The sequence below is a fragment of the Kaistia soli DSM 19436 genome (assembly GCF_900129325.1).
In the GTDB taxonomy this organism is placed as follows: Bacteria; Pseudomonadota; Alphaproteobacteria; order Rhizobiales; family Kaistiaceae; genus Kaistia; species Kaistia soli.
The window spans coordinates 1570149-1627270 of the sequence record NZ_FQUP01000001.1; the positions used below are offsets into that span (position 1 = coordinate 1570149).

Sequence of the window (57122 nt, forward strand, 5' to 3'; positions counted from 1 at the left end):
CGTGATGCAGCAGCGTCATCGTGTCGAGCGGCGCCCCAACATTGAGCACCTTGCCGCCGGCTGCCACCAGCTTTGCGAAGGGTGAGCCTTCGCCATAGCCATAGTCGAGTGGGTGATCGGTCGTCAGATACTCCGAACGCGCGCCGAGGGCGACGACTGACGCGCCGGGATTGCCGCTCCGCGCGGCGCCTGGCGTCGTACGGAGAAACTCCGGCAGGATGCCGTTGTGGCGGATCGCGCGGGAACGAAGCGGATCGAAGGGCGGGACATGTGGTCGCCAGTCCTCGGGCATGTGGCCGTCGGCGTCCAGCAATTCGTCATAGGCACCGTCCCAGTCAGTATAGGCGAGGATGGTCCCCTCGGTGCCGACGGTGTCGAGAAGGGCGCCGATCAGCGCGTCCGGGCCGCTCAGCAATCGTCCCACCCGCCCCATGGCTGCATGCACCATGACGGTATCGCCAGTTCGAATGCCCAGCCGCGCGCAATCGGCGGCAAGGTCGGCGCGGGTCAGAAAGGGACGGGGGCTCTCAGTCATGAAAGCAGATGCAGGCGGCAACGGGACATCCGCTCCGACAATGGCCGGAGCGGATGGAAGAGGTCAGCGGAAGCCGACTTCGAGGATCTCGTAGGAACGCTCGCCGCCCGGGGCCTGCACGGCGACTGTGTCGCCGACGGACTTGCCGATGAGGGCGCGGGAAATCGGCGAGGAGATCGAGATGCGGCCGGCCTTCACATCGGCCTCGAGATCGCCGACGATCTGATAGGTCTTCTCTTCCTCGGTGTCCTCGTCGACCAGCTTCACAGTGGCGCCGAACTTCACCGTCTTCCCAGAGAGCTTGCCGACATCGATGATCTCGGCGCGCGACAGCTTGTCCTCAAGCTCCGCGATGCGGCCCTCGTTGAGGCTCTGGGCCTCTTTGGCGGCATGATATTCCGCGTTCTCGGAAAGATCGCCATGGGCGCGCGCCTCGGAGATCGCCGCGATGATGCGCGGACGTTCCTCGGAGGATAGACGCTTCAGCTCGCGCTCGAGCGCGGCATGGCCCGGCGCCGTCATCGGAACCTTTTCCATGGTGTTCCAAGCCTTTTCTTCGTCTTGGCGCCCGCGATCTGTCCGCGAGAGCACAATATTTCCCGGCACCGGCCCTTAAGGGCCAGTCCCTTGGCGTGATCAACGACTGCGACTTAGGAAGCGCGCACCGACGCTTCAAGCGGGCGGACGCCTCCGGCCGGGCGCTGCCGCAGCAGTCCCGAACACCAAGTGTCCTCTACCAAGGCGGCGAGTGCAAGAGGCGCGACGCCGTGAAAAGGCGGCTTTGTGCCAATTAGGCCGCCCGCCATTCGGATGAAGCGGGCGGTTTCATCGTGGAATAGAGAGCCGCCTTCACGGCCGGGCCAGAGCCCGGCCGAACTTCCGGATTATGCGCGCCTTACCTCAGGCCGCGAAATAGGACTGCAGCGGGCGCACTTCAAGCACGCCGGTGGCATAAGCCTCGACGCCCTGGGAGGCGGCGACTGCTCCGGCCAGCGTTGTGTAATAGGGCACCTTGTGCTGCAGGGCGGCACGGCGCATGGCGCGGCTGTCGCCGAGCGCACGCGCGCCCTCCGTGGTGTTGAAGACAAGCTGCACGTCGCCGTTCTTGATCGCGTCGACGATATGCGGTCGGCCTTCCAGCACCTTGTTGATCTTGGCGCAGGCGATGCCGGCCTCGGTCAGGAAGCGCTGCGTCCCGCCGGTCGCGATGATGCGGAAGCCGAGCGCTTCGAGGCGGCGCATCGATTCGACGATGCCCTCCTTGTCACTGTCGCGCATCGAGACGAACACCGTGCCCGACACCGGCAATGCGTTGCCGGCGCCGAGCTGGCTCTTGGCGAAGGCGATCTCATAGTGCCGGTCGAGGCCCATGACTTCGCCGGTCGAGCGCATTTCCGGGCCGAGCAGCGTGTCGACGCCGGGAAAGCGGGCGAACGGGAACACGGCTTCCTTGACCGCAATATGGTCGTGCTTCTCGGACTTCAGGCCGAAGCTTGCGAGGCTCTCGCCGGCCATGATCCGCGCCGCGATCTTGGCCACGGGGATGCCGATCGTCTTGGCGACGAAAGGCACTGTCCGCGAGGCGCGCGGATTGACTTCGAGCACATAGATCTCGCCGTCCTTGATCGCATACTGGACGTTCATCAGGCCGCCGACCTTGAGCGCCAGCGCCAGCTTCTTCGTCTGCGCTTCGAGTTCGGCGAGCGTTGCCTCGTCGAGGGAATGCGGCGGCAGCGAGCAGGCCGAATCGCCCGAATGGATGCCGGCCTCCTCGATATGCTCCATGATTCCGGCAACGAAGACGTCCTTGCCATCGCAGAGCGCATCGACATCGATCTCGATCGCATCGGACAGGTAGCGGTCGAACAGCAGCGGGTTCTTGCCGAGCAGGGTGTTGATCTGGCCGGTCTTGTCGTTGGGATAGCGCGCCTTGACGTCTGCCGGCACCAGCTCCGGCAGCGTGCCGAGGAGATAGTCGCTGAGCGCCTCGTCCTCGCGGATCACCTGCATCGCGCGGCCGCCGAGGACATAGGACGGACGGACGACGAGCGGATAGCCGAGATCGGACACGACGAGCCGCGCCTGCTCGACAGAATAGGCAATGCCGTTCTTCGGCTGGCGGATGGCGAGCTTGACCAGAAGCTTCTGGAAGCGATCGCGGTCCTCGGCGAGGTCGATCGCGTCGGGGGAGGTGCCGAGGATCGGCACGCCGGCTGCTTCGAGCGCCGCGGCGAGCTTCAGCGGCGTCTGGCCGCCGAACTGGACGATGACGCCGTGCAGCGTGCCATTCGAGGTCTCGGTGCGGATGATTTCCAGTACGTCCTCGGCGGTCAACGGCTCGAAATACAGCCGGTCGGAAGTGTCATAGTCGGTCGAGACGGTCTCGGGATTGCAGTTGACCATGATCGCCTCGTAGCCCGCGTCGCGGAGCGCGAAGGCGGCGTGGCAGCAACAATAGTCGAACTCGATGCCCTGTCCGATCCGATTTGGACCGCCGCCGAGGATGATCACCTTCTTGGCGTCCGACGGTTCTGCCTCGCTGGCGAAATGGCCGGCGAAGGAGGTCTCGTAGGTCGAGTACATATAGGGCGTCGGCGAGGCGAACTCGGCGGCGCAGGTGTCTATGCGCTTGTAGACGGGATGCACATCGAGGCGCGTCCGCAGCGCGGCAATATCGGCCTCGTTCTTGCCGGTGAGCGAGGCGAGACGCTGGTCGGAGAAGCCCATCGCCTTCAGCCGCCTGAGGGCCGGCGCCGTCTTCGGCAGGCCATGCGTCGTAATCTTGCGCTCGGTCTCGACGATGTCGTGGATCTCGCGCAGGAACCAGCGGTCGATCTTGCAGCTGTCGTGGATCTCCTCGACGGAGAGGCCGAGCCGCATCGCCTGCGCAGCCTTCAGGAGGCGGTCAGGCGTCGGCGTGCCGAGCGCAGCGCGGATCGCGTTCTTGTCGTCGCCCTGGCCAAGGCCGGGAATCTCGGCTTCGTCGAGCCCCGAGAGGCCGGTTTCAAGGCCGCGCAGCGCCTTCTGCAGCGATTCCTGGAAGGTGCGGCCGATCGCCATGACCTCTCCGACCGACTTCATGGCGGTGGTCAGGACCGGCGAGGCCCCGGGGAACTTCTCGAAGGCGAAGCGCGGAATCTTGGTGACGACATAGTCGATGGTCGGCTCGAACGAGGCCGGGGTGGCGCCGCCGGTGATGTCATTTTCCAGCTCGTCGAGCAGATAGCCGACGGCAAGCTTCGCCGCGACCTTGGCGATCGGGAAGCCGGTCGCCTTGGAGGCGAGCGCCGAGGAGCGCGATACGCGCGGGTTCATCTCGATGACGATTAGGCGGCCGTCGTCGGGATTGACCGCGAACTGGACGTTGGAGCCGCCGGTCTCGACCCCGATCTCGCGCAGCACCGCAAGCGATGCGTCGCGCATGATCTGGTATTCCTTGTCGGTAAGCGTCAGCGCCGGCGCGACGGTGATCGAATCGCCGGTGTGGACGCCCATCGGATCGATGTTCTCGATCGAGCAGATGATGATGCAGTTGTCCGCCTTGTCGCGGACGACCTCCATCTCATACTCCTTCCAGCCGAGGACGCTTTCCTCGATCAGGACTTCATTGGTCGGCGAGGCATCGACGCCACGCTCGACGATCTCGATGAATTCCTCGCGCGTATAGGCGATGCCGCCGCCGGTGCCGCCGAGCGTGAAGGACGGGCGGATGATGGCGGGCAGGCCGATATCGTCAAGCGCGGGCAGGGCTTCGGTGAGCGAGTGGGCGAGGCGCGAGCGTGGCGTCTCCAGCCCGATCTTGGTCATCGCATCGCGAAAAAGCTCGCGGTCCTCGGCCTTGTCGATCGCCTCGGCGGTGGCGCCGATCATCTCGACGCCGAACCTCTCGAGCACGCCCATCTTCTTGAGTGAAAGCGCGGTGTTCAGCGCCGTCTGGCCGCCCATGGTCGGCAGCAGCGCATCGGGACGCTCCTTCTCGATGATCTTCGCCACGATCTCGGGCGTGATCGGCTCGATATAGGTCGCATGAGCAAGGTCGGGATCCGTCATGATCGTGGCCGGATTCGAATTGACCAGGATGATGCGGTAGCCTTCCTCCTTGAGAGCCTTGCAGGCCTGCGTCCCGGAATAGTCGAACTCGCAGGCTTGGCCGATGATGATCGGGCCGGCGCCGATGATGAGGATCGACTTGATGTCTGTGCGTTTCGGCATGTCGTCTCGCGCGTGGCAAAAAACCCGGCGCGGCGTTCCGCTCGGGTTCCTGGCTAAGGTCTTTCAGGCTAGAGCGGGCTTATAGGGGAAAAGGTGGGGAGGGGGAACCCCCGGAACCTTGCAGCCGTGACGGGCTTGATGCGCTGTGGGCAGCGGCAGTACCGTGCATTCCAGCAGGGGCGCCGCCGGAACAGTGGTCGTGGCGCGTGCCACGCTTCGGGGGATAATGATATGCGGCTCGGCGGACAGCGCGAATCCAGCAATGTCGAGGATCGCCGCGGTGATAGCGGCGGGCTCGGCGGTGGCGGCTATCGTCAGGCGGGCATGGGCAGGGGCATCCCGCTCCGCGGTGGCTCGCTCGTCACAATCGCGGTCCTGATCGGCATCGGGTATTTCGTTTTCGGGATCAATCCGCTCCAGATGTTGGCCATGTTGACGGGCGGCGACAGCTATACACAGAGCGAAAGCACCCAGCCATCATCACCATCGACTCCTTCCCAGACCTCGACCAATGGCGGCGCGTCCGACGCCGGCAAGACCTTCGTCGCCAAGGTGCTGGGAAGCACCGAGGATGTCTGGACCGATATCTTCGCCGCCAGCAATCGCAGCTACAAGCCAACGCCGCTGGTGCTGTTTAGCGGCCAGATCGGTTCGGCCTGCGGTGCGGCCAGCGCCGCTTCGGGTCCGTTCTATTGCCCGAACGATGGCAAGGTCTATATCGACCTGGCCTTCTATGACGAGCTCAAGAGTCGCTTCGGCGCGCCGGGCGATTTCGCGCAGGCCTATGTGATCGCGCATGAGGTTGGCCATCACGTGCAGGATCTCATCGGCGTGTTGCCCGAATTCAACCGCCAGCGCCAGTCGGCCAGCCGCTCCGAGGCCAACGAAATGTCAGTGCGCGTCGAACTGCAGGCCGACTGCTTCGCCGGGATCTGGGCCAACAAGACGGACCAGAAGGGCATGCTGGAGGCAGGTGACATCGACGAGGCGCTGAATGCCGCGACGCAGATCGGCGACGACACCATCCAAAAGCGCAGCCAGGGCTATGTTGTGCCGGACAGCTTCACGCACGGCACCTCGGCTCAGCGGAGCGCCTGGTTCAAGCGCGGCTATCAAACTGGCGACATGAAGTCCTGCGACACGTTTTCGGGCGATATCTAGGCGCAGATGAGCGATCTCGCGATCCGCGAGCTGGCCGAACGGCTGCTCGCCAATGGCACGGCCAGCCTCTCGGCGCATGATCGCAAATTGCTGGAGCAGGTGGCGCGTCGCCAGACTGTGACGCGCAACGTCAACCGCGAATTCGAACAACAGCTTACCTTCGGTGAGCGACTGTCCGATCAGGTTGCGGCGATCGGCGGGTCCTGGGGCTTCATCGTCGCCTTCGGCCTCATCATTCTCGGATGGGTCGCTCTGAACTCCATCCTGCTCGTCGAATGGGGGCGACCCTTCGATCCCTATCCCTATATCTTTCTCAACTTGATGCTTTCGATGGTTGCTGCGATTCAGGCGCCGATCATCATGATGTCGCAGAACAGACAGGCCAATAAGGACCGTCTGGCTGCGCAGCTCGATTATGAAGTCAATCTCCGGTCCGAGATCGAGATCGCGGAATTGCGTGAAAAGCTTGAGCACCTGCGCACAAACGAGCTGACGACGATTCTCTCGCGCATAGAGAGCGCCCTTGGCGAGCACTTTGCCGAAGACGAGGCGCGGGAGGCCCGGTTGGCTGAAGCGGCCGCGGCAATCGCGGTCGAGGCGCTGGCTCCTGGTCACAAGCCGAACGCCCCCTGAAGATAACCACCACGGAAATTACAAGTCGAGCATATGATATGCTTGACTTATGAAAATTGAGGTCGATATGTAGGTAACTACAATTAAGGCGTCCTATTCGAGATCACCATGGCAGTTCCCACGGATTTCCTCGCTACGCTGTCGCAAGTCAGCCGCTTGTTGCGCACCTATTGCGACCAGCGGTTCCGGCGTCTCGACCTGACGCTTGCCCGCGGCCGCGTCATGCTCCAGCTCGCCAAGGCGCGCAGCACCATGACGCAGACCGAGCTGACGGCGCTGCTCGATGTCGAGCATCCGACCGCCGTTCGCCTCTTCGATGGCCTCGAGCAGGCCCATCTGATCGAGCGCCGCGCGGTTGTCGGTGATCGCCGCGCCAAGGAGATCGTGCTCACCGAGACCGGCCGGCCCGTCGCAGAGCGCGTTTCCATCGCGATCGATGAGATCGCCGCCGCTGTCGTCGCGGGCATCGATCCGGGCGAACTAGCAATTGCCGACCGCGTCCTGACGCAGATTCTCGCCAATATCGCGGGGCTGGCGCGCGAGGCCGACATCCGCTCCGCCGAGGTCGCCCAATGAGCGCTGCACTTGCCCTTGCACCGGAGGAGGAGACCCCGCGGCAACCTCTGCCCGTCGCGACCCCGCCTGCCGCACCTCTTCCGGCGACGGCTGCGATCCCGGCCTGGCGCGTCGTCCTCTATGGCGCGGCCTCGGTCTTCCTCGGCGTGACGCAGGGTCTCGGCATCAACCTCGTCACTGCCAATCTTTCCGGCATCCAAGGCTCGCTCGGCGTCACGCAGATCGAAAGCAACTGGCTGATTGCGGCTTATATGTCGACCAACCTGGCCGGTACGATCCTGCTCTACAAGGTGCGTACCGAGTTCGGCCTTCGCCGCTTCGCGGAGCTGGGCCTGCTCGTCTATGTGCTGGTGACGGCGGCTCATCTTTTCGCGGACGATCTCAGATCCGCTGTCGTGGTGCGGGCCGCGATGGGCGTCGCCGCCGCGCCGCTGTCGACGCTTGCCTTCTTCTACATGCTTGAAGTGATGAAGCCGGCGAAGAAGCTGACCGTTGGCATCTGCTTCGGCTTGCTCGGCGGTCAGATCGCCGTCCCGCTCGCGCGCGTCATCTCGCCGGATCTGCTCGAGCTCGGACGTTGGCATGGCCTCTATCTGCTTGAGACGGGCCTTGCTCTGATGAGCCTCGCCATCGTCTTCCTGCTGCCGATCAGCCATCCGCCGCGTCAGAAAGTGTTCGATCGCCTCGATCTCCTCAGCTTCCCGTTGCTGGCGATCGGCTCCGGCGCCTTTGCCGTGCTGTTGACCCTCGGCCGGCTCTACTGGTGGTTCGACACGCCGTGGCTCGGCGTTCTCGCTGCCATTGGCATTCTGGCGCTGACCGCTGTGCTGATCCTCGAATCGCAGCGTGCTCATCCGATGATCGACCTCAAATGGCTGTCCAGTTCGGAAATGCTGATCTTCGCCGGATCGCTGCTGGTCTTCCGCCTGCTGCTGGCCGAACAGACGACAGGCGTGGTCGGCCTCTTCACCTCGCTCGGGCTTTTGAACGATCAGCTCGCGATGCTCTACTGGATCATCCTCGGCGCGACAGTGAGCGGACTCGTCGTCACCAGCCTGCTGATGGGACCGGGTCGCACACCGGCCATCCACCTGACCGCGCTGGTGCTGATCGCCTCCGCCGCCTTCCTCGATTCGCACGCGACCAATCTTTCGCGGCCAGCGCAGTTCTATGTCACGCAGGCCATGATGGCCTTTGCCGGCGCCATGTTCCTGCCACCCGCCCTTCAGGTCGGCTTCGGACAGGCGCTGGCGCGCGGCGGCAATGCGATCGTCAGTTTTCTGATCGTCTTCATCGGCACGCAGACGCTTGGCGGCCTTATCGGCTCGGCCGCGCTCGGCACTTTCGTCACCATGCGTGAGAAGTTCCATTCCAGCGCGCTCGTTGAGCATCTGACGGCGGTCAACCCGTTCGTCGTCCAGCGGGTCCAGGCCTATGCAGGCGCCTATGGCAAGGTGCTGTCAGACCCCGCGCTGCGCAGCGCCGAAGGGGCCATCCTGCTCGGCAGGGCCGCAACGCAGGAGGCAACCGTCCTCGCCTACGACGATCTCTTCCTGCTGATCGCCGTGCTCGCTGTCTGCGCCATGTTCGTCCTGATCTCCCATCAGATCGTCATCTCCTGGCGCGCCGCACCGCCAGCCCTGGCGAGCGTTTGAAACCAAGAAGAACCATCATGTCCAAATTCTTCCGTTCCAAGATCCCTTATGTCATCGGCCTTGCCGGCATCGCCGGCGCGCTGCTGGTCCTTTATGCCTGGCAACTGCCACCCTTCAATTCGACCGTTGTCTCGACGGATAATGCCTATGTGCGCGGCCAGGTGACGCTGCTATCGGCACAGGGCGCCGGGACGGTCACGGCCGTTCATGTCCGCGACTATCAGCCGGTGAGACAGGGCGACGTCCTGGTCGAGATCGACGACCGCACGGCGCATGAGCAACTGGCGTCTGCCGAGGCCGGGCTCCAGACGGCGAAGGCGTCGCTCGACAGCTTCTCGGCCAACCGCGCTGCCAAGGTCGCGAGCCTCGACCTCGCCAAGGCGCAACTGCTGAGCGCCGAGGCCGGGCTCGAGAAAGCGAAGCTTGATTCAACACGCACGGCCTCGCTGGTCACAAAGGGCATCACGTCGCAGTCGACGGGCGATCAGGCCCATGTCGCGTTGCAGCAGGCTGACGCGGCCGTTGCGCAGGCCAATGCCAATATCGGAATCGCCGAACAGAACGTGGCTCTGGTCGACGCGGGTCGCCCCTCGCTGGAGGCAGCGGTTGCGAGCGCGGAAGCGGCGGTCTCGCTTGCGAGGATCACGCTCGGCAATCTGAAGGTCGTGGCACCGGTCGATGGACGCCTCGGAGAGGTTGGCGTTCGCGTCGGCCAGTATGTCGCCGCCGGCACCTCACTCACGTCAGTGACGCCCGATGCCGCCTGGGTCATCGCCAACTTCAAGGAGACGCAAGTCGGCCGCATGGCCGTCGGCCAGCCGGCCCGCTTCACGGTCGATGCGCTCGTCAGACAAACCTTCACGGGCCGGGTCATCCATTTCGCCCCGGCCGCAGGCTCGGAGTTCAGCGTCATCAAGGCCGACAATGCGACGGGCAACTTCACCAAGGTGCCGCAACGCATCTCGGCCCGAATCGAGATCGACCCCGGCCAGGCGGCTGCCGATGGCCTGCGGCCCGGCATGTCTGTCGTCGTGACGGTGGATACGTCGGCCGCCGCCGATGCAACGCTGGCCGCAGCGGACGAGCCGGCCGAGCAGATCTCGGAACTGCGCTAGTAGCCGTCGACCTGGAGCATCCAGTTGATCGTGGCGCGCCAGTCAGTCATGCGAATCGGCGTGCCGTGACTGCCGGTCTGGAACAGCACGAATTTCGACGGGTAGCCGGGCACTGCATTGCGGATCTGCTCGAAGAAGCCGGCCTGATCCTGCCAGGCGAAGACGTTGTCATCGCTGCCATGGCCGAAATAGAGCGGTATGGGCCTTCCACGCTTCAACGCCGCGCTCGACAGGAAGCCCTCGTCGGGCATCGTGCCCATCAGCAGCATGCCGGAAAGCAGCGAGGAGGCCTGCGGGTCGTCGGCGAGCGCCCAGCACAGCTTCCCGCCATAGGAGCCGCAGGCGAGGAAGATCGGCGCGCCGGGTGAGAGACGCGCATATTGCATCATCAACGCCTTGACGTCGGCCGCTCCCTTGGCGCCAAAATCGGTGAAATCAGGCGAGAGATAGACGCCGCCCGCTTTGACAACCATGTTCTTGATGCGGTTGAAATTGCCGCCAAAGCTCCAGTCGTCGGCGCCGAGGAAGCGCGTTCCGTTCTGGCCGTGCAGGAAGACCACGATCATCGAGGCCGGCTTGTCAGCGGGGCCGACGACCACCGTTCGCAGGTTCCGGCCACCGCCCCCCTTGTAGTCGACATGGCGCTGCTGCCAGTTCACGCCTGTGTCGACATATTTCCACTGCACCTTCTTTTCCGGCACCTCGTCGCGGACATGGATGTCGCGTTGCTTGTCATAGGCAACGACGACGAAGTCCCCGTCATTCTGCGTCTGCAGAATGCCCGGAAAGGCGAACAGCTGATCCTTCTGCGGCGGAAGGCGGAGCGGCGCGGCGACCGCAGCCGAAGCCGCGAAGGACGCGGCGAGGACGAGGGTGGCGATCACGCGGAGACGTTGGCGGAAGAGCATTGGAGGTTCCGATGGTGGGGTCGGCTCGCGTTAGGATCGCATCAGCGGCGTTCGACGCCAAGCTCTGGCGACAACGGCTGCCCGGCCCCGCCATTCAGGCCCCGTTCAGCCGCATTGCCGCATGCATGCCGCCAGTTTCGCCGCAGAGCGCCTTACGACTGTCGTGCCGTCGCCGCTTTGTTGGTGCCTCCTCGGGAGCGAATCGGCCCGTCGGGGTTTGAACGGCGGGCAACAAAGGATGGTGTCGCATGAATATTTGGGGTCTTGCAGGAGCTGCCGTTATCGGTGGTGTCGCGGTTGCCAGTGCGGGCGTTCTGACCGGTGTGATCGAGGTTCCTTATTCGATCCAGATCGCGCCGAAGAATCCGCCGGCGCCAGCGCCCGAACCGGTCGCGGAAGCGCCGCAGGCGCAAGCGGAAACGCCGGCAGCGACGCCCGTCGCGCAGCCGGCGAAGCCGTTGCCCGTCGCTCAAACCGCTGCTGTGACGCCACCGCGCCCCCGTCCGCGCCCCGTGACGGTAAAGCCGGCTCCGTCTCCGATCCCCGTAGCCAGCGCGCCGTATCAGGCAAATCAGCCCACCGGCGATATCGACTATTTCTTCGACGCGCTGGCGCCTTACGGCCAGTGGGTTGCGGACCGCGCCTATGGCTATGTGTTCGTGCCGGACCGGCGCGGTGCCGGCTGGCGGCCTTATCAGGAGGGACAGTGGGTCTGGACCGATGACTATGGCTGGTATTGGCAGTCGAACGAGCCCTTTGGCTGGGCGACCTATCACTACGGTCGCTGGGACTACAGCCCGGCTTATGGCTGGTTCTGGGTGCCGGGCGACGTCTGGTCGCCGGCCTGGGTGACGTTCCGCACCGGCGGCGGCTCTGTCGGCTGGGCTCCCGTCGCGCCCGACCGGAAGGGCTATGCATATGGCATGCCGCGCCGCTATCAGCCGCCCGTGGCCGAAAGCTGGGTCTTCGTCGATCAGCGCGCCTTTGGCGGTGCCGATATCGGCCGCCGCGCGGTTCCGATCGACGAGATCGGCGACTATCTCGGCCGTGCCCAGGATGTCCGCCGGCCGCGCTGGCAGGACGGTCGCTTCTACAATGACCCCGTCGGTCGACCGTCGCAGCCCTCGCGCGAAATCGTCTATGTCGACCAGCAGGACGATATCTTCGAGGACAACCGCAGCGGCCGCATCGGCGTGTTTCGGCCACAGATTGACGACGGCAATTTCAACCGTCGACCGGACCGCTACGTCAACGACGTGCCGCGCGAGGACCGCAGCCTGATCCGTCAATTCGTTCCTCAGAGCGGCTCGGGCACCGATGCCGTTTCGGCGGCGCTGCTGTCGGTGCTCGCGCCTGCCGAACGGCAGACGCTCGATGACAGCCGCCAGCAAGATGGCGGCGCGTGGCAGGCCGAGATCAACCGGCTCAATGCCGAGAAGGCGGCGCTCGTCGAGCAGCAGCGCCAAGCCTCCGCGAGCCGCCAGACCGAGATCGACGCGGCCGTGAAGAAGGCCGAGGCGGAGCGTCAGGCGCAGCAGGACCAGTTGCGCAAGGAGCGTGAGGCGAGGGCGCAGTCCGTTCTTGAGAAGGTGGCGGCGGAGCCAAAGCCCCAGCCGCCAGCCGGCCAACAGCCGCCGCAGCCCGATCAGCCGCAGCCGCCGCGTGCCGAACCGTCGACACCTGCTGAGCCTGCGCCTCCGCCGCCTGCGGCCCCAGCCGCGCCGAGCATCCCGCCTCCGCCGCCCGCGCCGGCATCTGAGCCCGCGCCGGCAAGTCCGAAGCCGCCGAAGCGCGAAAGGCCGGTTGAACAGCCCGCGAGCCAACCCCAGCCGCCGGCGCCTGCTGCCGAGGCAGCGCCGCAGCCCGAAGCCGTTCCGCCGGCCGAGCAGCCTCCCGCGCGGCCGAAGCGCCAGAAGCCGGCCGAGCAGGCTGTACCGCCGCCAGAGCCGCCAGCGCCTGCCGCCGAGCCAGAGTCACCCCCACAGCCAGAGGCCGCTCCGCCCGGGGAGGCTGCGCCTCAGCCTGAGCCTCCGGCACCGGCTGCCGAGCCAGCACCGCAGCCCGAAGCTGTTCCGCCGGCTGAAGAGCGACCCGCAAGGCCGAAGCGTCAGAAGCCGCCGGAACAGGCCGCGCCGCAGCCCGAGGCTCCCCCGCCGGCAGCGGAGCCGACACCGTCGCCCGAGCCGCCGGCACCGGCCGCCGAGCCAGCACCGCAGCCCGAACCCGCTCCGCCGGCCGCAGAGCCAGCGCGACAGCCAGAACCGCCGGCGCCTGCGGCTGAGCCCGTGCCGCAGCCCGAGGCGCCGGCGCCGGCCGCCGAGCCAGCGCCGCAGCCCGAGGCTGCTCCGCCGGTCGGAGAGGCGCCGAGAGGCGAACGGGGCGGTGAGCGGCCGAACAAGCATCGCGAGAGCTGCCCGGAGGGCATGGTCGCTCAGCCGGATGGCGGTTGCGCCGCGCCCTGACCGGACGAAAAAACGGGCCGGCGCATGACGCCGGCCCGAACAGGCAGAACTCAAATTCGGTTGTACCCGGGCGAACCGAGTGCCGCGTGGTCTAGTTCATCAAGCGCGCTGGTTCGTCAACCGAGATCGACGTAGATGCGATCACCTTGTTCGTCGATGATCTGCTGTCCCTTGATGATGATCAGCGCAACGGCGTCTTCGCGGCTCGCATGCTTGTCGACGCGCACGAAGCGGTAGCTCTTCAGCGTCCCGCCAATCTCCTTTTCGATGAGGCCGGCAGTCTGGTACTGCGCGCCCGCCTTCATCGGTGTCGGGCGGATGACATGGCCCTTATATTCGACGCCCTCGTCCGACGATGTGTCCTGCTTGTCCTTGCCGCCAAACAGGCCTTTCAGAAATCCAATCATCGGCCGCGCTCCTCACTCGCAATCACTGGTTCTTGGTCGGTCCTGCACCGTCTGCCATGCGCGCCGCGTTCGAGACATGCGGGCGGAGCGACCGCACAGGGGCTCAAGCCATCCTAAATAAGAAAGGCCGCCCTCGCGAGCGGCCTTTCGATCAAGCGTCGATATTGAAACGCCTAGTTGTCGAGGAAGCTCCGCAGCTTGCGCGAGCGGCTCGGGTGCTTGAGCTTGCGCAGCGCCTTCGCCTCGATCTGGCGGATGCGCTCACGCGTCACCGAGAACTGCTGGCCAACTTCTTCCAGCGTGTGATCGGTGTTCATGCCGATGCCGAAGCGCATGCGCAGCACGCGTTCTTCGCGCGGCGTCAGCGACGCCAGCACGCGCGTCGTCGTCTCGCGCAGGTTCGACTGGATCGCCGCGTCGATCGGCAGGATCGCCATCTTGTCTTCGATGAAGTCGCCGAGATGCGAATCCTCCTCGTCGCCGATCGGCGTCTCGAGGCTGATCGGCTCCTTGGCGATCTTCAGGACCTTGCGGACCTTTTCGAGCGGCATCGCCAGCTTCTCGGCCAGCTCTTCCGGCGTCGGCTCGCGGCCGATCTCATGCAGCATCTGGCGCGAGGTACGGACGATCTTGTTGATCGTCTCGATCATGTGCACGGGGATGCGGATCGTGCGGGCCTGGTCGGCGATCGAACGGGTGATCGCCTGGCGAATCCACCAGGTGGCATAGGTCGAGAACTTATAGCCGCGGCGATACTCGAACTTGTCGACCGCCTTCATCAGGCCGATATTGCCTTCCTGAATGAGATCAAGGAACTGCAGGCCGCGGTTCGTGTATTTCTTCGCGATTGAGATCACGAGGCGGAGATTGGCCTCGACCATCTCCTTCTTGGCCTGACGTGCTTCCTTCTCGCCCTTCTGCACCATGTGCACGATGCGGCGATATTCAAACGGCTCTAGACCAGTCTCGGTCGCCATCTGCTGGATCTCGCCGCGCAATTCGCGGATCCGGTCCTTGCCGTTGGTGACGAAGTCCTTCCAGCCGCGGCCGCCGAGATTGGCGATGCGACGGAGCCAATTCGGATCAAGCTCAGAGCCCTGGTATTCGCGCAGGAATTCCTCGCGCGAAACACGGTAGCTCTCGGCGAGACGGAGCAGTTTGCCCTCGGAGGTGATGAGACGCTTGTTGATGTCGTAAAGCTGCTCGACCAGCGAATCGATGCGGTGCTGGTTGAGCGACAGCGACTTCACCTCGACGATGATGTCGTCCTTGAGCTTCTTGTAGCGACGCTCCTGCGAGGGCGAGAGCGTCTCGTTCTTGAGACGGCCTTCGACGAGCTGGTCCTGCAGGCGGCGCAGCTTCTTGTAGTTCTCGGCGACGTTCTCGAAGGTCTCGACGACCTTCGGCTTCAGCTCGGCCTCCATGGCGGCGAGCGACATGTTGTTTTCCATGTCGTCTTCGTCGTCGCCTTCGCCTTCCGTGGGGATCGGCGGCTCGGCCTCTTCGCTTTCCTCGGTGAATTCGCCGCCCGGGCCGGCGATCGGCGCGTTCTTGGCGTCGGGGCCGGCATAGGTCGCTTCGAGGTCGATGATGTCGCGCAGGAGAATTTTGCCCTCGGCAAGCTCCTCTTTCCAGATGATGATGGCCTGGAAAGTCAGCGGGCTTTCGCAGAGCCCGGCGATCATCGTCTCGCGGCCAGCTTCGATGCGCTTCGCAATGGCAATTTCGCCCTCGCGCGACAGCAGTTCCACCGAGCCCATTTCGCGCAGATACATGCGGACGGGGTCGTCGGTGCGGTCGGTCGGCTCGCGCGCAGTCGTCGTCTTCGCGACGGCGGTGCCGGTCGATTCGGCGAGTTCGCCAGCCTCTTCCTCCGCGTCGGCGGCCGTTTCCTCGGCCTCCTCGACTTCGTCCGCCTCGATGACGTTGATGCCCATTTCCGAGAGCATCGAGAGAATATCCTCGATCTGCTCGGAACCGACCTGTTCGGACGGCAGCACGGAATTCAGTTCGTCATAGGTGACGAATCCGCGCTTCTTGGCGACCTTGATCATCCGCTTGACGGCGGCATCGGAGAGGTCCAGAAGCGGTCCGTCCTGGGGCTCGGACGTCGCCTCCTGGGCCTCTTCGTTCTCCTGAACCTTCGTCGCCATGCTCTTCTCCGTATGAGCGGGGCGGGGCGCCAGTCGATCACCGTCGCGCCCGCAAACCGCCGATTTAGTGCAACGGCCTCGGGATGAAACTCCCGGACCGCGAATCGCCTTCGTCAGAAATAGGCTTCGTGTCTTAAGTGACGCCTAACCATCCGGTTCATCCGGGCACCTAGACAGTGCCGAGCCGGCGGCCGGACGTCGCGCCGAACCCCTCGATTAGGGCCTCGGTGCCTTCGCTGTTCGCCATCTGCTTCTGGATGTCGACGAGGTGGGCCAGATTGGCGTCGCTCGGCTCGGAGGCGAGGGCAGCCTCGGCATCCTTTAATTCCTTATGTAACGTGCGCGCCTTCCGATGCAAGGTGAGCGCCTGGAGCCAGCCGTCGAGCGCGTCCTGTTCGGGCGCGCCGGCCTCTGCCTGCCAGATGCCGCCCAGCTTCAGATGACGATCCAATCGTTCCACCAGTTCGCCAAATCCCGCGCCCATCAGCCTCTGCATCAAGTCCCCGGAACCGACATGCGGATCTTCGGCCGCAATCTCTAGGATTTGCGAGCGAAGAGAGTCAAGGTCGCGATTCGTCAACTCGATATGTGCAAACGCATCGAAGTGGTCGGCAATGAGCGCGGGATGATGCGCCATGGTCATTACGAGGACCGTCTCGCGGAGGCCTGCGACCGGCCGGCTGCGTATCTGCTGTAGCGCGGCGGAAATCGGCGGCGCCTGCATGCGGAAGGTCGGCACATAGCGGGCGTCGGCTGGGCCGTCGCCCTTTCCGCGCCGGAATGATGACTGTCTCGGCCCGCCGCCGCGACGATTTCCCTCGCGCGCATCGCCGCCGAAAAAGGCGCGGGCGCGTTCGGAGAGCGCTTGCTCATAGTGGCGGCGCACGGTCTCGTCGCCGACCGAACGGGCGATGTCGCGCAGCTTAGCCTCGAAGGCTGCGCGGCGTTCGGGCGTCTCGAAGCCGCCCTGGTCCGTCTCGCGCGTCCAGATCATCTCGACCAGTGGCTTCGCCGACGCGAGGATGTCGGCCATGGCAGCACGGCCGGAATGGCGGACGAGATCGTCGGGATCCTGGCCCTCGGGCAAAAGGGCGAAACGGATCGACCGACCCGGCTTCAGCGCCGGCAGCGCGAGATCCACCGCGCGATAAGCAGCGCGAAGGCCGGCCTTGTCGCCATCGAAACAGAGGATCGGCTCCGGCGTCTGGCGCCAGAGAAGCTCGAGTTGGTGCTCGGTCAGCGCCGTCCCGAGCGGCGCGACGGTGTGGCCGAAGCCGGCGACGACCATGGAGATGACGTCGACATAGCCCTCGACGACGACCAGAGTGCCGGCCGCCTGAACGGCCTTCCGCGCCTCGAAACCGTTGTAGAGGAGGTCCCCCTTCTTGAAGAGAACAGTCTCCGGCGAGTTCAGATATTTCGCCTGCGCATCGGGCGAGAGCGCCCGTCCGCCAAAGGCGACGATCCGTCCGCGGAAATCTGTGATCGGAAACATCACGCGGTCGCGGAAGCGGTCGAAGGAAACTGGGATGTCGTCGCCGGCTATGAGGAGGCCCGTCGCGACCATGTCGTCGTGGCTGACGCCCTTGGCGGCGAGATGCTCCTTCAAGGCGTTGCGGCTGGACCGGGCATAGCCGAGGCGGAATCTGCGCTGGATGTCCGGCCCGAGATCACGGCCCGAGAGATAGCCCCGTGCATTGGCGCCGTCGCGGGCCTGCAGCCCGTCCTCGAAGAAGCGGCAGGCAAGCTCCATGACTTCATGCAGCGACGCGCGGACCTTTTCCTGCGCCTCGGCGCGCTCGTCGCGCGCCGGCAGCGCGAGACCGGCGTCGGCCGCCAGGCGCTCGACGGCCTCGGGAAAGGATAGTCCCTCATGCTCGGTCAGAAAGGTGAAGTGATCGCCGGAGACGCCGCAGCCGAAGCAGTGATAGCGGCCTTTGCGGTCGTCGGCGTGGAACGAGGGCGACTTTTCGCCATGAAACGGGCAGCAGGCCCAATAATCGCCCTTGGCCGGCTGCGACTTCCGCCGGTCCCACGACACGCGCGGGCCGATGACGCTCGAAAGCGGCAGCCGAGCGCGGATATCATCGAGGAAGGAGGGCGAAAAGCGCATGATCGGCCTTGCTGAACTGCCGATTATGTAGGGATTTGCACCCCGCAATGCAAAGTCCGTGCTGACTTATCCCTGCTATCCCCCGCCGACTTCTACGGCCGTGAATACATCGCCCCAATCGGCGCGCCGCGCCTCCCGAAAGACGTCGCCCTCGCGGCGGGTAACGAGGCGGTCAGCGCGGGTTCCGTCCGGGCGGCAGAGCTTGAGCTGGACGCGGCCGCTGCCGGCGCGCGGCGGGGCGAGGATGCGGGCTGGTCGTGTTTCGGCAGGGATGCGGCTCGCCGCCAGATAGATGAATTTCTCGTCCTCGAAGGGCACTGAGGCGTTCTTCGTTCGAAGATGCACCCGGCTGCGTGCGACACGGGCCGCGAAGTGGCACCAGTCGGGGGCCGAGAGGGGGCAGGGCGCCTCATGCGGACATGGGGCGACAATGTTTGCACCCGCCTCGATCAGCGCGGAGCGGGCGTCGAGGATGCGCTGCCAGCCGGCCGGCGTGCCGGGTTCGACGATGAGGAGAAGCCCCGTCGTGGCCGTCCAGGCGGCGGCGACGAGTTTCGTCCGCAGTGATGGCTCCAGTTCGTCGAGCACATAGGTGATGGTCACGAGGTCGTGCTGCGCAAGGCTCGGGAGCCCCGCGGCAAAGTCGGCAGCCTGCCAATTGCGGGCGAGGGGCGCGCCACTCGCGAGCCGCTCGCCCTGATGGCGCATCGCGGCGCTGCCCTCAATCAGCGTTGCCCGGGCCAGCGACGGCCAGCAATCCGCGGCTGCGAAGACAGCCGTACCAGGGCCTGCGCCGATATCGAGCTGGCTGGCGGGCTTGAAGTAGGGAAGTCGTTCGTCCGCCGCGCCCATTGCGGCACGGGTGGCGGCATAGGTCGCCGGCAGGCGGGCGGCGAGATAGGCGCGGGCGGCGGCGTCGGCATCGACGTGGAAGCGGCCGTCGCGCAGTTCGGCGCGATAGCGCGCGGAGAGGGCGGAGGCGCTCGCCGCCAGCTCGTCCGTCGAGACGCCCGCTAAGGCGGCTTCGACAGCCGATCTGAGGGCGGGCGGAAGTTCCATGATGTCACGCGGTCAGGGCAGCCTTCACAGCCGCGCCGGCCTTTGCGAAATCCATAGCTCCGGCGTGGTGCGCCTTCAGCTCACCCATGACCTTGCCCATGTCCTTGATGCCGACGGCCCCGGTGGCGGCGATGGCCGCGTCGATCGCCGCCTTCACGCCTGCTTCGTCGAGCTGGCGCGGCAGATATTCCTCGATCACGGTGATCTCGGCCCTTTCCTGCGCAGCGAGCTCAGGGCGCGCGTTGTCTTCATAGATCCTGGCTGATTCCTGCCGCTGCTTCACCATCTTGGCGAGCAGGTCGATCAGTTCCGAATCGCTTGCCGCAGTCGTTCCGGCGCCGCGCGCCAGGATGTCGCGATCCTTGATTGCTGCGGAGATCAGCCGCAGCGTGCCGGTCCGCTGCTTGTCCTTCGCGAGCATCGCGGTTTTCAGGTCCTGATTGATGCGGTCGCGCATGGCGGGCTTCCTTCCATTTTGCCGGCACCATAGGAGCAACATCGGAGCCGTTCAAGCCACATTCAGCTAAGCTATTGAAAGTGCTTGAGATTAATTTCAGCGTCCTGGTTGACGGACGCGGACTGATCGCCTAGGTTCCGCGCCGACGTCGACAGGGCGGCGGATCGCGCGATCCGGCGCGCCTTGGCATGCGGGTATGCACCCGGCGTCCGACAGCTTTGACGGTGCTCAATCATGACCGACGGAACGACTGTGTTGGCGGAAGATGCGGTGTGGGCGGAGCCCGAACCGACGGCGCTTCTGATTCTCGCCGATGGGACCGTGATCGAGGGCCGAGGCATCGGCGCCACCGGCCATGCCGTCGGCGAAGTTTGCTTCAATACGGCGATGACCGGGTATCAGGAAATCCTGACCGACCCGTCCTATGCCGGGCAGATCATCACTTTCACTTTCCCCCATGTCGGCAATGTCGGCACGAATGACGAGGATATCGAGACGGTCAATATGGCCGGCGCCTCGGGTGTGCGTGGCTGCGTGATCAAGACCGACATCACCAACCCGTCGAATTATCGCGCGTTGCGCCATTTCGATGCCTGGCTGCGGGCGCGCGGCATCATCGGCATAGCCGGGGTCGATACCCGCGCCCTGACGACTCTGATCCGAGAGAAGGGCATGCCCAACGCCGTGATCGCCCATGCTGCCAATGGCAAGTTCGATCGCGATGCGCTCTTGGCCGAGGCTACCGCCTGGCCGGGACTTGTCGGCATGGACCTCGCGCCCGACGTCACCACAGGCCAGTCCTTCCGCTGGGACGAGACGACCTGGCAGTGGAATGCCGGCTTCGGACGTCAGGAGGCGCCGCGCTACAAGGTCGTGGCCGTCGACTATGGCATCAAGCGCAACATCCTGCGGCTGCTCGCCGAGGCCGGCTGCGCCGTCACTGTGCTGCCTGCCACCGCGACCGGCGAGGACATCCTCGCCCACGAGCCGGACGGCGTGTTCCTTTCGAACGGCCCGGGTGATCCGGCGGCAACCGGCGAATATGCCGTGCCGGCGATCCGTGCCGTGATCGAGGCCAACGTGCCGCTGTTCGGCATCTGTCTCGGCCATCAGCTGCTCGGCATCGCGCTCGGTGGCGAAACCAAGAAGATGCATCAGGGGCATCACGGAGCCAATCATCCGGTCAAGGACCTGACGACGGGCAAGGTCGAGATCACCTCGATGAACCATGGTTTCGCGGTCGATTCGGCCTCGCTGCCCGGTTCGATCGAGGAAACGCATGTCTCGTTGTTCGACGGCTCCAATTGCGGGCTGAAGGTCAAGGACAAGCCGATCTTCTCGGTCCAGTACCATCCGGAAGCCTCGCCCGGTCCGCAGGACAGCCACTATCTCTTCACGCGCTTCGTCAACATGATCCGCGCCCGCAAGGGTGAAGAGGCGCTGCCTGAGCAGGGATAAGCGGTTCCATTGTCGCCAGGGCGCGGAGAAGCGCGCTTCTCCGCCGGATCGTTCCTTGCGTTTCAGCGTTTGACGCCTAGATGCTGCATTCGCGCGGCATGCGCTTGGGGGCATCTTTGGCTGACACCGTCATCATCTTGAATGCGCGCGCGGGAACGATCCGCGATCTTCAGCCGAAGGAGGTCGAGGCGCAGGTGCGGGAGGCCTTTGCCGGCCACACCGAAAGCGTCGCGGTCGAACTGGTCGAGGGCGAGCGCTTCATCGCCGCCATCGACAAGGCCGCCGAGTCCGAGGCTTCTACCATCATCGTCGGGGGCGGCGATGGATCGGCGAGCTATGCTGCGCGCAAGCTCATCGACAGCAACCGAACGCTTGGCGTGCTGCCGCTCGGCACCATGAACCTGTTCGCACGCAGTCTTTCGATCCCCGCCGATCTCAACCAGGCACTCGATATCCTGGCAAAGGCCGAGCCTGCTCGGATCGATCTCGGCGCGGTCAATGGCCGAATCTTCCACACGCTGGCCGGGCTCGGCTATTTCGCGGAAGTGGCGCGCGCCCGCGCGCAGGTGCGCGAGGACACCAACCTACCCTTCGGTCGCTATATCGCGGCAGCGCGCGCCTCGCTGCGCGCCTTCGTTCGGCCGGGTATTCTCGAATTGACGATCGATGCTGACGGCGGACGGCGCGACATCGAGACTTACGCCCTCTTCATCGGCAACAACCGCTTGTCGGATGGTGGTTTTGACCGGCCGCGCCTCGATGAGGGGCTGCTGGAGGTGCACTATGCCGAGGGTGCGGATTTCGGCAATCGCATGCAGGCAGCGATCGACCTCCTGGCCGGGCGCTGGCGCGAAAATCCGGCGATCCAATCCTTCACCGCGAAGACAGTGACGGTTCGGAGCCGCCGGCCGAGGCTCTGGGTCTCGGTCGACGGCGAACTGACCCGGCTCGAAACGCCGCTGCGTTTCGAATGCCGCGCCGGGGCACTCAACGTGCTGATGCCGGCGGCGTCCGATCAGCGCGGAGCGATGGCGTAGACGATCGTCGCGTTGGCAGAGATTTCCTGCGTGCCGCCCATGACAGGAGAAGCTGGCATCGCATCTTTCATCGCCATGGCGCGGAACACCGGCGGCCCGCCACCTTCATTGGCGCTGATCGACTGAATGGGCCCGAGCTTGACGCCAGCGGCCTCGGCCATGATCTCGGCCCGGCGCCGCGCCTCTGCGATTGCCGCCTTGATGGCGGCGTCGCGCAGGCCTTCCGACTTGCCGATCTCGAACGAGATGCCGTTGACGCGATTGGCGCCTGCGGAAATTACCTTGTCGAGCAGTGGGCCTGACTTGCCGATGTCGCGGATGCGAACGGTGAGCTGGTTGCTGACGCGGTAGCCCGTGATCTTCGATTGGCCGGCCGGATCCTTGGCGGGATCGGAATAGACGGGTTCGACAAAGAGGCCGCTGGTCGCGACATCCTTCTTGTCGATGCCGGTGCCTGTGATGGTATCGACCACCGCGTTCATGTCCTTGGCGTTGGCGGCGAGTGCCGCCTGCGCGGTGTCGGACTCCGAGACCACGCCGAGCGAGACGACTGCGATATCGGGCGCGGCGCTGGCGCTGCCCTCGCCACTGACCGTCAAAACCGGCGGGCCGGCAGGATCGGCGAAGGCAGGAAGGGCCAGCGCGCCCAACATCGCCGAAGCGAAAAGGGTCGAGCGAAGCAGTCGCGAAGGTCTCATTGTCGTCGGCATCGTCTTCAAATCCCCACTTTCAGCGGCGTCTCTGCCACCTCTCTCCACGGATAGGTGGCCATTGCGACGCGAATGCGGCTTTGCCTTCGCGTCGTCAGGTTGCGGGTGAATATGTGGGCAACTGCTATGCGAGCGGAGCCGCTTTCAGTCCTGCTTAAATCTGCTAGTGGTGATCGACAAGGCGCAAGGAGTTGTTGGTGGAAGCCGGTAAGCATAGCGAAGAAGCGCGACGTATCGCGGCTCTTCACCGATATGATATTCTCGACACGCCGACCGAGCGCGAGTTCGACGAAGTCGTGCGCGTGGTGAGTGCGATCTGCAATGCGCCGATCTCCGTCATCAATCTCATCGATGAGCATCGCCAGTGGTTCAAGGCCGAGGTGGGGCTCGGCGTGCGAGAGACGCCGTTGCCGGCATCGATCTGTGCGCATGCGATCCTGCAGGACGACTTCATGCTCGTCCCGGACACGCTCGACGATATCCGCTTTGCCGGCAACCCGCTGGTGCTGGGCAGTCCTCATCTGCGCTTCTATGCCGGCGCGCTGCTGAAGACGCCGGAAGGGCTGCCGATCGGCACAATCTGCGTACTCGACACCAAGCCCCGCGGTCTCGACGCCAACCAGCAGGCTTTGCTCCGCCTGATGGCGAGCCAGATCATGAAGCTGATCGAATCGCGCCAGCTTGTCATCGCTGAACAGGCCGCGCGACTTCGGGCAGAGCAGCTTGCAGAAGAGAACGAGACGCTAGCGCGGGAGAGCGATCATCGCGTGATGAACTCGCTGCAGCAGGTGTCATCGGTGCTTTCGATGCAGGCGCGCGGCGTCGGTGGCGTCGCGAAAGCCGAGCTCGACAGCGCCCGCCACCGGGTCGACGCGATCGCCCTCGTTCACCGGCAGCTGCATCTCGCGCGTAAGCTGACGTCGGTCGACGCCGCACCGTTCCTGCGGCAGCTGTCGGAACAGATGAAGGCGAGCGCCCCGGCGCGCATCGAGGCGATCACGGTCGATGTCGAGGATCGGTGCCTCGCCCCGGAATGGGCGAGCGCCCTTGGCCTTATCGTCGCTGAGCTGATCGCGAACAGCATCAAGCATGCCTTCCCGGGTGACCGTCGCGGGACCATCGCCATTCGCTATCGCCGCGAAGGAGACGCTTCGGTGCTGAGTGTAGAAGATGATGGCGTCGGCCTGCCCGCGGGGTTTGATCCCGCAAAGAGCAAGGGCGTCGGCATGCGCGTCATCGTCGCCAAGGCCCGGCGTATCGGAGCCGAGCTCACCTCAGAATCAATCGGCGGCCGAACCACCTTCCGCCTTCGCCATTCCGGCTAGCGCCCATCCGCCCCCGATGCGCTCGAACGGGAAGATGGTTGCGCTAGGCTGAACGCCGCTTTTGCAGTCATCGACGCTGTCTCTGATAACGAGCGAGACGTTCGCGATCTCGCGCTGAAATCGCGGTAGTGGGCGCCGAGGCGGTCAGGGCCTTGGCCGTCAGCGGATGATTCGCGCAAACGCCTTGGCGATGCCAAATGGCACCCAGGCCGGCAGGATTCGGTAGGGGTGGCCGAACGGCAGGCGATATCCGTGGCGCCTTGCCTGGCGTGCTTCATGTCGGGCTCGGCGAGGCGACGGCGAAGGCTGATGAATCGTCATATGGTGATGGCCTAGAGCGACGAGCGGGCGGCCCTTGGCGCGTGGGTGCGCCTCGGACGACGAGAATCGATCTGGGGGGAGCTTTCCCCGCCCGGCACGACATTCGCGTCGCACCGCGCCCTCTATTGCATTGCACCATAATGCTGACGGCTTCCACAAAAATGTACAGTTTGCGCCACTTGACTGTTCATCCTTACGGGATTTGTCCCTCGCCAACGTTCCCCGGCAGCCGCAACTTTCGTCCGCTTTTCAGACGTCGGATCAGGCGGTCGTGAACGTGCCTACCTGATCCAGCGACCGCTCCCGTACCAGATGCCCCCGATGCATCTGGCGCTCACGCCGAAGCTGCTATCCGACTCTTGCCGTCAGAGGCCGCGCCATGACACGCGCTCATGAGGAGTGTCAATTTCCCGCGATTTCGCTCACGATAGAAATCCTGCTGTTCTATAGAGTGGCCCCCGCATCACAATGATCATCGATCATAGATCGAATGTCCCCGCAGGGTTGAACTCAGATGAGATCTATTTTCTCGCGAACTGGCAGGGGGCCGTGTTTTTCTGGTTACGGCTATCGGAACCTTAGGTTGCATTGGCGTAGCGCTTTTCGTCGACTCATTTAACTTTCCCAACCTTGATTCGTCCCAACTCGCGCGGTCGCTAACCGTCGACATTATGCTGCCGATCTTTCTGGCGGTGCCGATGCTGTTTCTGTTGATGAGCAAGCTACGCGAACTGGCGATTGCCAATGAAGAGCTTGCTACCATTGCCGCCACAGACAGCCTTACCAGCGTTTTGACGCGCGGCGCGTTCACCGTCCTCGTTGATGCCTATCTCGCCAAGTTCAGCCATGATGCAGAGCGAATGAAGGGCGCATTCCTGGTCGTCGACGCTGACGAGTTCAAACGCATCAATGATCTATTCGGCCATAGCTCAGGCGATGAGGCTCTTCGCCTGATCGCATCGACAATTCGCCAGAACCTGCGCCCTCAGGATCTGGTTGGCCGAGTCGGTGGCGATGAATTCACGGTCTTCCTGCCGGGATTGAGTCACAGCCAGGCCATCGCCATTGCGGAGCAGATGCGCCAGACGATTCAGGCCGCGGAGGTTCGCTTCCTCGATGATCGTCGGCGCCTGTCGATCAGCATCGGCGGGACGACTTTTGCTCAGCCGACAAGTTTCGATGCTCTGTTCAACGCGGCTGATGAGCGGCTCTATTTGGCCAAGTCACGCGGCCGCAATCGCATCGAGATCGAGCCTCTTTTGTCGCCCGCGGCGTGAACCCGGCCCGTGCGTCGGTTCGAATGCGGTCGGTCGCCGACATGGTCGATGTAGGCGTCGCTTTGATTGGTCGCACATCCCCGGGGCGCCACCAGCGTCTGCGAATGTCGGCAAACGCCTTGCCAGGCAAGCAGGATCAACGTCGAAAGCCGGTGTTGGTGGGCCCACCAGGACTCGAACCTGGAACCAGACCGTTATGAGCGGTCGGCTCTAACCATTGAGCTATAGGCCCCCGGGACCCGGTATAGCGGATCGGGTCCGCGCGGCAAGAGGGTGGCAGGCTTCTCGACCGGCGTGTTGCTGGCTCGGCCTGTTCAGTCGGCCGGCGGCTCGGATGACGCATGTGACGATGATATGTCGTCCGGATGTGCGAGCGGCAGCATGCCTTTGTAAATGCCGGGTTCGGAGCTTGGGATCGCGATCGCGCCGACCGAGCGGGCGTAGAAGCCGGTCGGGCCGGCGCCGCCGATGACGCCATAGGGATAGCCGACGGCGTGCATGTCGAGCAGCGTCGCGAGCAGCAGCGCATGACCGATGCCACGGCCGCGCAGCGCGTCGTCGACGCCCGTCGGGCCGAAGAGGCCGCGCGCCGTTGCGTCATAGCAGGCGAAGCCGGCGATCGCCTCGTCCTTGACCGCGATCAGGCAGGACGGCGGCTGGCGGCAGGTCGCCACCGTCGCCTCGCTGACCCAGCCCTGGCCGAAGCGCGGGCCGATCCAGTCGGCGAGCGCGCGAAGTTCGGGCGGCAGGATGCGGCGGATGACGACGCCCTCCTGCGCCATGCGCGCGTCAAGAGCCGCGTCGCGCTTGAGGTCGTAGAGCTTGACCAACATATCCGGCATGAAAAAGCAATCCTGACGTCAGCCCTTCACCGCGCCGGCTGTGAGGCCCGCGACGATCCGGCGCTGGAAGATGAGCACGAGAATGATGAGCGGCAGCGTCACGGTGACCGAGGCGGCCATGATCTGGCCGAAGGGATATTCGTAACGCGAACTGCCGCCCATGAGACCGATGGCGACCGGAACCGTCCGGTTTTCGTCGGTAAGGATGAAGGTCAATGCGAACAGGAATTCGTTCCAGGCAAGGATGAAGGCGAGAATGCCGGTCGAGGCCAGCGACGGGCCCATCAGTGGCAGCAGGATCTTCGTCAAAATGCGGAAATGGGAGCAGCCGTCGATGATCGCTGCTTCCTCCAGCTCGCGCGGGAATTCCCGGATGAAGGTGGTGAGGATCCACGTCGTGAAGGGAACGGTCGCAAGAAGGTAGGTCAGAATGAGCGCGCTCGGCCTGTTATAGAGGCCGAGCCAGTTGATCAGCTCGAACATGCCCGAAAGCACCACGACCTGCGGGAAGATCGAGATCATCAGGATCGTCATCAACACGCCGCGGCGCTGCGGAAAATCGATGCGGCCAAGGGCGTAGGCGGCCGAGATGCCGAGAATGAGGGATAGAGCCGTCGTCGAACTGGCGACAAAGGCCGAATTGACGAGTGATCCCAGGAAGATCCTGTTCTCGTAGAGCGCCTTGTAATAGGTCAGATCGAAGGCGGGCAGGAAGGTGTTGCGGTAGAGAGCGGCGCCCTGCTTGGTCGAGGAGACGATCGCCCAGTAATAGGGGAAGAGCGTGTAGATGAGCACGAGCCCCACGGCGACGACGAGGAAGCCCTTCTTGATGCGCCGCTCCAGGCGATAGCTGGCCGAGCTGCGACGACGGCGGGCGGGGAGGGCGACGGCCGCGTCGGTCATGGTGCTTCTCCCGCCGCGCGATCAAGCCTGAGCACGCCGATGATGAGGATGGCGACGAAGGCGACGAGGAGGAACACCCACGTCGATGCCGCCGAGCCGATGCCAAGTTCCTGGAACGAGATCAGGCGGTTTCTCGCATAAATGGACGCGGTCATGACCTGTTCGCTGGACGCCGCCAGCACATAGGCAAGGTCGAACATGCGCAGGGCATCGAGCACCCGGAAGAGCACTGCGACGCCGATCGCCGGCTTCAGCAGTGGCAGCACGATCGACCAGAAGCGTTTCCAGGCCGGGATGCCGTCGACTTCCGCGGCCTCCATGATCTCGCCGGGGATCATCTGCAGCCCGGCCAGGATCAGCAGCACCATGAAGGGCGTCGTCATCCAGACATCGATGAAGATCACCACGCCCATGATGAGCGAACCGTTCGCCGTCCATGCGATGCCGTGATCGATCAGACCCATCGAGATCAGCACCTGGTTGAGCACGCCGAACTGGTCGTTCAGCATCCATTCCCACATCTTGGTCGCCACCACGACGGGGATTGCCCAGGGCACCAGGATTGCTGCGCGCACGAGCCCGCGGCCCGGGATCGCCTGGTTGATCAGAAGCGCGATGCCGAGACCGAGGACGGTTTCGATGGCGACTGAGACGACGGTGAAGAGCAGCGTGTTGCGAACGGCAATCCACCAGGTCCGGTCGCCGATCACCTCCAGATAGTTCTCGAACCCGATCAGCGAATAATTTGTTGGATCGTCGAGATAGGCGTCGGTGAACGAGAAATAGAATGTCCGCGCCAACGGCCAGACGGCGACGACCAGCATCGCGACCAGCATCGGCGCCATGAACATCCAGGCGGCGCGGCGATCGGCGCGGGCGAGCTTGACGCTCATGCAGCGATCCCTCCGCCGGATGTTTGCGCCAGGGCCGCGGCCGAACGTTCGTGGCTGGCGGCGTGGTCGAGCCGGGCGCCGCTTTCATCGAACAGGAAGAGGTCCTCGTCGCGGAAGGAGAGCCCGACCTTGGTGTCGCGATCCTCGCGCGGACGGGCCGGCAGCCGCACGACCCAGCTGTTGTCGGCGTCGAGACGGACATAAGCGAAATGCTCGTGACCGAGGTCCTCGATCCGCTCAAGGACGCCATCGAGGCGGCCGCTGCCGGGCGCGACGATCGACAGAGCCTCCGGGCGGACGCCGACGGTCGCGGGTGTCGAGCGATTGCCCGTCACATGGCTTTCGAGGCGAAGGCCGCCGGGTCCAGACAGGAGCCAGTCGGCGCCAATGCCGGTCGCCGCGACCGTGGAGAAGTTCATGCGCGGGCTGCCGACAAAGCCGGCGACAAAGCGGCTTTTCGGCGTGTGGTAGAGCTCCTGGGGGCTGCCGACCTGCTCGATGACACCGTGATTCAGCACGACGATGCGATCGGCCAGCGTCATCGCCTCGGCCTGGTCATGCGTCACATAGATCATGGTCGTGCCGATATCGTCGTGCAGCCGGGCGATCTCGATGCGCATCTCCATCCGGAGGTCGCTGTCGAGGTTCGATAGCGGCTCGTCGAACAGGAACACTTCGGGCTTGCGAACGAGGGCGCGGCCAATGGCGACGCGCTGGCGCTGGCCGCCGGACAGCTCACGCGGACGTCGGGCCAGCAGGTGATCGACTTTGAGGAGCTTCGCCACCTCGGCGACCTTGTTACGAACGGCGTCGCGGCCGAGGCCGAGCGTTTCGAGCGCGAAGCCGATGTTCCGGGCGACCGTCATATGCGGATAGAGCGCATAGGACTGAAAGACGAAGGCGATGCCGCGCTTTGAGGCGGGCACGTCGGTCACCGGCTCCCCGCCGATAGAGATCTCGCCGTCAGTGACCGGGACGAGGCCGGCGATGAGGCGCAGTAGCGTCGACTTTCCGCAGCCGGACGGTCCGACAAAGACGATGAATTCGCCGTCGCGGATCGCAAGGTCGACACCGCGGATGACGGGATTGCCGCCATAGCTCTTCGAAACGGATTTCAGCTCGACCGATGCCATGGGGTCTCCGAACGGCACGAGATGGAAGTGGCCGGCCCGCACGGCCGTCATTGCCGATGGTGTGGCAATGACGGCGCCAGGGTCGGGCGCGCTTCGTCATCTCCCTATCCGGGAGCGGCCGCGTGGTGTTACCGGGGTGAGGGGCGATGGTCATCGACCATCGCGCAGAGATCCGCACCCGCAGCTTCTGCCGGCGGCCCTTCCGTCAGGGAGAGGTGAACGAAGCGACGTCGTGCGACATCGCCTCAGCGGCTTTCCTTGAGCTTTTCGAGCCGTGCGGAGAGCTTGGTCAGCCCCGCCTTCACGTCCTCGTCGCCGGTCAGCATGTCATGCACCGCGCGATAGAACGCCTGCGACACGCGGTTGTAGCTCGTGCCGGTATAGCCCGAGGGACGCGTCGCGCTGTCGGCGAAGGCCGGCTGGGTGTCCTTGAGGAAGGGGAGCTTCTTCAGGACGTCAGGGTCCGTGTAGAGCGCGGAGATGGACGGGTTATAGGCCCCCTCGATCGCGCGCATCTTCTGCATGTCGGGGCCGGTGATGAAGCGGACGAATTCGGCCGCGAGTTCCGGCTTGGCGCTGTATTTGTTGACGCCGAAATACATCGGGCCGAGGCAGCCGCTCGACTTTTCGCCAGCCTTGCCGACCGGCAGCGGCATCATGCCGACCTTGCCGACGATCGGTCCGCCGCCGCCCTGCGAGGTGCCCCAGACATAGGGCCAGTTGCGATGGAAGACCGAGTTGCCGGCTTCAAACACGGCGCGCGAGGCTTCTTCGTCATAGCCGAGCACGCCTTCCGGCGAAATCGTACCGATCCAGCCCTTGGCCTTCTCGATCGCTTCGGCTGCGGCGGGATTGTCGATCGTGACCTTGCCGTCGTCCGCGATGATGGTGCCGCCACCGTTCGATGCGATGAGTTCGATGGCGTCGCAGGTCAGGCCTTCATAGCTCTTGGCCTGCCAAGTATAGCCCCACATGTCCTTGCTGCCGGCCGCGCGCTCCTTGTCCTGGATCTCCTTCGCCTGTGCGGCGAGTTCGTCCCAGGTTTTCGGCGGCTGCATGCCGTATTTTTCCAAGAGGTCCTTGCGATAGAACATCAGCCCGACATCCATATAGGCGGGCAGGGCGATCAGCTGGCCGTTGATATCGCCGGCGCCGAGCGTCGACTTGAAATGGGCGTCCTGCTCGGCTTGGGGCACCATGGCCTTGATGTCGAGGAGGTTGTTCTTGAACATGCCGAGCCAGATGACGTCGAGGAACAGGACGTCGACATCGCTCGATTTCGCCGCCAGCAACTGCTGATAGAGCGGGATCGCATCATCGAGCTGTGCCGGCATCTTGTTGATCTTGGCTTCGTTGCCGGTCTTCGCCTTCCATGCGTCGGCCGCCTTGACGCAGAGGTCGTAGTCGGTCGCGCCACAAAAGACGGACACCGTATCGGCCCGTGCCGTGCCGGCGGCGAGCGCAAGAAGCATGCTGGCGCCGAGCGCGAGCTTTTTAAGCGACATGGATGAATTCCTCTGTTCCCTGTGGAGCGGCCGTGCCGCGGCGGGCGGAGCTCTTCTGGCCCCTGCAACGCATCGATATTACCACTGGATATATCCAGGCATGTCAATATGGTCGTGTAGCCGGCTAGCCACGAAGAGGGCACCCGGCGGCAGGGAGACACAGGATGGCAGCGGGGACGGGCCGGTTTCTTTCCGGCCAGGACGGAGCGAGCGCCGCCGGGCGCGTTATCGACGACGAGCCCTTGCCGGTTGGCGACGACCAGTTCGGCGCGGCAGCGGGCATCAGCCGTGCCGACCCGCGGCCGCTGCATCGCCAGGTCCATGGCGCCATCATCGAAGCGATCGAGGCCGGCCGACTTCCCCGGAACGGCAAGCTGCCGTCCGAAAGGGAACTGGTCGACCTTTACGGCGTCAGCCGAATCACCATTCGCCATGCCATGCGCGATCTGGTGCAGCAGGGTTTCCTGCAGAGCCAGCCGGGCAAGGGCTTCTATGTCGCCGCGCCCCAGCGCGGCTTCGAACTGCATCTCCTGAAGAGCTTCACCGCAACGGCGCTGGCGAATGGCCGCAACCCCGGCCAGCGTCTCATCGAAGCGCGCATCTATCGTGCACCGCTCGAGATCACGCGGCCGCTGTTCCTGCCGGAGGGCGCGGAGGTCGTGGTGCTGTCGCGCCTGAGGCTGCTTGATGATGTGCCTGTGGTGATCCAGACCGACTGGATGTCCGCCGCGCGCGCGCCCGGATTGATCGACCTCGACTGGTCATCGCCGAACCGTTCGCTTTATGCCGAGATCCGCGAGCGCTATCGCATCCGCCCGGTGCGTGGCCAGACGACGCTGAGCGCCCGGCTGGCGAGCCAGGATGAATCGGAGCGGCTCGGCCTCGCGCCGCCGGCCGCTGTTCTCACCGTCGACCAGATCGCCTTCGACGCCCGCAACCGGGCCGTCAACCTGACGACGCTGGTGCACCATCCTGAACGATACCCGTTGACGCTCGCCCAGTCAGAGAGTGGCGACATCGAACAGATTTGAGGGGCGAGCAGCGCCACCTGCGTTTGAAGCCCTGATAATGCCGCCATCTCAGGGAAGGGAATGGCCTTGAGCGTCCGTCGGTTGGGCCGTCAGAGACGCTTGCCACTTCCTGACAGGCTGCGGCTGATGCCCCGACGCAGTTTCGTCAGCCGGGCAACGAGGCCGCGGGGCCGTGCAGCCGCTTCCTGCTGCCGTCGCTCAGCCTCGTCGCGAGCCGCGGCAGCCGATGCCTCTTCCGCCGCGCGCACGGCAAGGAAGCTGGCGCGTTCCGCACGGACGTTGGGCGTCGAGATGCGCGGCGCGACCTGCTCGCGGAGACGGATCGGCGATTGCGGGATGAAACCAGCCGATGTCGCGATGACCGGTTCCTGTGCAACGCCGCGCGTCGCTTGCTGTCGCGCTCCGAGCAGGCTTTCGAAGAGCGCTTCGTAATGTTCGGCCTGCCGATCGAGTGTCGCCTCGGCAAGGATGTCATTGCGCGCGATGCGGCCGAGGCCCACCGCCCTGGCGGGAGACGTGACGAGGCTAAGGACGGCGTCGGCGAGCGCGCTGACATCGCCCGGCGCCACGAGCCTCCCATTGATGCCGTCGCGGATCATGTCGTTCATGCCCCCGACCGCAAAGGCGACGACCGGTACGCCGCTGGCCATCGCCTCCATCATCACATTGGGCTGGTTGTCTTCGAGCGAGGGAAGGATCAGGAGATCGGCGGCGTTGTAGATGAATGCCAGATGCTGATCGCTGCTGACGAAACCGAAGGACGTCACGGGGATCCCCAGTGACCGGATCTCGGGCGTCGCCTCGCCGAAAACCAGCAGAGCCAGTTCACCGACGCACTCGGCACCGTTCTCCGGCAGCCTGCGGTTCAGCAACTCGATCGCCTCGATCAGGAGGCTGAACCCTTTGCGCACTTCATCGGTGTAATGGGCGCCGAACAGAATGTAGCGGGTCGACGGATCGAGACCCAGCGCCCGCCGTGCTTCGGCCTTGTCCATGGGCCGAAAGAGGTCCGTCTCGATGGCGTTGGAAATCCGATGCACCGATCCCAGCTCGAATACGCCCGACCGGGACGCGCAGTCGGCGAGCCAGTGCGACGGCGCCACGGCGGCGACATTCGCCTGCCGATAGTTCAGACGCTTGGCGGCGATCAGGGCAGAGGTCATCGCCAGCGTGTCGTCGCTAACTTGCGAGCAAGGCGCGCAGTCGCGCTCGAAGCCGTCGCAGCCGGCCGAATAGTGGCAGCCGCCGGTGAAGTGACCCATGTCATGCAGCGTGAAGACGACGGGCTTTCCGAGAGCGATCAGAAGCCCGGCCATCTCCGGACTGAGCATGAAGTTCGACCAGTGGATGTTGACGACATCGTAGCTGCCGTCACGGATCAGCTCCAAAAGATCGAAACCCTTGCTCTGGAATGAAAAGAACGTGTTGGAACGCGGGGTCCGACGGGAATGCAGATAGTCGTTGTCGATGAACTGCGCGCAGTCATCGTCTTCGGGGGGAACGCCATCGGATTCAACGACGATCGCGTTGGGTTGGGCGTGATTTCGGGTCGCCTGGATGATGTTGACCGCGTGTCCCCGCGCTGACAAACCGCTTGCCAGCCGCTGCATGGCGCGCGGTGCACCGCCGCCGCCGCCGTCTGTACTCAGGATCGCGATCTTCATCGAATTGCTGCTTCGGCCTTCACCTTCAGATGCATATATCTTGGACTGTTCATCTCCTCCAGCGCCATCGATAGGGGCCAGGAGCTCAGCCGCTCGGACGACAGAGGCCGCGCCGCCTCGGTCAAGGCGCCGGCTGCCGGCCGTCTCGGCGGCGCCAGCGACGCCAGCGCTTTTCCAGAACCTTGCCGATCGCCGCGGCCACGCGCCAGAGGTCTCCGAAACCCGCTGCCAGGACACCCAGGGTCGGTGTCTCTTGAGTCACCTTCTCATTGATCGCAAGCGACAGTGGCTTGCCGAGTTCACGCCTGATGACCGGTGCGCCGGGCTCCGCCTTGGCGGTCGCCTGGCTCTCGCCCGTGGCCGCACCGCGGCGCTCGTCGATCACGGCTTTCCGGACCGCCTCACCTTCCGAGCGCTGTGACCAGGGATCATCCGAGACGCCGGGAAACGACATCTCCGCGATGAGGCTGACAGCATGCTGGCTGGACATGGTGTGGATCAGGTGAAGCGTCAGGTCGGCCAGCGCATAGTGCCGCTGTCCCGGATCGGGATCGACACTGTAGAACTCGTCAATATTGCCGAGGCGCTCGGCGAGCTGTTCCGCCAAATGCTTGTCGGCGAGAGGAAGTCGAGCCTGCTCCAACAGATAGGCTTCGCTGATCGCGGCGAATTCGTGCCACTCGCCATCATTCCATGCCTGCTCATGGCTGTGGTGCAGAAGGATCGGATCGGACACAAGCGACAGCGGCGCGTAGAGGCTCGCCGCGACCGGCAGCACATAGTCCCACCAGGGGACACCGAGCTGATACGGGCGGCTGTTCAATCCCGTGAGGGCAGGCGCAATCAAAGCCGGCGTAAAGGCGAACAGATCGACCCCGATTTCGTATTGTCGACCTTCGCGCCGCGTCAGGGACGGTACTTCCCAGCGATGCAGGATCACGCTGGACTGGCGCGCGAGACGGCCCATGCGCGACGCAAGGTCCGTGCATTGCGGCATGAAGATATCGGCGTTGATGATGCCGATCGGCTCAGTCGGAGGCAGATCGGCCAGGACAGCCGCGAGGGACGGCATCTTGCGGGCGCCGGGCGGCAAGACTTCGTCGACAAACCGGTAGGTGACGCCCGGCAGGCCGGCACCGATCAGGTCGCGCTCGGCCTCGTTGTGGACTGAGAGTACGTCGAAGCCATTCGCCTGCCACGATCCAACGCAACGCTTCACCAGATCCTGACCGACGTCGACGCCATCTTCGTCAAGTCGCTTCAGGAGCGGAAAGGCGGAGGTGATCAGCAGCAACGACTGACCCTTTCGAGGTCCGGCTTCGGTCGTTGCGTGTGCCGGCCGGCGCGGAACGACGCGGCACGGATCACGGTTTGAATATGCGTCGGATCAGACGCGACAGCGAGGATCGTCCGCCCTGTCCAAACTCGGCCGGACCAGATGAGGAGGCATCCGAGGCGGCGTGCAGGCCTCCAGAGCGGAGCGACTGAAGCTCGTCCTCCAGGCGGTGGATCTGGCGCTGCAGGTCAAGGTTGAGCGCTCGCTGTTCGACCAGTTCGCGTCCGATAGCGACCGTCCGGTCCGACTGCTCGAGGAAGCGGTCGAGCTTCCTGGTCCAGCTTGCCAGTTGTGCCTCAACCGAGTCCTGGTTTGGCAATGGCGGGACGGCGGCCACGCCGGGGCCGCTCGATGCCGGGGTCAACGTGTCATCACTCATGCTGCTTGGCTCTCAGACGCGGCCACCGCGTCGCGCTTTGGCCTGCTTACCAGAATTCCCGACAGGAATATCCCGATCTGGCGTGTATCCCCACCCTTGCCCTGCTCGGCTGGGGAGATCGTGTAGGCGCAGCGAAGACGCAGCTTGAGCCGTGCGGTTTCGCTCTTGAAATGCACCAGCCGGCTGAGGTGTTGCTGCTGCCAGGTGCGGGCCGGCCCACGAAACACCGGTTCGCCATTGATCTGGATATCGATCGATTGCGGACGGCCAGTCGCGCCGGCGACCGTGAACGCCAATTCGACATTCGCTTCGGACACGCGCTCGCTCAGCAGAAGCTCGATCTCGGATTCGGTTGCCGCCGTCCAGACGCCGCCATCTTCGTGCGGATTGAGATTGGCCCGTCGTTCGTTGATGACGAGCCCGCGCAGCGGTGTGAATGCGTCGATCGGCAGCCGAGGCGGGCGTGAGGCTTGATCCGCGATGGCGGGGGCGAGCGTGGCAATCGACCGGCTCGTGCTGAAGCGAAACCCGTCGCCCATCACTTCCTGATTGAGACGGATCGAGAGGCGGTCGAGCGAGTGCTGCCAGACCGACAGGTCGACCGCGTCCATCGAATTGCCGGTGCTGGCCGAACGCCAGTTCCAGAGCGCCGTCGGGGAGGGGCTGAGCCGGAATGCGCCGAAGCGGGCCAGCATCAGGTAAAGATACATGTCCTCGGCGACGGTCAGCGCGGGATCGACGAGCGTCCGGTCATCAAGACATGACGCGCGCGCGATCCAGGCATTGGACTGGATGTAGTTGTCGAAATTGACCAGGCGGATCAGGTCGAACCCGTCCATGAATTTCAGTTCGCGGAGCTCCGGCACCTCGATGTCCATCGGGCCGGTGAAATTCGGCTGGCTCATGAACTCGATGGGATCTTCCTCGACGCGCACCACGCCGCCGTAATAGAGCGGATGGCCGGGATGGTCGCGCGCGGTCGCCAGCAGATGACCGAAATGGTCCGGCATCACCGTGTCGTCGTCATCGAGCATGGCGAAATACGGCGCCGTGACCTGGCGGAGGCCGGCCCAGAGGGTGGAACTCCGGAGGCCGGTGTTGGCGCAGCGGAGGTAATCGATCGAAAGGCGCTCTGTCCGTTCGGATGTCGCCAGCGCAGCAACGTCATCGCGTCCGTTGTAATCGGCCAGGATCACCCGGTAACGGCCGACGCTCTGGTCGGCAATCGAGCGCAGCGATCGCTTGACGAAATCGAGCGTCCGGCCTCCGGTGCGAATGATGATGTCGACCAGCGGCGCGTCAGGCGCACCCGATGACGCCGCGGCGAATTCGGCGCCGGAGCGGTAAGTCTTCCGAAGATGCTCCTTCGCTTCCGTGACGAAATCGCAGCAGCGGTCGACGGCGTCCTCAAGGCTGAAGTCGCGCTTGAGGATGTCATGGCTCCGGCGCGCCATGGCGCCAGCAGCGGCAGGGTCGGCATTGGCGAAGGCAATGATCTCGCGAACGCGCGCGGCGTTGATTTCCGGGGCCTGCGTCAGATCGAGCCGGAATACGCTGTCGCCGAGAACGCGCCCCGCGAAGGGAATTTCATCGGTGATGATCAGGCAACCGGCCGCCGCCGCTTCGAACAGCCGCATCGATGGCGTGTCCGCCGCCCGGTGGTCGTCCTTGTGCACGCAGAGCGCGATACCGTGACGCGCGAGAGCCGCCTGCATCGAGATGCCGTCATAAGGCACTTCGCCGCGGAATGAGCCCTCATAGCCACGCCAGTTGCCCGCCGGGCCATACAAGGCGATGTCGCCCGAGGCGTGCAACTGCTCGAGAAGGCCGGAATGGCGCTTCCCGTCCCAATGGACGCCGACATAGACCAGTTCGTAGGCATGCCCATCCGGTCGCGGCACGAAGTCCGTTGCGGGCGCCGTCGGCAGGAACAGGAAGTCCGAACGCGGCTTCTGCGTGCCGGTTGAGAATTCGAGATCGTCGAGGAACTGCCCGACATGGGGCGATCCGACGAGATAGGCATCGTGCGAGAGGATCGAGCGGATCCGCAGCGGATCGCCGGCATAGAAGGCCGGCGGACTCCACAAGGCACCCACCGTGAAGAACGGCGTCAGCTTCGGCGTGAATTCATGCGTTGCGATGACGAAATCCGGGGCGCAGCAATGGATATCATCCGAAGTGACGACCTCGTAAGCGTGGTGTCCCCTGGCTTCGGCGACCCGCTTGAACCGCTTGATATACTCGACCTCGGCGGTGCTCGCCATGGTGGGGAAGGCGTTGACGAGGGCAATATGCATGCGCCGGAAATTCCGTGGTCACTCCTGCAATCCTAGCAGGACTGGCCGCGAACAGGTAGAGCGGCCCATCGGTGGCAGATGCCCGTTTGCCAGCGATAGGGAAGGCGCTGTGCCGAGGCGCTACCTGCCTCAGCGCTGTGCCCACTCCGCGTCGCTGACGTCAACGCCTGCCCGCCGGCACACCGCAAGCATCTCTTCGGCCGGGGTCTTCGCAAACCAGTCCATCATGCGCAAAAGGGGCGTTGCGCCGGGCGGTGCGACCGCCGCGATCTCGGCCCACAGTTGCGCGAACCACGGCGTCGTCGCGTCGCCGCGCGCTGCGCCATGGCGCGCATAGAACAGGATGGGCAGTATGTCCGAGCGCCGCGCATCCTCATGCATCAGCAGATAGTAGCGGGTATCGAAGAAGGGCGAGGGATCGCGATATTCGAAGACGCCATAGCGCAGATAGTGCCTCATGGGCCCACCGCGGGTCGTCTTGGCCTCCGGGTTCTGCTCGGCATACCAGTTGTCGAAGAACAACCCGCTCTGCTTCACCATCAGCATGTCGCGCCGCATGCTGAGCGAGCGCTGCCATTTCGAGACGAGGCTGCGTGCCCGGATGGCGCTATAACGCGGCTTGCCGAGCGCCTCGCCTTCGAGATGTTCGCGAAGTTCGGCATGGATCCGTTCCGCCGCCTCGGCATCGCCGTAACGGCCGAGCAGAGCCTTCCACTCGTCATAGGTTTCGCGACGTTTGGTCCATGACAGGCCGCCGCTCGAATAAATGGCGATCAGAGCGCCGCTGTGGTGGACGCTCGCGCCCTTCTCGCGCTGCCGGTACAGGAATTCGTGATCCGCGACGATCCGGTAGCTGGTGTCGTAGCCCGCATCGGCGAGAAGCGCGCGCCGGGTCAGCGTCGCCTGGTGGCACGGCACGCCGGCCAGCCAGCGGGCGTCAATCGCGCCGTCCTTGAGCTTCCGCCAGGTGAGCTCGAAATCGGCGGCGCGGCGCAGCACGTCGCCCTGTTCGGAACGGTAGAGATGGTGGCCGATGATGAAGTCGGGCGTAGCGTCGGCCTGAAGGCTTTCCATGGCCTCGGCGAGTGCGGTCTCGCTGGCGAAGAAATCGCCTGCATTCATGAAGAGGATGTAGTCACCGGTGGCGAGGCGCGCCGCCTTGTTCATCGCGAAATAGGGGCCGTCATCGGCCTCGCTGACCATGGTAGCGATCTGGTCGCGATACCGCTCGATGATGCCGCCGGTGCCATCGCTCGACGCGCCGTCGACGACGACCAATTCGATATTCGGATAGGTTTGCGCCAGGATATTGGTCAGCGTCGCCTCGAGCGTCGCCTCGGCATTGTAGGTTACGACCGCGACGCTGACGCGCGGCCCTGTCGCTCCGCCCGCCCGTTCCGGGGCCGCATAGACGAGCGTCGGGCTTCCTGTGGTCTTTTCCGCCGCTACACCGTCGGTCCCGAGCACGAAGGCCTGGACTCGGCTGAGCGCCTCGTTCCAGCGCCGGCGGCCGAGCAGCGCGCTTTCGCGGGCTCTCTGGCCGAGCCGCGCTGCGTCGCTGAAATCGAGCGCTGTCGGCGTTCCGAGCGGCCAAAGCAGGCCGTTGACGCCATCGGCGATGTATTCGTTCATGGTCGGCTGGTCTGCCGCGACGACGGCCATGCCGCGGCACATCGCTTCGATGAAGGAAAAGCCGATGCCTTCCTGGGCGCGCGGCGCGAAATAGACATTGTGCCTGCCGAGCAGAACCTGCAGCTCATTCGGATCCTCGAACCATGACGATACGGTCAGCCGGCCGTCGACACTCGCCGCCACTGGATCGTCCGCAGCCTCGCCGGGATCGTCGGCGCTGTGGACGTGCAGGCGCTCGAAGGGCGTCGCCCCGATGAGCTTCTCGATGTCCCGCCAGCGGATAGCAGAGGTGCGCTTCCAGAAGAAGCCGCGGAGCCCGGAGAAATCCTCGACCGGCGCGAAGGCGGCAGGGTCGGGCCAATATTGCGCATAGAGCGATGTCAGGCCGGCATGGCCGACGATCCGGTGCAACTCATGGCAGAAGGAAAGGATGCGCGCGCCGGCAAGGCGTCGCCAGTCCGCGGTGCTGAGCAGGTCCGCGCCGTCCCACATCGGCACATAGGCCACGTTCGTAGCCCCCTGGCGCAACAGCCGCTCAACCGGCTGTTCAACCTGCCAGACGATGATGCGGTCGTAGTTGCCAGCAAGAATCGGCGCGACGTCGAGCGGCCGGCGGTCCTGCCAGGAGTTATCCCAAAAGCGATCAACCTGATGGCCGTCCAGCACTTCGCGGACGAAGAAATCCGTCGACTTCGTCTTCTGGTGATAGGAGTGGTCGATGAATGCAATCTTCATCGATGGATCGCCGCGTCTTTCAAGCGCAGAAGATTGATCTCTGCACGCGCTGACTTGAGTTGATCGCGGAGTTGCGAGGCCTTGGCCCGGTCGGCCTCGATCTCGGCCTCGAGCGCGGCCATGGCACCATAGAGTCCACCCTCGCCGGGACGCCCGACCGGCGAGGCGCCGTCGCCGAGAAAGCGCCCGAGCCCGCCCCAGCCGCCGCGGCTGAGCGCAGCTGCAGTCGCCTCGGCGAGATCTTCCTCGCGCACCGGCGGCAGCGTGTCACCCTCCGGTTCAGCGGAAAGCTCAAGATGCATGCCGGCGACGAGCAGGAAATGCTCGCGTGGATCCTTGGGCCGGCGATCGCTTTCGATCTCGAAATAGACATGGCCCTTCGGCAGCGTCACGGGAATGCGCAGCACGATGTTGCGGCGGTGGCCAGAGACCTCAATCGCCTCGTCGAGCATGACTTGCCCGGCCGAGCGAACGGTCAGGTGATTCTTCTGCTGCCAGTTGCGGCATTCGATGACGAGCGTATAGCGCCCGGCGACCGGCACCTTCGACCCCAGCAACATCAGAGGCTGGTTCATCCAGATGACACCGGCCGGCAGGTGCAGCTCCGGATGGGCACCGATCGGCGCGCTTGCGCCCGCGATGACCTCGAGCGGCACCGTCGGGAAAGCCACGCCGCCGGCATGGATCATCGGCGCCAGCAGGGGGCTGCCGAAGTCAGGCACGAAGCGCCATGCCTTCTGCTCAGGGCTGTATTGGGCGACGCTGCGCTTCTGCCGCCGGGCGCCGTTTTCCGATGGCAGCGGAGTGGAGCCCGGTGCCTTTTCGGGTGGCAGGGCGTCAATCTCGCCATAATAGCGATCCATCGATTCCGAGAGCTGTCCGGGCCGGCGCCGATGAAAGCCGAGCAAGGTATCGACCGTGGTCAGCGGGGCGTGGCGGGCGAGGCGGCGCCACAGGTCCCAGTCGCCCGCGAGGCGAAAGCCCTCGTCGAGGCCGCCGATTTTGTCCCAGAGCGAAGCGGTCCAGAACGTGCCTTCCTGCATGACGAAGGCGCCGTTGCGGCCATCATAGTCGCCGGCGACGAGCTTTGCCCTTTCGAAGGCGATCGGGGACTCGACGCCGAGAGTCGCGCCGCGATCGTTGATCAGCGAAACGCGGGACGTGATGAACTCGATCTCCGGAAGATCGGTCATCAGCGCGCGGATCGTAGCGAAGGCGCCTGGCGCAAGGCGGTCATCGGAATTGATCCATCCCATGACCGAAGGCATGTCGGCACTGCCTTCCCGTGCCGTGGTGAAGGCGCGGTTGATCGCCTGATACATGCCTCCATCCTTGGAGACGGTGAAGGAGAACGTGATGCCCCGGCAGCGAACGGGCAGGGCGCCGGAGGCGAGGCGGGCCTGCCATGCTTCGATGATCGCCAGCGTTCCGTCCTTCGAACCGCCGTCCTGGACGTGGTAACGGATAGAGAAATCGCCCGCCTGGGTGACGACCGAGGCGATCGTCTCGTCGAGGAAGTCTTCCGAGTTCAGCGTCGGCGTGACTATGGTGAAGAGATCGCTGGCGCTCATGCGGCTTTCGCTCTGGTCGGCGTGGCGCCGACGGAGAGCGAGCCTATATCATCGGCGCCGCGCGCCATGCAACGCGGCGCCGTCATCTCAGGCCTTCATCAGCCATTCATGCTCCGGCGCATTGTGGAACTTCCACGTCCGCTTCGGGCCGGCCATCACGTTGAGATAATAGAGATCATAGCCGTGGATGGTGGCGCAGGGGTGATAACCCCTTGGAACGAGCGTCACGACTCCGTCCTCGATCAACAGCGTCTCGTCGAGCGAGCGGTCGTCCGTGTAGACGCGCTGAAATGCAAAGCCCTGCGGCGGGTTGAGGCGGTGGTAATAGGTCTCCTCGAGCGCGGATTCGTGCGGCAGGTTGTCCTGGTCGTGCTTGTGCGGGGGATAGGACGACGTGTGGCCGCCCGGCGTTATGACTTCCACGACGAGCAGCGAATCCGCCGCCGCCGTCTCAGGCAGGATGTTGGTGACATAGCGGACATTGGTGCCCTTGCCGCGCACTTCCTGTCCGACATCGTCAGGCGAAATGCGCCGCGCCGGCAGGCCGCCGCCCAGCGACGGCGCCGAGCAGACCGCGAGCGTCACCGCCGTTTCGGCCGTTGCCTTCCACTCGGAATCGCCGGGCACATAGACCGAATCCGGCTTGCCCTCGAAAGGTGACATCCGCGTCCCGACGGCGCCGAAGTCCTTGCCACCGGCCTCGATCCGCGCCGTGCCGGAGATGAGGACGAGGCAAACCTCGCGATCCCCTGTCTGGTGATGGGCACTCTCGCCGGGCGCGAGATGATGCAGGTCAAAGCCGACATAGGTCCACCCAGCCAGCTCCGGCGTTATATTGACGGTCCAGCCTTCGTTGCCGGAAGGCTTGACCAGGAGATCGGATGACATCGGGTTTCCTCCCTTGTGCGTTCACGCGGCTGCGTCGGCCAGGCCGCCGGTTCAGCGCTTCCAGCCTGCCTCGGCCATGAAGCGGGTCAGATTGTCGAAACCCATCTTCACATACTGCGCGGGCGGCGCCTTGACCGGATCCTGCTCGGCCTCGATGACGACCCAGCCGGAATAGTTCGGCAGCGCCTTGAACACCGAGACATAGTCGACCGAACCATCGCCCGGCACGGTATAGACGCCGGCCAGCACCGAATCGAGGAACGACCAGTCCTTTTCCGCGGCTTCCTGCGCCACGTCGAGGCGGACATCCTTGGTGTGAACATGGGCGATGCGGTCGTGGTAGCGACGGGCCACCTCGGCCGGATCGGCGCCGGCCCACGTCAGGTGACCGGTGTCGAGCAGCAGCTTCACCGCAGGGCCGGTCGAGGCCATCATCCGGTCGATCTCGTCCTCGGTCTGGATCACCGTGCCCATATGGTGGTGATAGACGAGCGTCAGGCCCTCATCGGCGAGGAAGTCGGCGAACTTCGTCAGGCCGGTGTTGAAGTGAGCCCATTCGGTCTCGCTCATCTCGGGACGCGAGGAGAGCGGCGCAGATTTGGTGCCGTGAACCGTGCGGGTGCATTCCGCCGCGATCAGGACCTTGCAGCCGAAAGCCTTCAGCAGGTCGATATGTGGCCGCGCTGCGGCGAACTCGCTCTCGGCGTCACGCTCGATCAGGAAGGTCGAATACCAGCCCGAGACGAGGTCGAGGCCATGCGCTTCGAGGATCGGGCGGAGTTCGGCGGCCTTGTGCGGGAACTTGTTGCCAAGCTCCATGCCCTCAATGCCGATGGCCTTCGCCTCGGTCAGGCATTGCTCAAGCGGAATGTCGCCGCCGATTTCCTGCATGTCGTCATTGGACCAGCAGATCGGGTTGGCGCCGATGCGGATCATTGTGGCTTATCCTCCAAATGCCCGCGCGGGGCTGTATCGACTGCTATCGCTGCCTGTCATTGCCGGGCTTGACCCGGCAATCCAGGCTAACTCGTTCTCTATGACGCCATGCCGAAGCAAGTCTGAATTGCCGGGTCAAGCCCGGCAATGACAGATGTGGAGCTTGGGCTCTGAGGCAACGGCGTCGACGACCATCGGGTCAATTCACGAAACGCTGGGCCTTTAGCGCCGCTTCATAGGCCGCGCGCGCGGCATTGACCGTCGGGCGGTCGCTGACCTCCGGCACCGCGACGTCCCACCAGTGACCTCCGGCCTCGGTGGTGATCAAAGGGTCGGTGTCGATGACCAGAACGGTGGTACGGCTGTTGGACTTCGCCTCGGCAAGGCCGGCCTCGAGTTCGGCGATCGAGGCCACCTTTTTGGCGATCGCCCCGAGGCTCGCGGCATGCGCGGCGAAGTCGATCGCCGGCAGGACCTCGTGTCGGGTATCGCGGAAGAGATTGTTGAAGTTGGCGCCGCCGGTGGCCATCTGCAGGCGGTTGATGCAGCCAAAGCCCGAATTGTCGAGCACGACGATGACGAGCTTCAGCCCGAGCATCACCGAGGTCGCGATCTCCGAATTCATCATCAGATACGAGCCGTCGCCGAGCATGACGACGACCTCGTCCTGAGGCTTCGCCATTTTGGCACCGAGGCCGCCCGCGATCTCGTAACCCATGGTCGAGAAGCCATAGTCGAGATGGTAGGAGCCCGGCGCGCCTGCCTGCCACAACTTGTGCAATTCACCCGGCAGTCCGCCCGACGCGCAGACGAGGGTTGCCTCGCTGCCGAGCACGCGCTGGACCGCGCCGATGACCTGACCATCGGAGGGAAGAGGTGCATTGGTTACGGCGGTCGCCTTGTCCGCGTCCGCGAACCAGGCCGTACGGCCCTCGGTCGCCCGCTTCGTCCAGCTTTCCGGAGCGCGCCAGCCGCCGAGATCGGCGGCAAGGTCCTTGAGTCCAGCCAGCGCATCGGCGACGAGCGGCAGCGCGCGATGCTTGGTGGCGTCGAACACCTGCGGATTGAGGCCGATCACGGTCTGGCTGTTGTTCTTGAACAGCGCCCAAGAGCCGGTGGTGAAGTCCTGCAGCCGCGAGCCGACGGCGAGGATGACATCCGCGTCTTCGGCGAGCTGGTTCGAAGCGGAGGTGCCGGTGACGCCGATCGAGCCCATGTTGAGCGTATGAGCGGCCGGCAGCGACGACTTGCCGGCTTGCGTCTCGGAGACCGGAATGCCGAAGCGTTCGGCAAAGGCCTTCAGCGCTTCCGTGGCGCCTGAATAGAGCGTGCCACCGCCGGAGACGATCAGCGGCCGCTCGGCGGCGCGAAGCGCGGCGATGGCAGCCGAAAGCTCGTCCTCGGAGGGGCGCATGCGCCGCGGCGTCCAGACGCGTTCGTCGAAGAAGCTCGCCGGATAGTCATAGGCCTCGGCCTGAACGTCCTGGCAGAGCGCCAGCGTGACGGGGCCGCATTCAGCCGGATCGGTCAGCACGGCCATCGCGCGATGCAGCGCCGGGATGATCTGCTCCGGCCGCGTGATGCGGTCGAAATAGCGCGACACCGGGCGGAAGCAGTCATTGGCCGAAACCGTGCCGTCACCGAAATCCTCGACCTGCTGCAGTACCGGGTCCGGCCGGCGATTGGCGAAGACGTCGCCGGGCAGGAGGAGGACGGGCAGGCGGTTGACATGCGCAAGCGCGGCGGCGGTGACCATGTTGGTTGCGCCGGGGCCGATCGAGGACGTCACCGCCATCATCCGGCGGCGAAAACTGGCCTTGGCGAAGGCGACAGCGGCGTGGGCCATCGCCTGCTCGTTATGGGCGCGGAAGGTCGGCAGCTGATCGCGGGCGGCATAGAGCGCCTCGCCAAGGCCGGCTACATTGCCATGGCCGAAGATCGCCCAGACGCCGGCGAAGAGCGGCACCCGCGCGCCGTCGATCTCGGTCATCTGGTTGGCGAGGAAGCGGGTCAGCGCTTGCGCCATGGTGAGGCGGATCGTGGTCATGGACTGTCTCCTCGCATTCCCTCGTGACCGGGACGTCCTCGGATGTCCCGCCTGTTATTCTTGTCATTGCCGGGCTTGACCCGGCAATCCAGACTTTCCTGAAGCCCGCGCTCCATCCCCGCGCTTCTGAAATGCGGGGTCAAGCCCGGCAATGACAGTGAGCGAAGTCACCTCATTGCGCCTAGGCCGCCGTTGTCTGGCGCACATCCTGCCACGCCGCGACCAGCCGTCCGAATTTCGATGCCATGTCGGCGACAGCCTCTTCGTCTGTAATGGCGCCCGACAGCCAGTGTTCGGCGGCCTCGGCGAAGATCGTCCGTCCGACAGCGAAGCCGCGCACGAGAGGCGTTGCCTGCGCGGCGCCGAAGGCTTCGACCAGCTCGTGCTCCGGCGCTTCCAGACCCAGCATGACGATGCCGCGGCACCAGGGATCGCGCGCTGCGATCACATCGCTGATGTTGCGCCAGGCCGCGGCGGTCTTTTGCGGTTCGAGCTTCCACCAGTCGGGGCGAATTCCGAGATCATAGAGACGAGTCAGGACACGCGCGATTGTCGTGTCGTCGACCGGGCCGTTCTTGCCCGCGATGATCTCGACTAGCAATTCGCGGCCGACGGTGAGCGCCGCATCGGCGAGGCGCAGCAATTCGCGCTCTTGTCGGGCTTTCAGGTCTTCGCTGTCATCCGGATGGTAGAAGCAGAGGCATTTCACGGTGTGGCCGATCGGCCATTCGACCAGATGGCTGCCGAGATCGGGAAGGTGATCGAAATCGAGCGGTCGCGAACCCGGCTTCTCGACCGGCCGTCCGATCCAGAAGTCCTGTCGTGCTGCTTTCGCCATCGCCTTGCGGCCATAAGTGCTGTCGAGCAGCATGCCGAATCCGGGCCGGCCCTTTGCGACGCGGGCGGCCGCCTCGACGGCCAGCACCTTCAACTCCTCGATCTTTTCGCGCGGCGCGCCAAGCCGGTCGGCGACCGCCTCGAGCTGGCTGCGATGATCGATGGCGAAGGCGAGCAATTCGCCAGTGGCGCCGCGCCGGGTCGTCGCCCAATGGATATGGGCAAGATCGGCATCCTTGCGCAGCGCACGCTCTTTGCTGCCTTTTTCCAGGAAATGGCTGAGTTCGGCCCAGGTCGGATATTCGGGCGAGCAGAGCAGCCGCGAGACGGCGAAGGCGCCGCAGGCATTGGCCCAGGTGGCCGAGGTCTTGAGCGGTTCGCCCTTGAGCCAGCCACGCAGGAAGCCGGACATGAAGGCGTCGCCGGCGCCGAGCACGTTATAGACCTCGATCGGGAAGCCATCGCCGACAATGCCGTCTTCGAGGTCCTCGGTGATGGGGCCGTCATAGACGATGCAACCCATCGCGCCGCGCTTCAGCACGATCGTCGCATCGGACAGCGCACGGATCGCCTTCAGTGCACTGAGAACGTCGTCCGCGCCAGAGGCGATGCGGATTTCCTCTTCGGTGCCGACGATGAGGTCGCAATCGGCCAAAACCGTCTTCAACTGGTCGGAAACCCGATCCGACTTCACATAGCGTTCGAACCCGCTGGCATGGCCGGCGAGCCCCCAGAGATTGGGGCGGTAGTCGATGTCGAAGACGACGCGGTTGCCGTTTGCCTTGGCGATGCGGATCGCTTTGTGCTGCGCCGCGGCGCTCGCTTCGCGCGAAAAATGCGTGCCGGTGACGACGATCGCCGATGCGCTCGCGATGAAGCCCTCATCGATATCGGTCTCAGAGAGCGCCATGTCGGCGCAATCGGTGCGATAGAAGATCATCGGCGAAACGCCTTCATCCTCCACCGCCAGCAGGACGAGCGCCGTCAGTCTATCAGGGTCGATGGCGATGCCCGCGGTCGCGACACCCTCGCGCGCCATCTGCTCGCGAATGAAGCGTCCCATCTGCTCGTCGCCAACGCGCGTGATCACGCCGGACTTGAGCCCGAGCCGCGCCGTGCCGATTGCGATGTTGGAAGGGCAGCCGCCGACCGACTTGGCGAAGGAGGTGATGTCCTCGAGCTTCGAACCGATCTGCTGGCCGTATAGATCGACCGAGGAGCGGCCGATCGTGATGACGTCGAGCGTCCGGGCGCCGGAATCGTGACCGGTCTGTGCGTGAGCGCGCTTGATCTCGGTCATATTCCCTCCCGGATCCGGCTCTGGCATCCGCCGGTTATGGAATGTGTGGACTGAAATTCGAATTCATGGAATGAATATTTCAAATCGCGACGCATCGTCAAGATGCGCCGGGGTGGCCGGACCAGTCGGCCTGCCGATCTGATCGACGACGGAATGGCGGATGAGCAGCGAACGCGACGAGATCCAGGTGGTAAGTGCCGCGCCGCGTGATTTCTGGCAGCTTCGCGAGGCGATGGTCAGCCGCAAGGACCAGTTGCCGAAGCGTCTCGCCCAAGTCGCCGCCTATGCCATGGCCAACCCTGATGATGTCGCCTTCGGCACGGCTGCCAGCATCGCGGTCAAGGCCGAGGTGCAACCCTCGACGCTGGTACGTTTCGCGCAGGCCTTCGGCTATCAGGGCTTCTCGGACCTGCAGGAGGTCTTCCAGGACCGGCTGCGCGACAGGACGTCGAGCTATTCCGAGCGGCTGCGGGCGCTCGATACGCATACTGGCGGCAATGCCAAGACGGCGGCTCTTTTTGCCGGTTTCTGCGATGGAATCGAACGTTCCGCAGAGGCGCTGCGCGAACGCGTGCCCGTCGAGCGCATCGATGCGGCTGTCATGTTGCTGGCGCAGGCCGAGACGATCTATCTCGTCGGCCAGCGCCGGTCCTATCCAGTCTCGTCTTATCTCAGCTACGCCTTCGGCAAGCTCGGGGTGAAGTCCGTGCTGGTCGGCTCGCCGCAGGGTACGGATCCGGAGACGCTCGGTTTCGCCGGTCCGCGCGACGCGGCAATCGCGGTTTCGTTCACGCCCTACGCTTCGGCGGCGCTCGCCTATACGCGCCAGGTCGCGGAGCAGAACGTGCCGCTGGTCGTCATCACGGACAGCCCATTCAGCCCGCTGATTACCAAGGATTGCGTCTGGTTCGAGGTTGTGGAAGCCGATTTCGAGGGCTTTCGCCTGCTTTCGGCGACGATGGCCCTTGCCATGACACTGGCGGTTGCGGTGGCCGACGCGCGACGCGCGTGATGGACGGAATGTTCCGCATTGACGCCATGGCGGAATTTATGTTTCGTTTTGGACAAAGGCGCCGCATTCGATCCTGCTTCTCTTCCTCGACGTGAGGCATCGACCGGGCAGGAGATTGGGGTACGCCTTGCGGACGGGAGGAACGACGTGAGCGCTGGCGATGGGATCGGTGTCGGGCTGATCGGCACCGGCTATATGGGCAAGTGCCATGCGCTCGCCTGGAACGCGGTGGCGCCGACCTTTGGCGATGTCGCTCGGCCGCGCCTCGTGCATCTTGGCGAGGCCAATGCAGGGCTTGCTGCGACCAAGGCGGCAGAACTCGGCTTCGCGCGAGGCTCGGGCGACTGGCGTCGCGTGGTCGAAGATCCCGAGGTCGAGATCGTCTCTATCACCACGCCGAATGCCTTCCACGCCGAGATGGCGATCGCGGCACTCGAAGCTGGCAAGCACGTCTGGTGTGAAAAGCCGATGGCGACATCGCTCGCCGACGCCGAGGCCATGCTCGCAGCCGCCGGCAAGGCCGGCAAGGTGACTGCGCTCGGCTACAACTACATCCAGAATCCCGCGATGTGGCACATGAAGGCGCTGATCGCCGAAGGAGCGATCGGCACCGTCAATCACGTGCGGTTCGAGATGGACGAGGACTTCATGGCCGATGGCACGGCGCCGTTCGGCTGGAAGAGCCAGTCTGCGTCCGGCTACGGAGCGCTCGACGATTTCGGCGTTCATCCGCTGTCGCTGCTGCAGGTGCTGGTCGGGCCGGTCACCGAGGTCATCGCCGATCTCGCCAAGCCCTATGAGACGCGGCCCGTCGCTGGCGGCAAGGCGGTGGAAACGCATGACATCGCCAATGTGCTGTTCCGCGCCGGCACCGTTTCGGGCAGCCTCCTGCTCAACCGTTCGGCCTGGGGCCGCAAGGGCAGGATCGCCGTGCAGGTGTTCGGCTCCGAGGGGACGCTCGCCTTTGACCAGGAGCGGATGAACGAATTGCAGCTCTTCGAGGCGCGTGGCGCGGTCGCGAACCAGGGCTTCCGAACCATCCTCACCGGTACCAGCCATCCGCCCTATGACAAGTTCATTCCCGCGCCCGGGCATGGTCTCGGCTTCAACGACCTCAAGGTCATCGAGGCGCACGAGATCTTGAAGCGCATCGCCGGGGCGCCGGCGCATATCATCGATTTCGAAACGGGCCTCGCCATCGAGCGGGCCGTGCATGCGATGGCCCGCTCCCATGCCGAACGGTCCTGGGTGCGCGTCGGCTCCTGATTGTTCTCCTCTCCACCGGAATCAAGCTCATGACTGTCAGACTGGGACTTCTCGGCGCCGGCCGCATCGGCAAGGTGCATGCCGCGGCCATCGCGGCCATTCCCGCAGCCAAGCTCGTCGCCGTCGCCGACGCGTTTCCTGACGCCGCCAAGGCGCTCGCGGCTTCCTCGGGCGCGGAAGTGCGCGATGCCGACGCGATCATGGCGGCTGATGATATCGATGCCGTCCTCATCACGACGCCGACCGACCTGCATGCCACGATGATCGAGCAGGCGGCCAAGGCCGGCAAGGCAATCTTCTGCGAGAAGCCCATCGATCTCGATGTCGAGCGCGTGCGCGCCTGCCTCGCGGTCGTCGCCAAGCATGGCGTGCCTTTGATGGTGGGCTTCAACCGGCGCTTCGATCCGAATTTTGTCGAGGTACGCCGTCAGATCGATGCCGGCACAATCGGCAAGGTCGAGATGGTGTCGATCACCTCGCGCGATCCGGCACCGCCGCCGGCCGATTATATCAAGCGCTCGGGCGGGCTCTTTCGCGACATGACCATCCATGATTTCGACATGGCGCGCTTCCTGCTCGGCGAAGAGCCGGTCAGCGTCTTCGCCAGCGCCTCGGTGCTGGTCGATCCTGAAATTGGCGAGCTCGGCGATTATGACAGCGCCTCGATCGTGCTCACCACCAAGTCTGGCCGCATCGCGCAGATCTCGAACACGCGCCGCGCCTCCTATGGCTATGACCAGCGCATTGAAGTGCTGGGCGAGAAGGGCCTCGTCTCGGCTGACAATCTTCGCGCCACCAATGTCGAGATCGCCAACAGCACTGGCTATCTTCGCGAGCCGCTGCTCAACTTCTTCATGACGCGCTACACCGAAGCCTACCGCGCCGAGATCAGCGCGTTCATCGCGACCATCGTTTCCGGCGCTCCCGTGAGCCCGACCGGCGAGGACGGCCTCCGCGCTTTGCTTCTGGCGGAGGCTGCCTTGAAGTCGGCCAAGGAAAAGCGTGTCGTAGAGATTGCCGCCTGACAGGAGAGGGCATCTCTCGACCGGTTCACATGAGCGTCACGGCGCGTATCTAGCGTCCGTCACTCCGTTCGATCGCGATCGGAGGGAGCCGGTTCAACGTTGCTGGCTGGCCGGAACGGAAAGCGGAGTGTGACGCCATGCGTGAACTGGTCGAACTGATGAACGAGGTCCCCGCCGCCGATGGCGTTGCGATCTGGAGCGGCGATCATCGCGTGCGGCTCAAATGGCACCGTCTGAAGCGGCACCGTGACGATGTGCCGTTCACGCCGACTGTGCTCGCCGAGGCTCTCGCGCTAGGGGCGTCTTCGGAGATCGACTTGCGTCTCCATGCCGAGGACGGCTTCGTCGTGCTGCACGACGAAACGCTCGACCGCGAGACGACCGGCTCGGGGCCGGTCGCATCGGCCACGATCGCGACGCTGCGCGGCCTCTCCATGCGCCATCCAGATGGCACGCCGAGCGAGGAGGCTGTGCTGCTGCTCGATGATCTTGTCTTGCTGGCTAAAAACAGCGCTACCCCCGATGCGCTCGTCCAGCTCGATCTCAAGGAGACGGCTGCGGTGCTGACGCCGGCCGTCGTCGCGCGCTTCGCCGCCATCGTCGCCCCGGTCGCGGATCGGTGCATCCTCTCCTGCGCCGATATCGAGGCGGTTCGAATTCTGGCCGGAGCCGTGCCGGGCCTTGCGGCCGGGTATGATCCCTCGGAGCCGAAGGTCGTCGCCGGGCTCGCGACCGCCGACGAATATGCCGGCTTTGTCGCGGCGGCGATTGATACAGCCGGCGCGGCCTCGACGATCTATCTCGATTATCCGATCGTGCTGAAGGCGGCGGCGCTTGGATATGACGTCGTCGGCGCTTTCCATGCCGCCGACAAGCTGGTCGATGCGTGGACGCTCAACACCGATCATCCGGATGCCGCGACCAGTCTCCGCCATCTGGTGGCGCTCGAGGTCGATCAGATCACCACCGACGAGCCGATCGCGCTTCAGGCGCTATTCGAAAGCAGCGACAACAGCCAGGGCTGAAGACTGGGATTGGTGCCGAGCACGGCGCCGCGCGCATCGACTGGGCCGCCGTGAAAACCGGTGACGGCGCCGCCGGCTTCCGACAGGACCAGTGCGGCGGCGGCGTAGTCGAGCGGCGAGAGGCCGTCCTCGAAGAAGGCATCGTGCCGGCTCGCGGCGACATAGCAAAGGCTGAGCGCCGCCGAGCCGAGGCGCCGCGTTCCGGCGGCCGTATCCATGACCGCGCGCAGCGCCAGGTGGTAGGTCTCGACCGGAATGCTGCGCACCTGGCCCGGGACCGGCAAGCTTGCGGCGATCAAGGCTTCGTTGGGCGCAAGACTGCGATGGATGGCCAGTCTCTCGCCGTTTCTATAGGCGCCAAGTCCCTTCTCAGCCACGAAGGCTTCGCCGAGCGAGGGATCGAGGACGACGCCGGCAACCGTCTCGCCGTTTTCGACTAGCGCGATGCAGATGCCGAAGAAGGGCAGGCCCCAGGCAAAGTTGGTGGTTCCGTCGATCGGGTCGATGAGGAAGGTCCCGTCGGCGCTACCAGGAATCGCGGTCTCTTCCTCGCCTGTGATCGCATGGTCCGGAAAGCGGTCAAGGAGCGCGGCCGTGATCGCCCGCTCGGACGCGATGTCGGCCGCCGTCTGGAAGTCGCGGGCGCCCTTCAACGTGAGACGTTCCCGCTCATGCCTGCCGCCAAGAGCCTCGATTGCCCGCGCGCCGGCGATCGCCGCCGCCAGCATGGCGCGGCTACGCTCCGAAGGCGTGATGGCGGGGAGGGCGGCGATATCGGCGAGGCGCGGCGGCATTGATGAATCCTTCTCGGGGCTGTCGTCCATAGCAGCTGGCAATGGCGAATTGATTGCGGCGATGGCCATGCAAATCCGCTAGCTTCGCGTTCATGGGATGCGGGAGACGAACATGGCAGGACGGCTGCAGGGCAAGACGGCGCTGATTTCGGGCGGCGCGACCGGCATGGGCGGGGCCACATCCGCCCTGTTCGCCCGGGAGGGCGCGCGGGTCGCCATCGTCGACCGCAACGCTGAGGCAGCAGCAGCGCTCGTCGCGGAGATCCATGCAGCGGGAGGCGACGCTATCGCGTTCACGGCCGACGTCTCGCAGGCCGCGGATGTCGAGGCGGCGGTTGCCGGCGCGATGGCTGCTTTCGGTCGCATCGACGTGCTGTTCAACCATGCCGGCTCGATCGTCATCAAGCCATTCCTCGAGACGACCGAGGAAGAATGGGACCGCCTCACGGCCATCAACGTCAAGAGCATGTTCCTGATGACCAAGGCGGTGCTCCCGCACATGATCGCAGGCGGCGGCGGCTCAATCGTCTGCACGTCTTCGATCTCGGCCGTGGCGGCGACACCGATGGAAGTGCTCTACGACACGACCAAGGGCGCCTGCCACATGTTCGCGCGCGCGATCGCTGTCGAGTTCCGCGATCGCAACATTCGCTGCAATGCCGTCTGTCCGGGCTTCGTCCGCACGCCGCACGGCAATCGCGAGGTGACAGACCTGTTGCGCTACGGCGTCGATGTCTCCGACGCCGCGCTCGCCGCGCAGCAGGGGCGCATCTGCGAGCCGGAGGAGGTGGCGCGCGCGGTGCTCTTCCTCGCCAGCGACGATGCCAGCTTCGTCAACGGTACGCACCTCTTCGTCGACAACGCCTTCACGGCCGCCTGAACGCCCGCGCCGGCGCCGGTTCGGCATCAGCCACCAAGCCCTCGGCGAGGTCGTCGAGAATCGGGCAGTCCGGGCGGTGATCGCCATGGCAGTGGCCGGCGAGGTGACGGAGCGTGCGTGCCATGCCTTCGAGCTCGCGAATGCGGCGCTCGATGTCGGCGACATGGCCGAGCGCGATCCGCTTCACCTCGGCGCTTTCGCGGCTCTTGTCGCGCCAGAGCGCTAGCAGCGTCGTCATCTCCTCGACCGAGAAGCCGAGGTCGCGGGCGCGGCGGATGAAGCGCAACGTCTCGACGTCGCTGGGCTGATAGGTGCGGTAGCCGGCCTCGGTGCGCGCCGCATCGGCGATGAGGCCGATGCTCTCATAGTAGCGGATCATCTTGGCCGATACGCCCGAGGCCCGCGAGGCTTCGCCGATATTCATGATCAGGCTCCTTTCGGGCGGAAACGCTTCAGCCGCAGCGCGTTGCCGACCACAAAGACGCTGGAGAGCGCCATCGCGGCCGCGCCGAGCATCGGGGAGAGCAGGATACCGAACGGCGCATAGAGCAGGCCCGCCGCGACGGGGATCAGCGCCGCATTGTAGATGAAGGCCCAGAAGAGGTTTTCGCCGATATTGCGCATGGTCGCCTTGGACAAGCCGATCGCGGTCACCACGCCCCCAAGATCGCCAGACATCAGCACCACGTCGGCGCTTTCGATCGCGACATCCGTGCCGGTGCCGATGGCTATGCCGATATCGGCTGCGGCAAGGGCCGGCGAATCGTTGATGCCATCGCCGACAAAGGCGACACGCGCACCGCCCTTCCGCAATTCGGCCACCACGTCAGCCTTTCCCTCGGGCATTACGCCGGCATGCACTTCATCAATCCCTGCCGCCTGCGCGATCGCCCGCGCCGTCGCCTTGCCATCGCCGGTCACCATCACGACGCGGCGGCCGAGCCGCTTCAGCCCGGCAATGGCAGCGGCTGTGGTTGGCTTCAAAGCGTCGCTGACCGCGATGACCCCGGCCGCCTTGTCGTCGATCGCAACCAGTATCGGCGACTTGCCTTCTTCGCCGAGCCTCGACATCTCGGCTGCGAGCGGCGCGAGATCGACGCCTTGGGTGCCCAGAAATCGCGCGGTTCCAACCAGGACCATCCGGCCTTCGACACGAGCTCTGATACCGTTGCCGATAACGGCCTCGAATGTCTCGGCCTCGACCGACGGCAGGTCCTCAGCTTCCGCCGCCTTCTGCAGGGCGCGAGCGATCGGATGCTCCGAACGGGCCTCAGCGCTGGCGACAAGGCCGAGCAACTCGTCGCGCGCAACATCGCCGATTGGGATCAGGTCGGTCAGCACGGGCTTGCCTTCGGTCAGCGTGCCCGTCTTGTCGATCGCCACCACATCGGCACCGGCAAGGGCCTGCAGGGCATCGCCCTGGCGGAACAGGATGCCGAATTCGGCGGCGCGGCCGGTGCCGACCATGATCGAGACGGGCGTCGCGAGCCCCATGGCACATGGGCAGGCGATGATCAGCACGGCCACCGCGTTGACGAGGGCAAGCGAGAGCGCAGGCTCAGGACCGAAGAAATACCAGCCCAGGAATGTCAAGATCGCTACCACGATGACGGCGGGCACAAAGATGCCGGTGACGCGGTCGACGAGCGCCTCGATCGGCAGCTTGGCGCCCTGCGCAGCCTCGACCATGCGGACGATCTCGGCCAGCTTGGTATCGCTGCCGACGCGTTCGGCGCGGAAAGAAAAGCTGCCGCCGCCATTGACCGTGCCCCCGACGACGGCCGCGCCCGCTGCCTTTGCCACAGGAGCAGGCTCGCCGGAGATCATCGATTCGTCGACATGCGACATGCCCTCTGTGACGGTGCCGTCCACGGGGATGCGCTCGCCCGGGCGAACCAGCACGATGTCGCCGACGCGGACTGCTTCTATCGGCATGTCAGCGGCGGCGCCGCCGTCGCGGCTGACCCGGGCGGTCTTCGGGCTGAGCTTGATGAGCGCCGTGATCGCGGCGCCGGTCCGGCCCTTGGCGCGCGCCTCCAGCATGCGGCCGAGCAGGATCAGCGTCACGATCACCGCAGCCGCCTCGAAATAGAGCGCGTCATTGCCGGCGGGGATGAGTTGGGGCGCGAAGGTTACGACCGTCGAATAGAGCCAGGCGGCGCCTGCGCCGAGCGCGACGAGCGCGTTCATTTCCGGCTGCCCCTTCAGCAGCGCCGGAATGCCCGAAACGAAGAACCGGCGGCCGGGAATCGCGAGGACGAGGGTCGCCAGCGCGAATTGCAACCAGGCGTTCCACGGGCCGAGCGTCATCATCGTCCAGTGATGGAAAGCCGGGACCAGATGGCCGCCCATCTCAAAGACGGCGATCGGGAGCGTCAACGCAGCGGCGAGCGCGAGATCGCGCCCGAGGCCGTCCGCATTGTGGTTGTGATGGGCCATCGCATCATGCGGCGGATGATCATGCGTCAGTTGATGAGCCTGATAGCCCGCTCCGGCCACCGCCGCTTCGATCGCGCCGGACATGGACGCGCCGTGCGCATGGATCGTCGCGCGTTCGGTGGCGAGATTGACGCTGGCCGTGTCGACGCCCGGAACCGCCTTGATCGCCTTCTCGACACGCGAGACGCAGGAAGCGCAGGTCATTCCCTCGATCGAAAACTCGATTCGCTCAGGCTGAGCGCCGTGCGCGGAGGTCGTTACCTTGGCGGGGTCATGGTGCTGTGTCATCGGCTTTCCGCTCGTTCTGATCTTGATGACCCGTTAGATAGGGCTTCCCATCATGGGAAGGTCAAGGTGCATTTTAACTCTTGACCTTGCCATGGTTGGAAGCCCCAGATCTCGATCAACGAACCATGAGAAAGGTGCTTCCAATGTTGATTTTCACTGTTCCAGACATGACCTGCGGCCATTGCGCCTCGACCATTGGCAAGGCCGCGCGCGCAGCTGCCCCGGCAGCGGAGGTCACGGTGAACCTGGCGTCGAAGCGCGTAGAGGTTGCAGGCGAAGCAGATGCGTCCGTCGTCGCCGCTGCGATCCGGGCCGCCGGCTACGAGCCGGCCGCCGCCTGACGCCCGTCCAGGCTGAAGGCGCCGGGTCCGGCAGCGGCGATATAGAGGAAGACGAAACAGAACAGGATCGGTGCGTCGCCCTGATTGTTGATCGGGAAGAACGCGATCGGCAGATGCTCCATGAAATAGGCGATCGCCATTTCGCCCGAGAGCAGGAAGGCGACCGGCCGCGTCAGTAGCCCGACGATCAGGAGCAGGCTGCCGATGATCTCAATCAAGCCGGCGGTCCAGAACAGCGTCAGGGGCGGCACACTGCTCATGCCCTCGACATAAGGCCAGCCGAGAACCTTCGACGTGCCATGCTCGAGAAACAGCGGCGCCGCGACGATGCGAAGCGCGGCCAGAAGTTCAGGCCGCCAGCGATCCAGGAATCTCATCGAGAGCATGTCGTCCTCCGGCGCACCGGCGGAAATCCTACACCTCTCGGGGAATAAAGCGGCATCACGAAGCGCGGCGCTGCATGGGCTGCCGCTCCCGGGGTTCTTGTTGGAACGAAACGGGCGCGGGCGCTTTGACTCTCCGGAAGCCGATTCAACGGCTCAGGAGGTC

47 protein-coding genes and 1 tRNA gene (2 of these 48 cut by a window edge) are annotated in these 57122 nt (G+C 64.8%); 18 read left to right on the top strand and 30 right to left on the bottom strand.

The genetic code is table 11. From position 1 onward, the window contains the following. From aac(3) to carB, 3 genes are all read right to left on the bottom strand, one after another. A protein-coding gene (gene aac(3), locus BUB39_RS07710; protein WP_073052336.1) for an aminoglycoside 3-N-acetyltransferase crosses the window boundary here: on the bottom strand, positions 1-535 show its 5' portion. Its footprint begins 278 nt before the window's first position; 535 of the gene's 813 nt are visible here — the first part of the coding sequence; its start codon is at positions 533-535; the stop codon falls past the left edge of the window. A 63-nt stretch (positions 536-598) separates the two neighbouring features. Continuing rightward, on the bottom strand, positions 599-1072 hold the full coding sequence (greA, locus tag BUB39_RS07715; protein WP_073052337.1) for a transcription elongation factor GreA: 474 nt from the start codon (positions 1070-1072) through the stop codon (positions 599-601). Positions 1073-1435: 363 nt separating this feature from the next. Beyond that, positions 1436-4747 carry a carbamoyl-phosphate synthase large subunit gene (carB, locus tag BUB39_RS07720; RefSeq protein ID WP_073052338.1) on the bottom strand — a complete coding sequence of 1104 codons (3312 nt, stop codon included), beginning with the start codon at positions 4745-4747 and terminating at the stop codon, positions 1436-1438. 231 nt (positions 4748-4978) lie between these two features. On the opposite strand from carB, the gene ypfJ reads away from it, so the two are divergent. From ypfJ to BUB39_RS07745, 5 genes are all read left to right on the top strand, one after another. Then, entirely contained in the window at positions 4979-5908 is a 930-nt protein-coding gene (ypfJ, locus tag BUB39_RS07725) for a KPN_02809 family neutral zinc metallopeptidase (RefSeq protein ID WP_073052339.1), read from the top strand. Positions 5909-5914: 6 nt separating this feature from the next. Further along, the gene (locus tag BUB39_RS07730; RefSeq protein WP_073052340.1) at positions 5915-6541 is read left to right on the top strand and encodes a DUF1003 domain-containing protein; all 627 of its coding nucleotides are present in this window, start codon (positions 5915-5917) and stop codon (positions 6539-6541) included. Positions 6542-6649: 108 nt separating this feature from the next. Beyond that, entirely contained in the window at positions 6650-7117 is a 468-nt protein-coding gene (locus tag BUB39_RS07735) for a MarR family winged helix-turn-helix transcriptional regulator (protein ID WP_073052341.1), read from the top strand. Beyond that, a complete protein-coding gene (locus tag BUB39_RS07740) occupies positions 7114-8772 on the top strand; it encodes an efflux MFS transporter permease (protein ID WP_084526986.1) in 1659 nt (552 codons plus the stop codon). The genes BUB39_RS07735 and BUB39_RS07740 overlap by 4 nt, the downstream gene beginning before the upstream one ends. A gap of 17 nt (positions 8773-8789) precedes the next feature. Continuing rightward, positions 8790-9887 (top strand): HlyD family secretion protein, encoded by a 1098-nt coding sequence (locus BUB39_RS07745; protein ID WP_073052342.1) that lies wholly within the window; start codon positions 8790-8792, stop codon positions 9885-9887. On the opposite strand, the gene BUB39_RS07750 is transcribed toward BUB39_RS07745, so the two are convergent. Continuing rightward, positions 9884-10795, bottom strand: a complete 912-nt coding sequence (locus BUB39_RS07750; protein ID WP_073052343.1) for an alpha/beta hydrolase family protein — start codon at positions 10793-10795, stop codon at positions 9884-9886. The two genes, BUB39_RS07745 and BUB39_RS07750, sit on opposite strands and share 4 nt — an antisense overlap. A gap of 248 nt (positions 10796-11043) precedes the next feature. Between BUB39_RS07750 and BUB39_RS07755 the strand changes: the two genes are divergently transcribed. Beyond that, positions 11044-13257: an OmpH family outer membrane protein gene (locus BUB39_RS07755; protein WP_073052344.1), complete on the top strand. Its 2214-nt coding sequence runs from the start codon at positions 11044-11046 to the stop codon at positions 13255-13257. Between the two features lie 116 nt (positions 13258-13373). Here BUB39_RS07755 and BUB39_RS07760 read toward each other — a convergent pair whose 3' ends face one another. From BUB39_RS07760 to BUB39_RS07780, 5 genes are all read right to left on the bottom strand, one after another. Further along, positions 13374-13664 (bottom strand): HlyU family transcriptional regulator, encoded by a 291-nt coding sequence (locus BUB39_RS07760; RefSeq protein ID WP_139251377.1) that lies wholly within the window; start codon positions 13662-13664, stop codon positions 13374-13376. Between the two features lie 173 nt (positions 13665-13837). Then, complete coding sequence (gene rpoD / locus BUB39_RS07765) at positions 13838-15817, bottom strand: RNA polymerase sigma factor RpoD (protein ID WP_073052345.1); 1980 nt, start codon at positions 15815-15817, stop codon at positions 13838-13840. 169 nt (positions 15818-15986) lie between these two features. Then, positions 15987-17930, bottom strand: a complete 1944-nt coding sequence (gene dnaG / locus BUB39_RS07770) for a DNA primase (RefSeq protein ID WP_073052346.1) — start codon at positions 17928-17930, stop codon at positions 15987-15989. Positions 17931-18005: 75 nt separating this feature from the next. After that, positions 18006-18989 (bottom strand): small ribosomal subunit Rsm22 family protein, encoded by a 984-nt coding sequence (locus BUB39_RS07775; protein WP_073052347.1) that lies wholly within the window; start codon positions 18987-18989, stop codon positions 18006-18008. A 4-nt stretch (positions 18990-18993) separates the two neighbouring features. Continuing rightward, positions 18994-19446 carry a GatB/YqeY domain-containing protein gene (locus BUB39_RS07780; protein WP_073052348.1) on the bottom strand — a complete coding sequence of 151 codons (453 nt, stop codon included), beginning with the start codon at positions 19444-19446 and terminating at the stop codon, positions 18994-18996. Positions 19447-19680: 234 nt separating this feature from the next. On the opposite strand from BUB39_RS07780, the gene carA reads away from it, so the two are divergent. Further along, the gene (gene carA / locus BUB39_RS07785; RefSeq protein ID WP_073052349.1) at positions 19681-20904 is read left to right on the top strand and encodes a glutamine-hydrolyzing carbamoyl-phosphate synthase small subunit; all 1224 of its coding nucleotides are present in this window, start codon (positions 19681-19683) and stop codon (positions 20902-20904) included. A 116-nt stretch (positions 20905-21020) separates the two neighbouring features. Further along, the gene (locus BUB39_RS07790) at positions 21021-21941 is read left to right on the top strand and encodes a diacylglycerol kinase family protein (protein WP_175561775.1); all 921 of its coding nucleotides are present in this window, start codon (positions 21021-21023) and stop codon (positions 21939-21941) included. Here BUB39_RS07790 and BUB39_RS07795 read toward each other — a convergent pair. Beyond that, the gene (locus tag BUB39_RS07795) at positions 21920-22639 is read right to left on the bottom strand and encodes an SIMPL domain-containing protein (protein ID WP_073052870.1); all 720 of its coding nucleotides are present in this window, start codon (positions 22637-22639) and stop codon (positions 21920-21922) included. The two genes, BUB39_RS07790 and BUB39_RS07795, sit on opposite strands and share 22 nt — an antisense overlap. Before the next feature lie 209 nt (positions 22640-22848). On the opposite strand from BUB39_RS07795, the gene BUB39_RS07800 reads away from it, so the two are divergent. Both BUB39_RS07800 and BUB39_RS07805 read left to right on the top strand, forming a co-directional pair. Then, complete coding sequence (locus tag BUB39_RS07800; protein WP_073052350.1) at positions 22849-23976, top strand: sensor histidine kinase; 1128 nt, start codon at positions 22849-22851, stop codon at positions 23974-23976. Between the two features lie 1019 nt (positions 23977-24995). Further along, the gene (locus tag BUB39_RS07805; protein ID WP_244540175.1) at positions 24996-25574 is read left to right on the top strand and encodes a GGDEF domain-containing protein; all 579 of its coding nucleotides are present in this window, start codon (positions 24996-24998) and stop codon (positions 25572-25574) included. Between the two features lie 156 nt (positions 25575-25730). On the opposite strand, the gene BUB39_RS07810 is transcribed toward BUB39_RS07805, so the two are convergent. From BUB39_RS07810 to BUB39_RS07835, 6 genes are all read right to left on the bottom strand, one after another. Further along, positions 25731-25806: transfer RNA gene (locus BUB39_RS07810), tRNA-Ile, on the bottom strand. A gap of 82 nt (positions 25807-25888) precedes the next feature. Then, on the bottom strand, positions 25889-26416 hold the full coding sequence (locus BUB39_RS07815; protein ID WP_073052352.1) for a GNAT family N-acetyltransferase: 528 nt from the start codon (positions 26414-26416) through the stop codon (positions 25889-25891). 18 nt (positions 26417-26434) lie between these two features. Next, on the bottom strand, positions 26435-27319 hold the full coding sequence (locus tag BUB39_RS07820) for a carbohydrate ABC transporter permease (protein WP_073052353.1): 885 nt from the start codon (positions 27317-27319) through the stop codon (positions 26435-26437). Next, positions 27316-28212, bottom strand: a complete 897-nt coding sequence (locus BUB39_RS07825; RefSeq protein ID WP_073052354.1) for a carbohydrate ABC transporter permease — start codon at positions 28210-28212, stop codon at positions 27316-27318. Before BUB39_RS07825 ends, BUB39_RS07820 begins: the two co-directional genes overlap by 4 nt. Further along, positions 28209-29345: an ABC transporter ATP-binding protein gene (locus BUB39_RS07830; RefSeq protein WP_073052355.1), complete on the bottom strand. Its 1137-nt coding sequence runs from the start codon at positions 29343-29345 to the stop codon at positions 28209-28211. Before BUB39_RS07830 ends, BUB39_RS07825 begins: the two co-directional genes overlap by 4 nt. Positions 29346-29590: 245 nt before the next feature. After that, positions 29591-30850: an ABC transporter substrate-binding protein gene (locus BUB39_RS07835; RefSeq protein WP_073052356.1), complete on the bottom strand. Its 1260-nt coding sequence runs from the start codon at positions 30848-30850 to the stop codon at positions 29591-29593. A gap of 164 nt (positions 30851-31014) precedes the next feature. Here BUB39_RS07835 and BUB39_RS07840 point away from each other — a divergent pair, with 164 nt between their 5' ends. Beyond that, positions 31015-31881, top strand: a complete 867-nt coding sequence (locus tag BUB39_RS07840; RefSeq protein ID WP_084526994.1) for a GntR family transcriptional regulator — start codon at positions 31015-31017, stop codon at positions 31879-31881. Positions 31882-31970: 89 nt separating this feature from the next. Here the strand turns inward: BUB39_RS07840 and BUB39_RS07845 are convergent, their stop codons facing one another. The 10 genes from BUB39_RS07845 to BUB39_RS07890 form a co-directional block, all read right to left on the bottom strand. Continuing rightward, positions 31971-33545, bottom strand: a complete 1575-nt coding sequence (locus BUB39_RS07845) for a glycosyltransferase (protein WP_073052357.1) — start codon at positions 33543-33545, stop codon at positions 31971-31973. Between the two features lie 121 nt (positions 33546-33666). Continuing rightward, positions 33667-34839, bottom strand: a complete 1173-nt coding sequence (locus tag BUB39_RS07850; RefSeq protein ID WP_073052358.1) for a hypothetical protein — start codon at positions 34837-34839, stop codon at positions 33667-33669. 70 nt (positions 34840-34909) lie between these two features. After that, positions 34910-35245 carry a DUF4200 domain-containing protein gene (locus BUB39_RS07855; protein WP_210187043.1) on the bottom strand — a complete coding sequence of 112 codons (336 nt, stop codon included), beginning with the start codon at positions 35243-35245 and terminating at the stop codon, positions 34910-34912. 11 nt (positions 35246-35256) lie between these two features. Then, positions 35257-37557 carry a glycosyltransferase family protein gene (locus BUB39_RS07860; protein ID WP_073052360.1) on the bottom strand — a complete coding sequence of 767 codons (2301 nt, stop codon included), beginning with the start codon at positions 37555-37557 and terminating at the stop codon, positions 35257-35259. Between the two features lie 129 nt (positions 37558-37686). Further along, positions 37687-39924 (bottom strand): glycosyltransferase family 2 protein, encoded by a 2238-nt coding sequence (locus BUB39_RS07865; RefSeq protein ID WP_073052361.1) that lies wholly within the window; start codon positions 39922-39924, stop codon positions 37687-37689. After that, positions 39921-41495 carry a glycosyltransferase gene (locus BUB39_RS07870; protein WP_073052362.1) on the bottom strand — a complete coding sequence of 525 codons (1575 nt, stop codon included), beginning with the start codon at positions 41493-41495 and terminating at the stop codon, positions 39921-39923. The genes BUB39_RS07865 and BUB39_RS07870 overlap by 4 nt, the downstream gene beginning before the upstream one ends. A gap of 87 nt (positions 41496-41582) precedes the next feature. Then, positions 41583-42383: a 5-deoxy-glucuronate isomerase gene (iolB, locus tag BUB39_RS07875; protein ID WP_073052363.1), complete on the bottom strand. Its 801-nt coding sequence runs from the start codon at positions 42381-42383 to the stop codon at positions 41583-41585. Between the two features lie 51 nt (positions 42384-42434). Continuing rightward, the gene (gene iolE / locus BUB39_RS07880; RefSeq protein ID WP_073052364.1) at positions 42435-43319 is read right to left on the bottom strand and encodes a myo-inosose-2 dehydratase; all 885 of its coding nucleotides are present in this window, start codon (positions 43317-43319) and stop codon (positions 42435-42437) included. A 199-nt stretch (positions 43320-43518) separates the two neighbouring features. Further along, positions 43519-45366 (bottom strand): 3D-(3,5/4)-trihydroxycyclohexane-1,2-dione acylhydrolase (decyclizing), encoded by a 1848-nt coding sequence (gene iolD, locus BUB39_RS07885; protein WP_073052365.1) that lies wholly within the window; start codon positions 45364-45366, stop codon positions 43519-43521. 181 nt (positions 45367-45547) lie between these two features. Further along, positions 45548-47503, bottom strand: coding sequence for a bifunctional 5-dehydro-2-deoxygluconokinase/5-dehydro-2-deoxyphosphogluconate aldolase (locus BUB39_RS07890; RefSeq protein WP_073052366.1), 1956 nt, complete (start codon positions 47501-47503; stop codon positions 45548-45550). Positions 47504-47663: 160 nt separating this feature from the next. Between BUB39_RS07890 and BUB39_RS07895 the strand changes: the two genes are divergently transcribed. From BUB39_RS07895 to BUB39_RS07910, 4 genes are all read left to right on the top strand, one after another. After that, positions 47664-48515, top strand: coding sequence for a MurR/RpiR family transcriptional regulator (locus BUB39_RS07895; protein WP_073052367.1), 852 nt, complete (start codon positions 47664-47666; stop codon positions 48513-48515). Between the two features lie 147 nt (positions 48516-48662). Next, positions 48663-49781 carry a Gfo/Idh/MocA family protein gene (locus BUB39_RS07900; RefSeq protein WP_073052368.1) on the top strand — a complete coding sequence of 373 codons (1119 nt, stop codon included), beginning with the start codon at positions 48663-48665 and terminating at the stop codon, positions 49779-49781. 29 nt (positions 49782-49810) lie between these two features. After that, on the top strand, positions 49811-50806 hold the full coding sequence (gene iolG, locus BUB39_RS07905) for an inositol 2-dehydrogenase (protein WP_073052369.1): 996 nt from the start codon (positions 49811-49813) through the stop codon (positions 50804-50806). Between the two features lie 137 nt (positions 50807-50943). Next, complete coding sequence (locus tag BUB39_RS07910) at positions 50944-51831, top strand: glycerophosphodiester phosphodiesterase (RefSeq protein ID WP_084526997.1); 888 nt, start codon at positions 50944-50946, stop codon at positions 51829-51831. On the opposite strand, the gene BUB39_RS07915 is transcribed toward BUB39_RS07910, so the two are convergent. Continuing rightward, positions 51792-52625: an inositol monophosphatase family protein gene (locus BUB39_RS07915; protein WP_073052874.1), complete on the bottom strand. Its 834-nt coding sequence runs from the start codon at positions 52623-52625 to the stop codon at positions 51792-51794. The genes BUB39_RS07910 and BUB39_RS07915 overlap by 40 nt on opposite strands. 112 nt (positions 52626-52737) lie before the next feature. Between BUB39_RS07915 and BUB39_RS07920 the strand changes: the two genes are divergently transcribed. Continuing rightward, positions 52738-53505 (top strand): SDR family NAD(P)-dependent oxidoreductase, encoded by a 768-nt coding sequence (locus BUB39_RS07920; RefSeq protein ID WP_073052370.1) that lies wholly within the window; start codon positions 52738-52740, stop codon positions 53503-53505. Here the strand turns inward: BUB39_RS07920 and cueR are convergent. Further along, complete coding sequence (gene cueR, locus BUB39_RS07925; RefSeq protein WP_073052371.1) at positions 53492-53929, bottom strand: Cu(I)-responsive transcriptional regulator; 438 nt, start codon at positions 53927-53929, stop codon at positions 53492-53494. The two genes, BUB39_RS07920 and cueR, sit on opposite strands and share 14 nt — an antisense overlap. 2 nt (positions 53930-53931) lie before the next feature. Continuing rightward, a complete protein-coding gene (locus tag BUB39_RS07930; RefSeq protein WP_073052372.1) occupies positions 53932-56232 on the bottom strand; it encodes a heavy metal translocating P-type ATPase in 2301 nt (766 codons plus the stop codon). A 143-nt stretch (positions 56233-56375) separates the two neighbouring features. Here BUB39_RS07930 and BUB39_RS07935 point away from each other — a divergent pair, with 143 nt between their 5' ends. Next, positions 56376-56573, top strand: coding sequence for a heavy-metal-associated domain-containing protein (locus BUB39_RS07935; protein WP_073052373.1), 198 nt, complete (start codon positions 56376-56378; stop codon positions 56571-56573). Here the strand turns inward: BUB39_RS07935 and BUB39_RS07940 are convergent. Next, complete coding sequence (locus tag BUB39_RS07940; protein ID WP_073052374.1) at positions 56552-56959, bottom strand: DoxX family protein; 408 nt, start codon at positions 56957-56959, stop codon at positions 56552-56554. The genes BUB39_RS07935 and BUB39_RS07940 overlap by 22 nt on opposite strands. Between BUB39_RS07940 and BUB39_RS25185 the strand changes: the two genes are divergently transcribed. Next, positions 56958-57122: the 5' end (the start) of a hypothetical protein gene (locus BUB39_RS25185; RefSeq protein ID WP_139251380.1), read on the top strand. Its footprint extends 216 nt past the window's final position; 165 of the gene's 381 nt are visible here — the first part of the coding sequence; the start codon lies at positions 56958-56960; the stop codon falls past the right edge of the window. The two genes, BUB39_RS07940 and BUB39_RS25185, sit on opposite strands and share 2 nt — an antisense overlap.

Excerpts from the sequence above, each read along its gene's own strand:
- greA (WP_073052337.1), bottom strand. The coding sequence starts at position 1,072 with ATGGAAAAGGTTCCGATGACGGCGCCGGGCCATGCCGCGCTCGAGCGC.
- carB (WP_073052338.1), bottom strand. The coding sequence starts at position 4,747 with ATGCCGAAACGCACAGACATCAAGTCGATCCTCATCATCGGCGCCGGC.
- ypfJ (WP_073052339.1), top strand. The coding sequence starts at position 4,979 with ATGCGGCTCGGCGGACAGCGCGAATCCAGCAATGTCGAGGATCGCCGC.
- BUB39_RS07730 (WP_073052340.1), top strand. The coding sequence starts at position 5,915 with ATGAGCGATCTCGCGATCCGCGAGCTGGCCGAACGGCTGCTCGCCAAT.
- BUB39_RS07735 (WP_073052341.1), top strand. The coding sequence starts at position 6,650 with ATGGCAGTTCCCACGGATTTCCTCGCTACGCTGTCGCAAGTCAGCCGC.
- BUB39_RS07740 (WP_084526986.1), top strand. The coding sequence starts at position 7,114 with ATGAGCGCTGCACTTGCCCTTGCACCGGAGGAGGAGACCCCGCGGCAA.
- BUB39_RS07745 (WP_073052342.1), top strand. The coding sequence starts at position 8,790 with ATGTCCAAATTCTTCCGTTCCAAGATCCCTTATGTCATCGGCCTTGCC.
- BUB39_RS07750 (WP_073052343.1), bottom strand. The coding sequence starts at position 10,795 with ATGCTCTTCCGCCAACGTCTCCGCGTGATCGCCACCCTCGTCCTCGCC.
- BUB39_RS07755 (WP_073052344.1), top strand. The coding sequence starts at position 11,044 with ATGAATATTTGGGGTCTTGCAGGAGCTGCCGTTATCGGTGGTGTCGCG.
- BUB39_RS07760 (WP_139251377.1), bottom strand. The coding sequence starts at position 13,664 with ATGATTGGATTTCTGAAAGGCCTGTTTGGCGGCAAGGACAAGCAGGAC.
- rpoD (WP_073052345.1), bottom strand. The coding sequence starts at position 15,817 with ATGGCGACGAAGGTTCAGGAGAACGAAGAGGCCCAGGAGGCGACGTCC.
- dnaG (WP_073052346.1), bottom strand. The coding sequence starts at position 17,930 with ATGCGCTTTTCGCCCTCCTTCCTCGATGATATCCGCGCTCGGCTGCCG.
- BUB39_RS07775 (WP_073052347.1), bottom strand. The coding sequence starts at position 18,989 with ATGGAACTTCCGCCCGCCCTCAGATCGGCTGTCGAAGCCGCCTTAGCG.
- BUB39_RS07780 (WP_073052348.1), bottom strand. The coding sequence starts at position 19,446 with ATGCGCGACCGCATCAATCAGGACCTGAAAACCGCGATGCTCGCGAAG.
- carA (WP_073052349.1), top strand. The coding sequence starts at position 19,681 with ATGACCGACGGAACGACTGTGTTGGCGGAAGATGCGGTGTGGGCGGAG.
- BUB39_RS07795 (WP_073052870.1), bottom strand. The coding sequence starts at position 22,639 with ATGAGACCTTCGCGACTGCTTCGCTCGACCCTTTTCGCTTCGGCGATG.
- BUB39_RS07805 (WP_244540175.1), top strand. The coding sequence starts at position 24,996 with ATGCTGTTTCTGTTGATGAGCAAGCTACGCGAACTGGCGATTGCCAAT.
- BUB39_RS07815 (WP_073052352.1), bottom strand. The coding sequence starts at position 26,416 with ATGCCGGATATGTTGGTCAAGCTCTACGACCTCAAGCGCGACGCGGCT.
- BUB39_RS07820 (WP_073052353.1), bottom strand. The coding sequence starts at position 27,319 with ATGACCGACGCGGCCGTCGCCCTCCCCGCCCGCCGTCGTCGCAGCTCG.
- BUB39_RS07825 (WP_073052354.1), bottom strand. The coding sequence starts at position 28,212 with ATGAGCGTCAAGCTCGCCCGCGCCGATCGCCGCGCCGCCTGGATGTTC.
- BUB39_RS07830 (WP_073052355.1), bottom strand. The coding sequence starts at position 29,345 with ATGGCATCGGTCGAGCTGAAATCCGTTTCGAAGAGCTATGGCGGCAAT.
- BUB39_RS07835 (WP_073052356.1), bottom strand. The coding sequence starts at position 30,850 with ATGTCGCTTAAAAAGCTCGCGCTCGGCGCCAGCATGCTTCTTGCGCTC.
- BUB39_RS07840 (WP_084526994.1), top strand. The coding sequence starts at position 31,015 with ATGGCAGCGGGGACGGGCCGGTTTCTTTCCGGCCAGGACGGAGCGAGC.
- BUB39_RS07845 (WP_073052357.1), bottom strand. The coding sequence starts at position 33,545 with ATGAAGATCGCGATCCTGAGTACAGACGGCGGCGGCGGCGGTGCACCG.
- BUB39_RS07860 (WP_073052360.1), bottom strand. The coding sequence starts at position 37,557 with ATGCATATTGCCCTCGTCAACGCCTTCCCCACCATGGCGAGCACCGCC.
- BUB39_RS07865 (WP_073052361.1), bottom strand. The coding sequence starts at position 39,924 with ATGAAGATTGCATTCATCGACCACTCCTATCACCAGAAGACGAAGTCG.
- BUB39_RS07870 (WP_073052362.1), bottom strand. The coding sequence starts at position 41,495 with ATGAGCGCCAGCGATCTCTTCACCATAGTCACGCCGACGCTGAACTCG.
- iolB (WP_073052363.1), bottom strand. The coding sequence starts at position 42,383 with ATGTCATCCGATCTCCTGGTCAAGCCTTCCGGCAACGAAGGCTGGACC.
- iolE (WP_073052364.1), bottom strand. The coding sequence starts at position 43,319 with ATGATCCGCATCGGCGCCAACCCGATCTGCTGGTCCAATGACGACATG.
- iolD (WP_073052365.1), bottom strand. The coding sequence starts at position 45,366 with ATGACCACGATCCGCCTCACCATGGCGCAAGCGCTGACCCGCTTCCTC.
- BUB39_RS07890 (WP_073052366.1), bottom strand. The coding sequence starts at position 47,503 with ATGACCGAGATCAAGCGCGCTCACGCACAGACCGGTCACGATTCCGGC.
- BUB39_RS07895 (WP_073052367.1), top strand. The coding sequence starts at position 47,664 with ATGAGCAGCGAACGCGACGAGATCCAGGTGGTAAGTGCCGCGCCGCGT.
- iolG (WP_073052369.1), top strand. The coding sequence starts at position 49,811 with ATGACTGTCAGACTGGGACTTCTCGGCGCCGGCCGCATCGGCAAGGTG.
- BUB39_RS07910 (WP_084526997.1), top strand. The coding sequence starts at position 50,944 with ATGCGTGAACTGGTCGAACTGATGAACGAGGTCCCCGCCGCCGATGGC.
- BUB39_RS07915 (WP_073052874.1), bottom strand. The coding sequence starts at position 52,625 with ATGCCGCCGCGCCTCGCCGATATCGCCGCCCTCCCCGCCATCACGCCT.
- BUB39_RS07920 (WP_073052370.1), top strand. The coding sequence starts at position 52,738 with ATGGCAGGACGGCTGCAGGGCAAGACGGCGCTGATTTCGGGCGGCGCG.
- cueR (WP_073052371.1), bottom strand. The coding sequence starts at position 53,929 with ATGAATATCGGCGAAGCCTCGCGGGCCTCGGGCGTATCGGCCAAGATG.
- BUB39_RS07930 (WP_073052372.1), bottom strand. The coding sequence starts at position 56,232 with ATGACACAGCACCATGACCCCGCCAAGGTAACGACCTCCGCGCACGGC.
- BUB39_RS07935 (WP_073052373.1), top strand. The coding sequence starts at position 56,376 with ATGTTGATTTTCACTGTTCCAGACATGACCTGCGGCCATTGCGCCTCG.
- BUB39_RS07940 (WP_073052374.1), bottom strand. The coding sequence starts at position 56,959 with ATGCTCTCGATGAGATTCCTGGATCGCTGGCGGCCTGAACTTCTGGCC.